The sequence below is a fragment of the Paenibacillus sp. DMB5 genome (genome assembly GCF_001517085.1).
Taxonomy (GTDB): Bacteria; Bacillota; Bacilli; order Paenibacillales; family Paenibacillaceae; genus Paenibacillus_AQ.
Window position 1 is genome coordinate 1 of the sequence record NZ_LRAC01000129.1, and the last position, 57,671, is coordinate 57,671.

At 44.3% G+C, this 57,671-nt stretch carries 61 protein-coding genes and 2 pseudogenes; 5 read left to right on the top strand and 58 right to left on the bottom strand.

What is annotated here, in order from left to right; translation table 11 throughout:
- The 23 genes from AWJ19_RS18340 to AWJ19_RS18455 all read right to left on the bottom strand — a co-directional run.
- On the bottom strand, window positions 1–1,591 hold a 1,591-nt coding region (locus tag AWJ19_RS18340; protein ID WP_157890039.1), incomplete at its 3' end, for a hypothetical protein.
- Between the two features lie 243 nt (window positions 1,592–1,834).
- Window positions 1,835–2,101 (bottom strand): hypothetical protein, encoded by a 267-nt coding sequence (locus tag AWJ19_RS18345; protein WP_068725904.1) that lies wholly within the window; start codon window positions 2,099–2,101, stop codon window positions 1,835–1,837.
- A 51-nt stretch (window positions 2,102–2,152) separates the two neighbouring features.
- Window positions 2,153–2,725 carry a gamma-glutamylcyclotransferase family protein gene (locus AWJ19_RS18350; RefSeq protein ID WP_068725905.1) on the bottom strand — a complete coding sequence of 191 codons (573 nt, stop codon included), beginning with the start codon at window positions 2,723–2,725 and terminating at the stop codon, window positions 2,153–2,155.
- Window positions 2,726–3,713: 988 nt separating this feature from the next.
- A complete protein-coding gene (locus AWJ19_RS18360; RefSeq protein WP_068725909.1) occupies window positions 3,714–4,559 on the bottom strand; it encodes a hypothetical protein in 846 nt (281 codons plus the stop codon).
- A gap of 21 nt (window positions 4,560–4,580) precedes the next feature.
- Window positions 4,581–4,883 (bottom strand): hypothetical protein, encoded by a 303-nt coding sequence (locus AWJ19_RS18365; protein ID WP_068725911.1) that lies wholly within the window; start codon window positions 4,881–4,883, stop codon window positions 4,581–4,583.
- Between the two features lie 844 nt (window positions 4,884–5,727).
- The gene (locus AWJ19_RS18370) at window positions 5,728–6,435 is read right to left on the bottom strand and encodes a hypothetical protein (RefSeq protein ID WP_068725912.1); all 708 of its coding nucleotides are present in this window, start codon (window positions 6,433–6,435) and stop codon (window positions 5,728–5,730) included.
- Window positions 6,436–6,450: 15 nt separating this feature from the next.
- Entirely contained in the window at window positions 6,451–7,194 is a 744-nt protein-coding gene (locus AWJ19_RS18375; RefSeq protein WP_068725914.1) for a hypothetical protein, read from the bottom strand.
- The gene (locus AWJ19_RS18380; protein WP_068725916.1) at window positions 7,194–7,649 is read right to left on the bottom strand and encodes a hypothetical protein; all 456 of its coding nucleotides are present in this window, start codon (window positions 7,647–7,649) and stop codon (window positions 7,194–7,196) included. Before AWJ19_RS18380 ends, AWJ19_RS18375 begins: the two co-directional genes overlap by 1 nt.
- A gap of 1,465 nt (window positions 7,650–9,114) precedes the next feature.
- Complete coding sequence (locus AWJ19_RS18385) at window positions 9,115–10,095, bottom strand: DUF4365 domain-containing protein (RefSeq protein WP_068725917.1); 981 nt, start codon at window positions 10,093–10,095, stop codon at window positions 9,115–9,117.
- 78 nt (window positions 10,096–10,173) lie between these two features.
- On the bottom strand, window positions 10,174–11,304 hold the full coding sequence (locus AWJ19_RS18390) for a hypothetical protein (RefSeq protein ID WP_068725919.1): 1,131 nt from the start codon (window positions 11,302–11,304) through the stop codon (window positions 10,174–10,176).
- 786 nt (window positions 11,305–12,090) lie between these two features.
- Window positions 12,091–12,804 (bottom strand): HNH endonuclease, encoded by a 714-nt coding sequence (locus AWJ19_RS18395; RefSeq protein WP_068725921.1) that lies wholly within the window; start codon window positions 12,802–12,804, stop codon window positions 12,091–12,093.
- A gap of 131 nt (window positions 12,805–12,935) precedes the next feature.
- The gene (locus tag AWJ19_RS18400; protein ID WP_068725922.1) at window positions 12,936–13,652 is read right to left on the bottom strand and encodes a hypothetical protein; all 717 of its coding nucleotides are present in this window, start codon (window positions 13,650–13,652) and stop codon (window positions 12,936–12,938) included.
- A gap of 48 nt (window positions 13,653–13,700) precedes the next feature.
- Entirely contained in the window at window positions 13,701–14,222 is a 522-nt protein-coding gene (locus AWJ19_RS18405; RefSeq protein ID WP_068725924.1) for a recombinase family protein, read from the bottom strand.
- Between the two features lie 25 nt (window positions 14,223–14,247).
- Entirely contained in the window at window positions 14,248–14,427 is a 180-nt protein-coding gene (locus tag AWJ19_RS18410) for a hypothetical protein (RefSeq protein WP_068725926.1), read from the bottom strand.
- Window positions 14,428–15,132: 705 nt separating this feature from the next.
- On the bottom strand, window positions 15,133–15,441 hold the full coding sequence (locus AWJ19_RS18415; protein WP_068725927.1) for a hypothetical protein: 309 nt from the start codon (window positions 15,439–15,441) through the stop codon (window positions 15,133–15,135).
- A 127-nt stretch (window positions 15,442–15,568) separates the two neighbouring features.
- The gene (locus AWJ19_RS18420) at window positions 15,569–19,000 is read right to left on the bottom strand and encodes a hypothetical protein (RefSeq protein ID WP_068725929.1); all 3,432 of its coding nucleotides are present in this window, start codon (window positions 18,998–19,000) and stop codon (window positions 15,569–15,571) included.
- Window positions 18,988–20,547 (bottom strand): hypothetical protein, encoded by a 1,560-nt coding sequence (locus AWJ19_RS18425; protein WP_068725930.1) that lies wholly within the window; start codon window positions 20,545–20,547, stop codon window positions 18,988–18,990. Before AWJ19_RS18425 ends, AWJ19_RS18420 begins: the two co-directional genes overlap by 13 nt.
- 181 nt (window positions 20,548–20,728) lie before the next feature.
- A complete protein-coding gene (locus AWJ19_RS18430; protein ID WP_157890040.1) occupies window positions 20,729–22,330 on the bottom strand; it encodes a copper amine oxidase N-terminal domain-containing protein in 1,602 nt (533 codons plus the stop codon).
- Window positions 22,331–22,693: 363 nt separating this feature from the next.
- On the bottom strand, window positions 22,694–23,392 hold the full coding sequence (locus AWJ19_RS18435) for a hypothetical protein (RefSeq protein ID WP_068725934.1): 699 nt from the start codon (window positions 23,390–23,392) through the stop codon (window positions 22,694–22,696).
- A 532-nt stretch (window positions 23,393–23,924) separates the two neighbouring features.
- Window positions 23,925–24,320, bottom strand: a complete 396-nt coding sequence (locus AWJ19_RS18440) for a hypothetical protein (RefSeq protein WP_068725936.1) — start codon at window positions 24,318–24,320, stop codon at window positions 23,925–23,927.
- A gap of 46 nt (window positions 24,321–24,366) precedes the next feature.
- On the bottom strand, window positions 24,367–25,305 hold the full coding sequence (locus AWJ19_RS18445) for a DNA adenine methylase (protein WP_068725938.1): 939 nt from the start codon (window positions 25,303–25,305) through the stop codon (window positions 24,367–24,369).
- Complete coding sequence (locus AWJ19_RS18450) at window positions 25,278–26,237, bottom strand: hypothetical protein (RefSeq protein WP_068725939.1); 960 nt, start codon at window positions 26,235–26,237, stop codon at window positions 25,278–25,280. The genes AWJ19_RS18445 and AWJ19_RS18450 overlap by 28 nt, the downstream gene beginning before the upstream one ends.
- Window positions 26,238–27,362: 1,125 nt before the next feature.
- Window positions 27,363–28,106, bottom strand: a complete 744-nt coding sequence (locus AWJ19_RS18455) for a stalk domain-containing protein (protein WP_068725941.1) — start codon at window positions 28,104–28,106, stop codon at window positions 27,363–27,365.
- A 422-nt stretch (window positions 28,107–28,528) separates the two neighbouring features.
- Between AWJ19_RS18455 and AWJ19_RS18460 the strand changes: the two genes are divergently transcribed.
- Window positions 28,529–29,623, top strand: coding sequence for a beta family protein (locus AWJ19_RS18460; protein ID WP_068725943.1), 1,095 nt, complete (start codon window positions 28,529–28,531; stop codon window positions 29,621–29,623).
- Here AWJ19_RS18460 and AWJ19_RS18465 read toward each other — a convergent pair.
- From AWJ19_RS18465 to AWJ19_RS18555, 23 genes and pseudogenes are all read right to left on the bottom strand, one after another.
- Window positions 29,592–30,164 (bottom strand): sce7726 family protein, encoded by a 573-nt coding sequence (locus AWJ19_RS18465; RefSeq protein WP_068725945.1) that lies wholly within the window; start codon window positions 30,162–30,164, stop codon window positions 29,592–29,594. The two genes, AWJ19_RS18460 and AWJ19_RS18465, sit on opposite strands and share 32 nt — an antisense overlap.
- A gap of 298 nt (window positions 30,165–30,462) precedes the next feature.
- Window positions 30,463–30,609 (bottom strand): hypothetical protein, encoded by a 147-nt coding sequence (locus AWJ19_RS35290; RefSeq protein ID WP_157890041.1) that lies wholly within the window; start codon window positions 30,607–30,609, stop codon window positions 30,463–30,465.
- 333 nt (window positions 30,610–30,942) lie between these two features.
- Window positions 30,943–31,134, bottom strand: coding sequence for a hypothetical protein (locus tag AWJ19_RS18470; RefSeq protein ID WP_068725946.1), 192 nt, complete (start codon window positions 31,132–31,134; stop codon window positions 30,943–30,945).
- Between the two features lie 263 nt (window positions 31,135–31,397).
- A complete protein-coding gene (locus AWJ19_RS18475) occupies window positions 31,398–31,694 on the bottom strand; it encodes a helix-turn-helix domain-containing protein (protein WP_068725948.1) in 297 nt (98 codons plus the stop codon).
- A gap of 487 nt (window positions 31,695–32,181) precedes the next feature.
- Window positions 32,182–32,511: a hypothetical protein gene (locus AWJ19_RS35935; protein ID WP_198536597.1), complete on the bottom strand. Its 330-nt coding sequence runs from the start codon at window positions 32,509–32,511 to the stop codon at window positions 32,182–32,184.
- A gap of 85 nt (window positions 32,512–32,596) precedes the next feature.
- Window positions 32,597–32,707 (bottom strand): annotated as a pseudogene (locus tag AWJ19_RS36765) (AIR carboxylase family protein); the annotation flags it as partial.
- 478 nt (window positions 32,708–33,185) lie between these two features.
- Window positions 33,186–33,356, bottom strand: coding sequence for a hypothetical protein (locus AWJ19_RS35305; protein ID WP_157890044.1), 171 nt, complete (start codon window positions 33,354–33,356; stop codon window positions 33,186–33,188).
- Window positions 33,357–33,526: 170 nt separating this feature from the next.
- Window positions 33,527–33,838, bottom strand: a complete 312-nt coding sequence (locus tag AWJ19_RS18485) for a helix-turn-helix domain-containing protein (RefSeq protein ID WP_198536598.1) — start codon at window positions 33,836–33,838, stop codon at window positions 33,527–33,529.
- 57 nt (window positions 33,839–33,895) lie between these two features.
- Window positions 33,896–34,420: a hypothetical protein gene (locus tag AWJ19_RS18490; RefSeq protein WP_068725952.1), complete on the bottom strand. Its 525-nt coding sequence runs from the start codon at window positions 34,418–34,420 to the stop codon at window positions 33,896–33,898.
- 54 nt (window positions 34,421–34,474) lie between these two features.
- Window positions 34,475–35,152 carry a hypothetical protein gene (locus tag AWJ19_RS18495; RefSeq protein WP_068725954.1) on the bottom strand — a complete coding sequence of 226 codons (678 nt, stop codon included), beginning with the start codon at window positions 35,150–35,152 and terminating at the stop codon, window positions 34,475–34,477.
- Between the two features lie 19 nt (window positions 35,153–35,171).
- Window positions 35,172–35,732 carry a hypothetical protein gene (locus AWJ19_RS18500; RefSeq protein WP_068725955.1) on the bottom strand — a complete coding sequence of 187 codons (561 nt, stop codon included), beginning with the start codon at window positions 35,730–35,732 and terminating at the stop codon, window positions 35,172–35,174.
- Window positions 35,733–35,811: 79 nt separating this feature from the next.
- Entirely contained in the window at window positions 35,812–36,441 is a 630-nt protein-coding gene (locus tag AWJ19_RS18505) for a terminase small subunit (RefSeq protein WP_198536599.1), read from the bottom strand.
- Window positions 36,442–36,476: 35 nt separating this feature from the next.
- Window positions 36,477–36,650, bottom strand: a complete 174-nt coding sequence (locus tag AWJ19_RS35310) for a hypothetical protein (protein ID WP_157890046.1) — start codon at window positions 36,648–36,650, stop codon at window positions 36,477–36,479.
- Between the two features lie 339 nt (window positions 36,651–36,989).
- Window positions 36,990–39,350 (bottom strand): DUF927 domain-containing protein, encoded by a 2,361-nt coding sequence (locus AWJ19_RS18510; RefSeq protein WP_068725957.1) that lies wholly within the window; start codon window positions 39,348–39,350, stop codon window positions 36,990–36,992.
- 53 nt (window positions 39,351–39,403) lie between these two features.
- A complete protein-coding gene (locus AWJ19_RS18515) occupies window positions 39,404–39,820 on the bottom strand; it encodes a hypothetical protein (RefSeq protein WP_068725959.1) in 417 nt (138 codons plus the stop codon).
- Between the two features lie 63 nt (window positions 39,821–39,883).
- Window positions 39,884–40,120 carry a hypothetical protein gene (locus AWJ19_RS18520; RefSeq protein WP_068725961.1) on the bottom strand — a complete coding sequence of 79 codons (237 nt, stop codon included), beginning with the start codon at window positions 40,118–40,120 and terminating at the stop codon, window positions 39,884–39,886.
- 22 nt (window positions 40,121–40,142) lie between these two features.
- Entirely contained in the window at window positions 40,143–40,358 is a 216-nt protein-coding gene (locus AWJ19_RS18525) for a hypothetical protein (protein WP_068725963.1), read from the bottom strand.
- Window positions 40,355–40,555: a helix-turn-helix domain-containing protein gene (locus AWJ19_RS18530; protein WP_068725965.1), complete on the bottom strand. Its 201-nt coding sequence runs from the start codon at window positions 40,553–40,555 to the stop codon at window positions 40,355–40,357. Before AWJ19_RS18530 ends, AWJ19_RS18525 begins: the two co-directional genes overlap by 4 nt.
- Complete coding sequence (locus AWJ19_RS18535; RefSeq protein ID WP_068725966.1) at window positions 40,548–41,195, bottom strand: hypothetical protein; 648 nt, start codon at window positions 41,193–41,195, stop codon at window positions 40,548–40,550. Before AWJ19_RS18535 ends, AWJ19_RS18530 begins: the two co-directional genes overlap by 8 nt.
- Before the next feature lie 177 nt (window positions 41,196–41,372).
- A complete protein-coding gene (locus AWJ19_RS18540; RefSeq protein WP_068725968.1) occupies window positions 41,373–41,984 on the bottom strand; it encodes a hypothetical protein in 612 nt (203 codons plus the stop codon).
- Window positions 41,974–42,228, bottom strand: coding sequence for a hypothetical protein (locus tag AWJ19_RS18545; protein ID WP_068725970.1), 255 nt, complete (start codon window positions 42,226–42,228; stop codon window positions 41,974–41,976). The genes AWJ19_RS18540 and AWJ19_RS18545 overlap by 11 nt, the downstream gene beginning before the upstream one ends.
- Before the next feature lie 16 nt (window positions 42,229–42,244).
- On the bottom strand, window positions 42,245–42,574 hold the full coding sequence (locus AWJ19_RS18550; protein WP_068725972.1) for a hypothetical protein: 330 nt from the start codon (window positions 42,572–42,574) through the stop codon (window positions 42,245–42,247).
- Between the two features lie 164 nt (window positions 42,575–42,738).
- Window positions 42,739–42,963, bottom strand: coding sequence for a helix-turn-helix transcriptional regulator (locus tag AWJ19_RS18555; RefSeq protein ID WP_068725973.1), 225 nt, complete (start codon window positions 42,961–42,963; stop codon window positions 42,739–42,741).
- Window positions 42,964–43,122: 159 nt separating this feature from the next.
- Between AWJ19_RS18555 and AWJ19_RS18560 the strand changes: the two genes are divergently transcribed.
- The 3 genes from AWJ19_RS18560 (at window position 43,123) to AWJ19_RS18570 (ending at window position 45,497) form a co-directional block, all read left to right on the top strand.
- A complete protein-coding gene (locus AWJ19_RS18560) occupies window positions 43,123–43,842 on the top strand; it encodes a helix-turn-helix domain-containing protein (protein WP_068725975.1) in 720 nt (239 codons plus the stop codon).
- Between the two features lie 95 nt (window positions 43,843–43,937).
- The gene (locus AWJ19_RS18565; protein WP_068725977.1) at window positions 43,938–44,204 is read left to right on the top strand and encodes a group-specific protein; all 267 of its coding nucleotides are present in this window, start codon (window positions 43,938–43,940) and stop codon (window positions 44,202–44,204) included.
- 51 nt (window positions 44,205–44,255) lie between these two features.
- A complete protein-coding gene (locus AWJ19_RS18570) occupies window positions 44,256–45,497 on the top strand; it encodes a site-specific integrase (RefSeq protein WP_068725978.1) in 1,242 nt (413 codons plus the stop codon).
- A gap of 175 nt (window positions 45,498–45,672) precedes the next feature.
- Here AWJ19_RS18570 and rlmD read toward each other — a convergent pair.
- The 4 genes and pseudogenes from rlmD to AWJ19_RS18590 form a co-directional block, all read right to left on the bottom strand.
- Window positions 45,673–47,228, bottom strand: a pseudogene (gene rlmD, locus AWJ19_RS18575) (23S rRNA (uracil(1939)-C(5))-methyltransferase RlmD).
- Between the two features lie 186 nt (window positions 47,229–47,414).
- Complete coding sequence (locus AWJ19_RS18580; protein WP_068725980.1) at window positions 47,415–48,308, bottom strand: diacylglycerol kinase; 894 nt, start codon at window positions 48,306–48,308, stop codon at window positions 47,415–47,417.
- A 185-nt stretch (window positions 48,309–48,493) separates the two neighbouring features.
- Window positions 48,494–49,264: a CbiX/SirB N-terminal domain-containing protein gene (locus AWJ19_RS18585; RefSeq protein ID WP_068725983.1), complete on the bottom strand. Its 771-nt coding sequence runs from the start codon at window positions 49,262–49,264 to the stop codon at window positions 48,494–48,496.
- 1 nt (window position 49,265) lies between these two features.
- Window positions 49,266–49,556, bottom strand: a complete 291-nt coding sequence (locus AWJ19_RS18590) for a YerC/YecD family TrpR-related protein (protein ID WP_039869680.1) — start codon at window positions 49,554–49,556, stop codon at window positions 49,266–49,268.
- Window positions 49,557–49,995: 439 nt separating this feature from the next.
- On the opposite strand from AWJ19_RS18590, the gene AWJ19_RS18600 reads away from it, so the two are divergent.
- Entirely contained in the window at window positions 49,996–50,544 is a 549-nt protein-coding gene (locus tag AWJ19_RS18600) for a hypothetical protein (protein ID WP_068725986.1), read from the top strand.
- Window positions 50,545–50,639: 95 nt separating this feature from the next.
- Here the strand turns inward: AWJ19_RS18600 and corA are convergent, their stop codons facing one another.
- The 8 genes from corA to AWJ19_RS18635 all read right to left on the bottom strand — a co-directional run bounded on the left by corA (window position 50,640) and on the right by AWJ19_RS18635 (window position 57,545).
- On the bottom strand, window positions 50,640–51,599 hold the full coding sequence (gene corA / locus AWJ19_RS18605; protein WP_068725988.1) for a magnesium/cobalt transporter CorA: 960 nt from the start codon (window positions 51,597–51,599) through the stop codon (window positions 50,640–50,642).
- Between the two features lie 570 nt (window positions 51,600–52,169).
- Complete coding sequence (locus AWJ19_RS18610) at window positions 52,170–52,913, bottom strand: response regulator (protein WP_347231132.1); 744 nt, start codon at window positions 52,911–52,913, stop codon at window positions 52,170–52,172.
- Window positions 52,914–52,942: 29 nt separating this feature from the next.
- Window positions 52,943–53,071 carry a hypothetical protein gene (locus tag AWJ19_RS37645; RefSeq protein WP_347231131.1) on the bottom strand — a complete coding sequence of 43 codons (129 nt, stop codon included), beginning with the start codon at window positions 53,069–53,071 and terminating at the stop codon, window positions 52,943–52,945.
- 3 nt (window positions 53,072–53,074) lie between these two features.
- Window positions 53,075–54,364, bottom strand: coding sequence for an ATP-binding protein (locus tag AWJ19_RS18615; protein ID WP_068725989.1), 1,290 nt, complete (start codon window positions 54,362–54,364; stop codon window positions 53,075–53,077).
- An 85-nt stretch (window positions 54,365–54,449) separates the two neighbouring features.
- Window positions 54,450–55,100, bottom strand: a complete 651-nt coding sequence (locus tag AWJ19_RS18620) for an amino acid ABC transporter permease (RefSeq protein ID WP_068725991.1) — start codon at window positions 55,098–55,100, stop codon at window positions 54,450–54,452.
- Between the two features lie 26 nt (window positions 55,101–55,126).
- The gene (locus AWJ19_RS18625) at window positions 55,127–55,780 is read right to left on the bottom strand and encodes an amino acid ABC transporter permease (protein ID WP_068726045.1); all 654 of its coding nucleotides are present in this window, start codon (window positions 55,778–55,780) and stop codon (window positions 55,127–55,129) included.
- Between the two features lie 150 nt (window positions 55,781–55,930).
- Complete coding sequence (locus AWJ19_RS18630) at window positions 55,931–56,785, bottom strand: glutamate ABC transporter substrate-binding protein (protein WP_068725993.1); 855 nt, start codon at window positions 56,783–56,785, stop codon at window positions 55,931–55,933.
- A gap of 31 nt (window positions 56,786–56,816) precedes the next feature.
- Window positions 56,817–57,545: an amino acid ABC transporter ATP-binding protein gene (locus AWJ19_RS18635; RefSeq protein ID WP_068725994.1), complete on the bottom strand. Its 729-nt coding sequence runs from the start codon at window positions 57,543–57,545 to the stop codon at window positions 56,817–56,819.
- Between the last annotated feature and the right edge of the window lie 126 nt (window positions 57,546–57,671).

Consider the following 57,671-nt stretch of genomic DNA (forward strand, 5'->3'; position numbering starts at 1 on the left):
GGTGTCGGTGTTGCTGTCGGCGTGCTGGTGTCGGTGCTGGTGTCGGTGATGATTCTGGTTCATCTGTAGGAACTGGAGTTGAAACCGGAAAGGGTTCTACTTTCTTATAGTAGAAGGTGATTTTTTTGGTATTGTTCAAATCACTTTTAACAATATCAGGAGTATAAGAGCCCAGGAAAACCCCGTTTTGATAAACTGATACATTCGCCTTGCCTGTCCCTACTGCCGACAAATACTTACGGCTCTCATCGAAAGCTAAAACTTCTGGATCGTTTGAAATCAAGGAATAGTTTGAGATGGAATCCTTTCGAGGTTTTGTTGCCCCCGCACTATTCAACAATACTTTATAGATATCCGGCTGACTATAGCTATTCAAAAACTCCACTGTCTGTTCCATAGGATCAACAACTTTATACCCCGATATTTCTTCTGGAAAATAAGTATTGGCTATTCCACTTTGAATATTGCTTATCATGTTAGAAGCAAGAAGTCTATCACTACCGGCTTCTCTATAATCTACTGTTACCGTATTTGAAGCAAGATTTTGCTTAAATTGAAACCCATTCTGAGGATAAACATAATCAGGTATAAATGACGTTACAGAAAAAGGTACAGTTAGTGGATCTGAAATATAATTACCAAAGTCTTTGAAATACTTACAAACCAGCGATTTGTCCAGTCCTTCTAAGCTTGTTAATTTGTTTGAACTCACATCCAATAAACTAGTCACCGATTGAAGATTGCTAAGTGCAGTTAAGTCCATCAAATTATTCGAATTCAAGTCTAACGTTCCAATTCGAGTTAATTGATTAATACCAGAAATGTCTGTCAGCCTATTCTGACTAAAATCAAAGGATCTAGAATAGATATCCTGGCCAAATTCAGATGTTCGTGATGGGTCAATGCCATCTAATCCGTCCAGACTTATTAAATTATTATTTTGCAGATATAATCTATCTCGAACATACTTCAGGTTTCTTAAACCTTGTACAGATGTAAGTTTATTTGTGTAGAGATACAATCCGACAACACTTTTCAAGTTTCTAAGACCGTCAACATTAATTAACATGTTTTGACTCAAGTCGAGACTAGAAGCATATTCAAACCCTTCTAGCCCTTCAACTGAAGTTAATAGATTGCCTGAGAAGTTTAAATTGGTAGGTATTCCGGTATATGTATTAAATACCTGCATACCAATCAAGCTCTTAATGCCTTTTCCGGATGCATCAAATGGATACCCCATATTCATGGTTTTTAATTCCTCCTTATTAAGGGCACTATCCATATCACCTGACCAGCCATTTTTCTTTAGCCATTGCACAAAATACTCTGCTAAGTTTTGATCCTCAAATAGGTATTTTATCACCACGGAATCACCTTTATTGAAGTTGTCCATTGCTTCTTGAGGTAAAGCAGTTAATGACTCGTAAACATTATCTGTTACGCTGCTTCGAGCGTAGACTGATTCCGATACGCTATTATTCTTGATATCAGAGCCTAAAATATTCTCTTCTCCTCCAGCTGCCAACACAGCTATTGGTGATGAGGTAAGCAGCAATGCTGTGACCAAAAGGATTGATACTATTCTCATTACATCCATCTCCTTTAACTCATTCGTTGATGAATATAATTTTTCTCGTAAGTAGACTCCGAAATACGATCCTCAGTGTCATTCCTTGTTTAGAGAAGGCTGGAAAAAGTGGTGTATAGAATAAAAAAAAATGCAGTTACCCCAGTAAGAATTAGGGAACTGCATTAGAAGGTTTTAATTATATGTCGAACCTGCATATGCAAAATCGATCAAAACAAACATAAGACGAGCAGTTTATCTTTCCTAATACTCGTTTGGTAACATGAAGGTAAAAAAGTTCCCCTCTCCATCTTCTCCGTATACTGCCCATACCTTTTCAGAAAATAGCCATTTATCAATAGTCAGCAATACTTCCTCATCATTACCGTCAGTAACTACCGTTTTCCCATTCATGCTTCTAAAAGAAAGGAATTCTTCATTGTTTTCGTGAAGCATAATGATAAGCGACTGGATCAGTTCCCAGTCGCTACAACCGATCCGCTCTACACCAATAGATAATAGCACTTTCATATTTATCACCTCTTAGACTATTCTGAAATAATATCTGATAAAAGTTAATCCTCAATTTTTTATATTTAGAATAGACTTAAGTGCCAAAGACATAAATACAACCTTCATTTCTTCTTCTGTATATCCTGCTAATTTCATTAATTCAAGCTCATCATATTTAGGCCATGTTTTAATCAGTGCAGTTGCTAAGGGGGTAATATCTATACCATTCTGGATATACGCACTAAAAATTAAATTGTACGCTTCAAGTGTAGGCTGACCAACCGGTTCTACACCATCATTCATAATGTAAGCTAGGGCAAATACCCCTTCTGAGTTAACTTCTATAAGTTGATCTGCATGTTCAGTCAGAGCTGCTACCTTGATCTTGAGGATTTCTTTTTGAAATAAGCCATTATTAACGAATTCAAATTCATCTAAGCGACGCTCATCTTCCTCAGAAATGGACCAGATAACTACAGGAACCTTGGATTCACTATTTCTCTTGATAGTCAGGAAGGTCCGAAACTCTAACTCAAATCCCTCAATAAAACCAAGCCCTACAATTACCCCCTTTGTTTTACGCTTCATTTCTTTACTGTTCATGTTAATTCCATAAGATGCAACTAATTTTCTCGAAGTCATACATAACCACCCTTTTTAGATATTTACGTTATAGCTAAAATCCATATTGAATAGAAATTACATGATTACAACAATCCTTAACTCATGCGTTCAATACACTGAACGTTACAAGACGTTTTATAAAAACAACGGTGTTTCTTATAATAATTTTGGTTGATTTTAACGTACTATTTAGTAAATGTGTAATGTTCTTTTTAAGTCAAATCAAGAAAGCAGACTATACCCAATTTTAAAGAAACCGTGGTGTCTTGCAGCCATTACCCTGCAAATAGGTGCCAATGTTCTTGTGTGTTTCTTATAGGTGGTTTAACCGGTTACATATAAAGCGCCATTCCAACATTAAATATTGTAAGTAGATTATACGCGTAAATCTTAATAGTCCATCTTAGATAGAAACCAAAATAAGGATTTACTTAAATAACCGCCTTTCCAAAGGCGGTTATTCTTATCTCAGCAACTATAATCTGATACTTTTCAGGCGAACATCTGCGGAAATTCTTTAAGAATCGCTTCGAAACAATGACTACATACAACGAAGTTCTTATTATTCCCCAAACCAATAAACTGCGCTTTAACCTCATATGTAACATCTGGTTTTACATCAAGAGGTAGCAGTGATTCCGAGCAAACCCCACATGAGCCAATCAGCTTCATGTAACAAACTAAGCAAAGTGAACCTATGTCATGCGTAGAGTGTCTGAACAGCATCTGATCCTCTTTAGAACAAAACATACAATTCCCCATATTATCCTCCGATTTGTTTGGAAATAAAAAAATACCGCAGACTTCGCCTATAAAGGCTGGTCTGCGGTACTTCCGCTTCCAAAGTTTTTATTCTCTTAAACCAAACATACTTCAGTCACCATAAAAGAGCAAGTATTTTTTGAAACTCACTCCACACAAGTTATGCACTTTTATATTTTACTTAAGATATAAAAATCTAACCACTATTCAGAAGCAAGGGATATCTTCCTCTTAGTAGGAAGGCTTATACAACACCACTACCAAGCTTCAAGATCCAAGCAATTAAACCACCAAGTTCTCCACTGATTAAATACAGTAAGCATATAGCGAGGATGATATATGTCAAAGCTCTTCGTTTCAGATATAACAAATAAGCGTTCTTATATGCACCCGAAGTACCAAGTGAAGCTTCTGTCTCTTTAACCACAGATAAGGCATCGTTGCTAACAAAACGAGGTTTCCCATTTTTCTCTGAGCGAGTATCCATACTTTCTCGCGCTATGGGTAATCCAATATAAACTAGATCCATTATTGATGAGCCTATTAATAATAATGAAATCAATATAGCACCCATACCAAAGATAACACGGACAACTGGTAAAATTGGATTTAACCACTTCATGGCGGTAAAAACATCCGCTGTGGTACTGTCCATTACGAGTGGTATTAATAATATGGACACTTGGCTGTTAACAGATGACATTGTATCTATGATAATTTGTTGGGTCTGTGCTGATACTGGTGACTTCTGCAACTCTTCAATAAAAATGCCTAGAGCATTTTTACGGGATTTATCCGTAGCTGCATTAAAGTTAGAATTATTAAAGACAACTGCGTTTTTACTATCATCATAGTTCAATAATCGAGTATCGGAGATTATATCTGCATTTGCCTTAAACTGCAACTTTAAGTATTCGCCGTCTGTTCCCATCTTTAACCAGACATCTTTCATATATTTCTTATCACCTTGAGGTATCATAATGCTTTTCAAATCTAAATTGCTTGTGTCTGCCGCAAATACCCCAACTGCTCCAATACATAAAGAAAATATCAGTATAAACAAAAATAATACTGGCACTCTACTTTTCATAATTTATCACCTCGTAAAAGTCTACTTACCTTCAAGTATCTTTCTTATTTTTTCTTCCGGTTTGTATTTCAATGATCGAAAATAAGCAATTCCACCTGAAAAAAATAGGCAGGAGATTACGATTATATTCCTTAGATTTTCAGATACATCAAGGACTAGATGTAGATCTGAAACATCTTGTAATATCAATGCGGAAATTACAAGCATCAGAAACACAACAAAGAAAACTATGGTTTCCACTAACCACTTCAACACTTTATGTACAGTCCAAGTGCTTGGACTGTACATTACATGAAGCATCATTCCCTTGAAAATTCTAGCCATAACTCAAACCTCCCATTTTTAGTTGTTCTGCGAAACATCCGATTTTAAATCTAGATGACTAATCCAAAATTACCTCCATCACTATAATTTTGCTCTTTATTCAACTCCCTAACTTTTTATTCTCAGAGTTATAAATGATATGATTAAGCAATCATCTATTCACTTTTTATGCGAATTAAAAAAAGTGCAGATTACCCCTTAGAGTAACTGCACTTTTTATAAAGTTAATGCACTGCTATATCGGTCTTATCCACTTATGAAGCTAATCATATTTCGTTGACATAATCGCTATATAGCGAATTGATTTCACCTCAACCAGCTATGATGAATTTTTACCTGACCCCTTCTTTAGAGCATAAGATAATATGGCTAATTAGACTTACCTTCAGAAAAAATAGTGGTATTCCTAAGTATTCAACAGGGCATACCCTCTACTAGTGTCACAGGCATCGAGAAATATATCCTAATCCAATTTCTCATCTAAACAATTATTCTACTAAAAACCTACTCACTAAGATGTAGATCCCTTTCAGGCTGCTGATACTTGAATAATGCCTCCTCGCTATACGAGGTGGGTATTTATAGATAGCGATTTTATATGGAGAGGCGGGCATGATAAGCTGGTTAGCATTGCGAAGTCCTTGTGCTTCGCGGCTTTCGCGAGTACTCATGCCCGCAGAGGCTCATGTCAAATCGCTCTATCACTCTATCAAACGTACCTTTAACCACGCAGTATAGCGAAGAGCCTGAATAATTAACGTTGTAAACTCTAAAATCTCTTCAAAGTTAGTTATATAGAATCTATGCTAGAACGGCATAATCCCGAATAATCAACATAATTAATCTACTTGAAGTGTTGTAAACTCCCTGCAACTTGAAATATTGACTTGAATTCTAAATGAGTTACTTCTTTTGGGTTCGCACCTCCCAGTATCATTCTTACAAACCTGTCCGGATCAAATACATGTATCATAGCAGTAACTGTATTATCCCTCTCACGCAAAAGATATGTTGGTATTTTAATTTGTACCAAGACCATTTTCCAACTACCATCAGGCTGGACAACCGCAATTGTTAATCCCCTAAATGGATTGCAAGATTCTAAACTATACTGTATGACTCGAGTTACTGCTCTTTGAATCATCTCCTCATTAAATCCCAGCTTCGAGTGTATTTTATAAATGCCAACTCCTCCGAAAAGATCTGTTCCCTGACAAAACTTCATTTCGCATGCATCATAAAGAGGTGATTGTACATTGGTATAGAAAATCAAGCATTTTATTAATGATTGAAATGATGCCGTGATTTCTTCAGAACTATCAGAAATAACTGGGGTTTTTTCTATCAGGTCCGAAAAGTAATCATCCGAATATATGAGAAGGGAATGATTTATAAGTGAGTAAACAAGCCTAGCCCAATTCTTATCACAATAAGGGGCATCAGCCAATTGAAGTAGGTCCTCATGATCTAAGGCCTCTAAATATACCCCTTCAAGGAAATAGGAATCATCCGGTGTTGGACGATGATACTCCTGATACGTAGAAAAGCGCATTCATAACGCCTCCTTCTAATCATTGTATGGATTTTGATCGTGCCACCATTGGAACATCTGGTTTACTTGTGTCATGGCTCTTCTAGTTTCACCTTCTGCTGTTTTACTGAAGTCACCCTTAAAAAGGCGAGATACCGCCTCTCGATCAACTACTGATCCATTTCTGCTACTTAATATTGAAAGCACATGTGCCAATTTGGAATTGTCACACTGACTTCCTAAAATCGCCTCTACAAATATCTTGCTAAATGGCAGTAATATCGCTATTTCTTTTCTACAGTCTAGTAAACTTATTTTCTGTTCATATTTTTGTTGTGGTAACATCGATGAAAATCCTTGTAAAAAATACTCCATAGGTCGTTCTTGTTTCGTCACAATACGAAAATGAGTAATCGCATCTGCAATAGTTACACTATCCGTTGATTGCATAATCCCATTCATTGGTTCTGCAATAAGAACACTCAACTTATCAGATACATATTTAACTGTTTGCTCTATTACGTTTGTATTCTCTATCCCTAATGCAGCTGCGGTTGTTCTGCAGTTTAAATGGGACATTTTTAGATAATAATCTAACCGCTTTTTCGTATCCCCATGCTTTACATATGACAACGACTTGGTGTAACGAGAGATCTCCTTTAGGGCATCCAATTTTTCTTGATTAAGCTCTACATCAAGCTTCACTTCAATTTGGCCTCTGATAATTTCAATACTATTTCTGATCTCACGAAAGATATTTGGTTTGTGTAGTTGTTTCATTATTTTTTACTCCCTCTACCAATAGGCCGCAGCAGCTCGACATTATCAAAGACATACACTTGATACCATTCAAGCACCTCTAAAACTTCATTTACCGAATTACTTTGAATTAAGGTAGTGATTTTTTCACTGTTAAATACCGAATCTTCAAGTAGCATCCTAAACTGACTTTTAGCGAACCGTAAAGACTCTGCTCTTGAGTAGCCTAATCTTATTGCTTGTGCATTTGTGCAATTTCCAAATCCTAAACATAGATCAAGAAAAACTTTATGCTTTTCGGACCTTAATCTTATACAGTCTATAAAATCACATATACACTTGATGGCGTCTAACTTGGCACTGATTAGCATTCTTTCCTCATTGGTCAAATTTGACGACTTCAACTTATCTAATACTTCCGCATAACCTGTGGTTAACGCTTGAAATTCCCTTTTCAGTGTTATCCGTTTCCCCATTTCACATCATCCTCTCGTTATGCAGTAGACGCGGGACAAATTCTGACAAAATCCAATCAAGTTAACTTAAAACAACATAATTCAGATGCCATTCTTACTACTTAGGAAAATCTTTGATTTGTACAGACATTAAACGATTTACCCTAGCATTAATGTTTTTCTAATTTAGAAATTCCCTAGAGTACCAAAGCAAAAAACGCCGGGTACATAACGGCGAGTAAACATTTAACGCTTATTGTAAGTTAGTGGCTTCAAAGTAATATAAATCGTGTTCCAAAAAATATGTCCTAAACGAAACCGTTTGCATGCTTTAGAAAGAATTTTTCTAAATGGAATCAGACATGCTTCAGTGAATAATAGCTTTTATGAAGACATAATTATAGGTTCGGGAAAAAACAAGGAAGTAGGACTAAATCAACATTATTGGGGAGATGGTTCGAGTGGTACTCCATTGAACAGTCTGTTTTTCAGGAATATAAGAAAATACAATAACTCGAAGAAAGGTGTTTAGCTTTTCTTAGCGAAATCGGATAAAAAAAGCATAATCAGAGGATTGATATATGCGGTAGAGTCATTAATATTACCGCGCTGTTAATACTAAGATCGAGCTACCCTGAGACAAGAAAAAAGTTCTTGTTTGTGATTCTCATGTTTTTTGAAGCATATAACTACCATATATTTATCACTTCACCGAATTATAAAAGAATCTTCGGTCATTCTTATGTACTCCATGATCTTATAAAAAAGACTTCGGTTGTTCTCATGTATTCCATGATCTTATAAAAAAGACTTCGGTTGTTCTTATGTACTCCATGTTCTTATAAAAGAGCCTTCGGTTGTTCTTATATATTCCATGTTCTTATAAAAGAGCCTTCGGTTGTTCTCATATATTCCATGATCTTATAAAAGAGCCTTCGATTTGTATTACAACTCTCAATTTTTTAATTGTCAGCCTATACGCTGCTAACTTCCCATTTACTTATTGATGAAGGTAAAAATATCAGGCCCGACAAAAGTAGATCTTAATTTTTCACAATGATTCCATATCTTCGTATCTAGGATTAAAACATAATGTCTCATTTTTATATTTGATTGACTTATCGGGTGTTTTGAGACACAAATGCTGAAAGGTTACCCCTGATAAACGAAAAATCACAACGATGCTTGAATACAATATGGCCGTAAGGACTACACTTTTCCCGTAATCCATTTAGTTGTTAGGCATTAGCCTCCAACTCTATATTGCTAATAAAATATATTAATCATTCCCATGAGTTTTTTCGTAATACAACCAACCTTCATAGAATCCGTAATTAGAAAACTAGTATCATTCCTACAAAGAAACAGAAACAGCAGCAGCCATGGACGGAAATAAAAGTCTTGGACTGCCGCTGTTTTAACTATCGTTTCCCGTTAGAGCTTAAGGTTGGTGGTTGGATAATGACTTATTGATGGATAGTCTAAATTATTTATAATCGCTAACTAAAAATTCAAAGTCAGCATACGGGTTCATATCATACAAGACCTCTCTAAGAAAGAACGCTAAATTTTCATTTAATTTGTTCAGTTCTTCAAGTTTAACAATAAGAGCATTAAAGTTCTCGTCATTTGACCCGTTCTCATATTGCCGTATATTCTCATTTACTGTAGTAATAAAAGTTTTAATTGTTGAATCCTTAATAAACCCATCTGCTTCACTAATACTCTTTCCTTTCGTGTAGGGATAGACAAATGTTGATTCTGCATCCAACCAGAGAAAAACAAATCTAAATTTCTCTAAAACAACTTTAGTTTCATCAAGGACAAACTGATCTCTCTGGCGATTTATTATCTCCGATGAATTTTCTTTCAAACGATTAGCAGAGTCTTTAAATGCCATCAATTTTTCTTTCAACGTACCTTGCTGCTTGCCAGCATTCTCTAGTACAGTGTGACTAACTGAATGGGACAGGTTTTCAAATAACTTATAATCATAATTACGAATAACTTCAACTATCTCTACAGGTACCTCTTTAATAGCTAGAGAGAATACAGACTTTTTATCAACATGTATATTCACAGTTTTCTGTTGCTGTAGCTCCCCGAGTCTCTCTGAGATCTGCTCATAAGGATAACACCAAAAAACACTCAGGCCGTCTATATCGACTACAAATAAAAAAGTGGGTTCTTTATGTAACAACCAGTAATTTATAGTTGATATCTTTATTGGGATAATAATGGTTTGCTCATCGATCTCTACTTCATCTTTACCTTTACACTGTCCATTAAAACAAAGTCCATTTGGTGTAGAGCCATTCAATAACTCAACATGTAAATCTATGCCGATATCTTTTTCTACAGGAATTGTATTAACGATAGAAAATCTTGATAATACACTTTCAAGAAGGGCGACTGCTACATTACCCTTCTTAGTGTTTTCATGTACTTTTGGTAATTGAGGTTCCATACAAGCTCCTTTCAACTTACTTGTTTTTTTAATCAAAGTCTAAATCAAGTTGATTTTACCAGTGTTACAATGTTTGCATCACATCGGATTAGCAAGCCTCATGAAGAGCAGGAGCTGTAGGTCGAGCTTCTCCGTTTGCAAACTGATGTATGACGGCAATACCCTTGCGCTGATGAGTCGCTTAAGGTGATAGTCTACCATTGATAAAGGGTACGACGAATTGTTCAGGTACTCGAATACCTTGCCTAGATCGTAGGATACTTCTTTGAATCTGCGAGAACTTGAATGCAGAAGATGGGAGTGTGCCAAATCCACTTCGCCAAACGTCATGTTCTGGAACGCTTCGTATAGCTCATCGACCAGCAGATGCAGGGAGTTCAAGTACGTAGCTACCTTTTCCCGTTCCTGCTCGGGAAAGTCCTGTGAAGCGGTAAACAGCTCGATCAGCGTCAGAATATCATGATGATACCCCTCACCGTCACCAATCCGAATACTGTTCTCCTTCAAGAGAATCTGAAGCTGCTCAACAATATCGGAGCTACGCCCGATCTCTCGTTGCCGCTGCTCTTCGACAAATTTACCTTTCTTTTCCTCAATTACGCTTACCACATTCGATAGGAGGGAGTATCGTTTAACCGTGTACTCCTGAATTTTGGCGAAACTCATTGAGAAGGGAATAGCAGCATCTCCTGGTTTATTACTGTAGAGATAAACTGTATAGTCTCCGCTACCCCCTGCATCACTAGACCAAGAAGCGAAGTATTTTTCATCACTTTCCGCATCGTTTTTAGCGTTGTTCTTGACCCCATCAGTACTATCAAGGTTTACCGAATGAGCTCCAAAACAAGCGCGAATTTGTTGGAAGTAAGTATCGTCAGGAACCGATTGCTTAAATACGGAATTATCCTTCCGTAACGGGTACTTCATTCCAAACACACGATAAAGCTGCTTTATCGATTGAACGACAAGATCGTAGGTCATTATCAACTGTAAGACGTTTAATGATCGAGCATCATCATTCGGATGATTTAATTGGATATGTGGCAAACCGCTCACGCTTACCGAAAGCCAGTCCTTGGTTGAACAGATAATACTCCAAAGGTTCTTGCCGTTGTAGTCGCCATATGTGTTAATCAAGAAATCATCATGATCGCTTACTGCTTGCGTGTACTCCTCGAGCAAGGAGTTATCGAGAATGTATGGGTTCATACTTTACCCCCGTTTGACAATGAATAAATCAATTCTAGTTTAAATATCCAGTCTCAGTGGATCGACCATCAGCTCTTGAAATCTGCTCAGGTCAACCCAGACCTAAACCTTCATTTTATCATCATTAGATTACATACTTATTAAGTCCCTTCAAGATCAGTCACTTAGTTATAGTCATAGACGATCCCTACACAGAACTTTGCTCTAGTTAATGCAACATACAGTTTTGAACGGCTTATAGAAGGCGAGGCAAGTTGAATTAAATCGCTGCATCAAAGCTAAAGTATGAATACTGTAAACTTGTAGCATTTTTCGAATATAAAGTGATCACAACTTAGTAGACACACTCACTACTTCTTCGTACTGTTTTTACGTCAGTCACATCAGGTGTCATATCATTGACGTTAGCGCAATGACTGCAACCAACCACATGCAATTATAATACTACATATTGGAACAAACTTGCCCGTTAGAATGACACATTACTATTCTAAGACTGTATTCTTCTAATCAAAAACTTTACTTTCTTTCATCATTAGTATGTGTTAACTACTTGAATTACATTTTCGTGCTGCTAGAGGTCAAATCGGGCTAAATCAACATAATAAATGCATAACAAAAATGACCCCTTCCTGTTAATACAGGTGGGGCCATCAATTATTCATTGTACCTGGATTCACTGATCAACTCTCCATCTTTAATTATTAGTAGCCTTAAAATTAATACCTGTTAGAACAATCATAATTCTTTATGCTAATATTATCTGATATAATTAAAGTTTCAATTTCAGATCTCTTCGGGTAACCAGACACCTTTTACTTTCTTACCAAAGACCTCCTGTATCATATTGTTTAGTAATCTATTCATAATCTTACTATGTTCCTTATTTTCCGATTTGCTGATTACCTCTAAGTTCTCAGGCCGGTTATCATATTTAGATAAATTCCGATGATTTATATCATAAGATCTATTTTCACCAACTGCATTCACTGCCTCAGATCCAAAATATAAAACCGCTATTAACTGGTGATCTTTGATGAAGAGCCTACCGGTTCTAAACCCTTTTTTTCTCCACTCAATTCCTAAACTACTCCTTGAACTCAACCAAGGATTACTTTTCATTAACTCCCCAGAGGCGGCATAAAATACCCCATCATACACTAAGTGCTTTTGATTCGAGAAAATATCAATCAGGTAGATTTTAACTCCATCCATAACCTCTTTATATTTACTATTGTCAAAATGGTATACTTTCCCGGTTTTGAAATCGATAAGTAATGTATATTCATCGTAGTAGGTGCTATACACCCTATCTAAGAGATGCTGCTTTCTTTTTCTCATTTCACCTAATGCCATCTGCTTGGGAATCCACCCAATTTCAATCTCAATTTCGTTTGATGCTTCATCCTCTACGGATGACCACTTTCTCCAATGCCCCTCTATTGTTGATTCTTCAATATGAAACTCCAAAATAGAATCCCCTGTCATGAATTTCCTCATAATTAATCATCCTCACATTGTTTAGTGATCTTAATTAAGACTTGAGAATTTACCTTCAGTATTTTCAAAAAACCTCCGGGGGTTCCTTATAGTTCAGAGCGTTACCTTCTCTGGCCTACTATACCCCTCCGCTAATTGTATAACCCCATAGCCTCTCCGAGCTTTTTATGCTTAAGTATATATTCAATAAAGCTATCTAAGGTATTATACTCTTGCAGTAAACAAGAGGCCTTTTGAATTGATGTGGCAATTGTGATTACATCGAATTTCATAATAAGTACATCATTGAGATTATTGTACTTTTTCACGAGTGTAGTCAGATTAGATATAACTCGCGGATTTCCTTCTAAAGCTTTTCTTATCATTGTTCGAAGATTAGGAAAAGATCGTTTTCCAGTTCTTGTTTCCCTTTCAAATATGTAATCCTCGATATAATTAAAGACTTCCTCCACTAGCTTTATATCTAAGTCACATTCTTCGATCCAATACTCATCGTTAGCAAATGATTCGGTAGCTAAAATGCTTTCAGCTATACCTTTTTGACCCAAATTTAATTCCTCAGAAATAAGTAAAGGCATCTCTCTTTTGCCAATTACCATTGTTGTATTACGTTCTATTTGATATCCAAAACCACCAACATTCTTGACTTTACTACAACCAATTTTCCCTCCACAGATTTTTACGAAAAATTCGCTGGCTCCGATAATATCAGACTGTGTTACAAGCTTTTTATTAAGTAATACTTCTGCAGCTTCTGATTTTATTTCGTAAGACGGATTATTAGAAAATGTCAGTACAGGTCTGCCTTTTGTACTCATTGATGATCCTATCTCAAATAAAGTACTCACTAGTTCATCCTCTCCTTCTTAGAACTCTAGTCTTTTTCTATAAGCTCCTTAAAGTTCAAACTCTCTAACGAGCTTATAGAAAGTGTTAATATTAATACCTAATTCTTCTGATGCTTGATGGCTGTTAATGCCAGTTCCTTCGTATTGTCTAAACTTGAGATAAACCTGCCAGAAGTTATCTGGATAAGACAACTGAGGTCGGCCTAACTTTTTCACCTTCACTTTATCCTTAGCTTGGACAAAGTCGGTAACAAATCTCAAAATTTCATACCCCTCATCGAGTAATAATCGTTCAGCTTCAACTTCGTCTCCCGAAGCCAGCAATAGCCCCTTTTCCTTACAAGTCTCTAAAAAAGAACATAATTCGGACGATGAATTGCAAGCGCTATCAAAACTTTTGATTACCAAGGTGTCACCCTTACTAGCTTCTGCGAATAACCTCTTCAACTCTCTATCCTTAGTCTTACCTTGAGAGTCAATCAGATCGACATACAATTTGTCATACTGTCCACTTGACTTAAATCCATCGATCTCTCTAAGATTTTTTGCTTTAATGTAACCACAACGCATAAGATCACTCCCTATTAGCAAAGTATTATTCCATTCCTGTAACTACCATCAGGCAAGCAAGTAAGGCAGCTAGGGCAAGCTCAGCATAACCAGCCAATTTCCGTTCGAACATTGAAACATCTTCATCGAAACCGATTAAAGCTAAACGAAACCCGAGCACTGTTACTGGAAGAAGTATCAGATTCATGAATGTAGCAAATAACATAGTGAACGTCCTCCTGATTATAGATAAATTAATAACTTATATATACTTATATGTAATTATTAGTTATTTTAACTGTTGTTAGTATACCTTCCCTTTTTATAAAATGCAACGTATTTTCATGAAAACATTAGACTTTTTATAATAATAACAACTTAAAATAAACCCCTAGTTTCGTACAGGGATGGATAGAAAGAGCAAGCACCGAGCTTGGGCAATTGTACGCCCGTGTGTGACGAGAGGTGAGAAAGGGGAGGGATATTCACCCCTAGGGGCATGGAGGGCGTTACGGAGCAATTATAAATTTTGAGAACGTGTCTAAGATGAAGGATAGTGGAAAAATAAGGTTGATAGATTTGCAACGGAATTAACACTCTGCTTTACCTATAACTACAGATAACAAGTTCATGTCCTATCTGTATCAAGATCATAGATCAGAAAAGTGGGTAGTCTGGTTGGAATGAATCATGTGAGAAAAAAAAATAAACTCAACACTGGGTAGGAGTTGAGTTGTAGTCGACTTATTGTTGATGATATAGTTTTTCTTATATTTGACCTCCCATTCAACTGTTAAAATAATCGCCGCTTCGATAATATTTATATAATCACTTTACGGTTTAGAAAAATCTTAATCTGATTCAATTGTATGAAGAGTTACTCAATGCGCAAAAAGAAGCTGGTGTTTTTCATACCAGCTTCATAACCCCATTATGCGTAATCCTTTGATAACTCGGTGTACTTATTAAAGATAGCGGCGATCTCTGAATGCGGGGTTAAACTCGAAATGTCGAGACGTCCAAAAACATCCTTCACTTCATAGATTACTATCTCCATAGGCAAGTTTCTCGACTTAAAGAAATTTTCGACCTCGGTGTACATCTGCTTTATTAGTTCAAGCACTGGTTCTGTAAATTGCCATGGCATGGGTTGAGCAAAATAAGGATCGGTTACATCTGGAACAACTGGAACTGCCCACGGATGAGCATTATATATGTTTAATTCAGATAGCTTAGTCATGTAAGCTCCCTCCCAAGAATAGTTGGTAGTATTCTAACTTGGAAGTCCAGCTTTGGGAAGTTTGTCAGAAACAAAAAAAAGAGAAGGCTCCAGTTAAGGCACCTTCTCTCAAGTTAGAAATCAAATTTTATTGAACTGATCCAAACGAATCCATAATCGAAACATTCGGAACTATGAACTGTGGCGATTTTTCGACCCCAATCTGCCCTATAGAGCTATCGGCTGTTAATTCTGCGTTGCCTGCTTCCAGGTGAAGCTTAGTGTATCCTAGTGCGCCAACACTGAAGAACTTATTCTTATCGATAGGTGCTACAAGATCAGGAGTCACTTCGAGCGGAAGTTTGTCTGAATAATGAAAACTAGGTATTCCAAACAGTGTTATATACTCTCTTACAACCAACAAGCTAGAATCCTCTGAATACCATCCTTTACCTACTGCGATATCATTCGATCCACGAACAGTACCTGCAAGTGATGCGAACTTAGTATCGGTAAGCTTGTCACCTCCACCAGATTCGAAGGTGTTGAAAACATTCTCATTGGTAGAGATATGCATACGTGCCAGAGCATCTTTTAACTCTTGAGAAACACTGCTTAGGTCACGAGTTCCGTTTACCCCAATCAATCTTCCACCGCGCACTTCCAAAGCATATTCCTTTACTGCAGTTGATTTCTGTTCAACTGTTACCTTGGATATTTGACCCCCGAAATCCTTACCATTGATGATGAACTTACCATCAACGTCGAAGCTCACTTGCCATTTACCAGTTCCTTGTTTTTTAGTTGCATACTCTGCTAAGTAGCCATCGTTAATGGCATCCGTGTTGTACTCCGCCTGAGTCCAACTATTCTTATAGGCAGAGCTTCCGATATCCAAAACGAATGTCTTAATTTCAAGATCACCTTTAACGTCGAAGCTATTAGTTGTAGCTGAGCCTTTAAAGATAACATCTTTATTAGTATTCAGTCGTGCAGCCAAAGCTTTGGCTGCAGAATCGGTCGCTGTACTCATACCCGTTACCACAGGATTGATATCAAGATCGATAAATTTTGCCTGATTGTAACTTACTGGCATAATAGACCTTACTTTTTCACCTGCTGTAAATGCAACACTGGTATTACCAGAAGCATCGTCATACCCCATTAAAACTTCAGGATATACTGAAATGGACTCTTCACTTTGCTTAGTCTGCCAGTAAAGACCGTTTTCCGACTCTGATGTTGGCTTAAATTTCTTTGTTGACAGGGTATCCTTAGGTATATAGTGCTTAAAGTTTACAGATATCTCGTAATCTGAACTATTGGTACTCTGAGAAGCCGTTCCTGACCATGAATATGGGAGTAAGTGGCTGCCTATGGCCTTTCCTTTAGCATCGTAGGTTGTTTCCGATTTATAACGGGTCTCGGAATATACATACTCAGATGCAGGAGATTTAACTCCATAAGCAAAGCTCGTACTCTTCTTTACGTTTGTCTTATTATCAACAGACCCCTTACTGGTAGAACCAATTTTGCCGTCAAATAGCTTGAAATTATTAACCCAGCTTGCCAGCCTCGTATTTAATACCGAACCATTATCCTTAACTGCCAATAAATCACCCGACTCATGAAACGAAGCCAAAGTGCTGAATGGCGAAATGTTCTTGTTCAGCGTATCATTGAACAGCTTGGCACGACTGATAGCCCAAGGCACATTCGATAAATCAGGATCGACCAAGCTGAACGTTTGACTACCTGATGGTGAAAGCTTCGGATCAGTGAAGCTTTGAATTGGTAAGCTTAAGGAGAATCTCGATGAATTCGTGACTTCAGGCGAGATGTTACCCCAATATTGAGACAGTCGCCATTGTGGAACTTCCATCTCGGTTTCTACTGGTTCAGTTGAGTCCTCTAATACTTTGACGTACAAGGTCAACTGAGCATTGGAGAATATATTTTTACCAGAATTCTCATATTTGTTATCGACGGAAGAAGAACCTCCAGTCTTACTATCACCGCCGAGATACTTATGCAAACTGAGCGGTTCTGGAGTGTCATACCCCAATTCAATAAACCAAGTTGCTGTTCCAGCCTTACTAGGAACTGAAACTACACCATCTTCTCCTTTGGAAGATACCTTTAATTCACTCTTGTTAAGATTATCAGTCAGATCTTTTTTATCAACCAATGTGAATTTAGCATTTTCATCAGGCAATATTTCGTACGTCTTATTATCATGTTCGACTGTCATACCTGCTGTAATAAACTTGTCACTATACTGAGTCAATTCGCTCAAAAATCTCTTATTATCCTCCGACCAGCCTCTCACAGGCTCAGTAAAATGTTCTCCAGTTGGATCACCATTCTTGTCCACTACAGTAACGTTCAACAATGCATCAATTGCAGGTTTCTTGGAATACTCCTCTCCATAGCCCCAAACCTGAAACCCCCAGCCACCAAAAGGGTTTTTCGATATGATATCTGACAATGGAACTGCCGAAGTCACAGGTTTTAGCGTTTTGCTGTAGTAATCACGGGCATAGGTTCGGAATGTGAATGGAAGATTACCATTTTCCTTGTAGGGAGAAAGCGATCCCTGATCTGCAGAAGACGCACCACCTTTCGCAACTGCCTCAGCTTCACGATTGGCGCTCAACCCTTTCAATGTAGCATCATTCGGGCGAGCTTGCTTTCTAATATTAAGATACCACTCCGTAGCATCATGCATTGGTATGAAAGCATAGTCTCGACTCAACGGGCTATTACCATCTTTAACGCTGATCCCTACCACCGTCTGAAAGAACAAAACTAGCTCTTTCTTACTGAATGCATCGCGCATCATTTGTTCGTATTGATTGTACGATTTATCTGTCATAATACCGCATTCCTTAATTAAGTTAAGGTAGTCGTTAAACATCAGGGCTCCAATTACCTGGGCATCAAAATCACTATTGTCTATTCTGTTTGAAATGTAGTCCTCAATAAGTGTTTTCAGTGCAGTTCCTACGGGCTTGTCTCCGTTGGTCCCAGTTAATGTGCGATTAGCATTACTCGGGTTGATGTTGACCAAAGCTTGAGCAATGATAGCTTCGAAGTAATTATTACTGTCTACAGCCTTATCAGCATAATTTAAAGTCTTCCTGCTTAAATTAGTTTTACTGTGAATTGAGGAACTGTTCGGATACAACGGGTTTTTTCCATATAGATTTTTAATACCCCCATCATAGACACTAAACCCTGAACCTTCCTTACGAAACAAGTAATCAGCTGTCTTGTTCGGTGCCATGTAAAACATGGTGTCTTCATAATTGAATTTAGAATCGTCCTGCAGAGCTCCAGTTTTCGAATCCCCCGATAATTCCCCCGCAGGGATGAAGCCGATCTGTAGAATGGCTGCTACTCCATCTGTGGTTTGAAATTGACCAGCTGCTGTAGATGAAGTAACACCTCCGGTAGCCGGCCCTGTTCCACCTACGTTTGTGCCTTCAGCTCTAACCAATGTGGAAGCGATACTTACAAAAGATGAAGCTACCAGTGTGGCAGATAATAAGACCTTCATTACGGAATTTATAAATGGCATTTTTGCTTCCTCCTTCTGTAGAATACAAAACTAATTACAGCCCCCATAACAGATAACACAAAGCCTAAACACAAATACGAGGGATTTCCACTAGTATCCGGTATGTCCACACCTGTGTGAGGTATCGATACACCACCACCTAAGACTATCCCCGTTCCAAGAATAAACTTGGCTTCTTCAGATTTTGGATCAATGAATACCGTTTCGACTTTTCCGGTGTCATTGTCTTTAATTAGGAAGGATTCTCCTGGGGTCACCCCGAAGACGAGGGATTCCTTGCCCTTATATTTCTTGTTTGCGACCGAATCAACATTAATGATCGAGAAATTATACCGCTTTCCATCATTGTTCACTTCTAATGTGTATCTCGCCTTTAACGAAATGTTTATAGAAGCTTTGCCCCTGATTATTTTTAGAGAGTCCGCGTCTATCTTTGCTGTGGCATACTTCCCTTTAACTGCTATCTTGTACGTCCCGTCTGGCAAACCTGAGATGGTGTTGTTCTCAAGATTAAGGCTGTAAGTGCTCGATACCCCTTTTAAGGATGTAATGACTATCTCCACATCTGACCATGCGGTTGACAGTTCCGTATTATCAACAGGGGAGAAATTAACCGTGATTTCCGAATTAGTAACTAGATTATCAAATACGACAGGGATCGTTACAGCTTGTTTTTGGCTACCTGTGATAACCGATTGTGGGAGCTCAATTTCGCCCTTGCCGTTCGCTCCGTCTTTAACGGACTTACCTTCGAAAGAGATCAAGAACTTCCACGTCAGCTTGCTGTTGTCTAACCAAACCATGCCGTTCTCATCTGAGATGGAGCTAAATGTCCCTTGCTTGTCCAATAGCTTGATTTCTACCAAAGTCTTCTTGAGTGGGGAACCATCCTCTGTTTGTAGAAATAGTCCAACCTTCTCACTATTAGTCTGTAAGTTCGCCTTGATAGGATGGAGTGAAGTTGCAGTTAAATCCTTGATTGTCGTCTCTTGCCCCTCCTCTCCATTGAAATAGTTAAAACTGTTGATTTTGAATTGATAACTGGTATTTACTTTCAAATCATAATAGTGTAGCTGACTCTTTTCGTCTGGTGTATCATCTTGGAATCTCAGGTGATTGATGATGCCATCTGCCTTCCTTAAGATTATGGCGAATTGATCACCGAGCTTATATCCCGAATGATTGAAAATCAGGTGATAAACGCCATCTGTTCTATCGTAGTTTTGGTTGTTGCCGCTAGCAGAACTTATTAGTTTATTGTCAGTGACTGACCAAAGCTCCATTTTGAAGTCTGGCACGAAAGTTTGAGCTGGATAAGTGATGTCTACATAAATTCCATCTGTTACTATTCTTGATGTATTATCCCTAATCGATGTAATTTGATCTTTTGGAACCTGTGGTGCCTGTGATACCCGTACTTCAACCTCTGCTTGAACTGGCTGAGTAGACTCTATTGGCTTGGGCAGCACATCGGCTGCAAACGCTGAAGCCGAGAAAAACGAAGTAGCCAGAGTCAAGATAGCCAATGTTATCAATTGCTTCCTCATATACCATTCCTCCTTTGAATAACTTTTGATTTTCGATTTTTATTGATCTATCAATGACTATCCTTAATTGAAATATTCTATCTGCCCTAAATTGTCTTTAAGTTGAAAACACCTTCATAAAAAAAAGTGTGGGGCAATGTCATTTCGACATCACCCCACACTTTTTAGTAAAATTATTTAATCATAGTTTCCCGAAAGTCGGTTCAGAAACAATTACTGAGCTATTTTCTAGAGCCTTAGCTACATCTACAAGCTTGAACGAACCAGCTGCCGTCTCATACCAAAAACCATTAATTTGTATTAATACTTCAGCATGACCAGAACCACCAATGATCATCGTATTATAGCCCATCAAATCGAATGTAGCAGAATAAGTCTCTGCATCACTATCGCAATCTGATATACCACGGATCAGTGTGTCAAAAATACTGGATGGTGAACCATCCATCGGATCTTTTTTACCTTTAATAAGTTCTCCTGCAACAATCATTATTTTGTAGACTTTAATAATCTCATCACTACTTACCCCAGCTTTGACGAAATCACCAATACTGTTTTCAGCTGACTTCAATCCTCTATTTTGATCTGAACGATCACGTGTATCTCCAGACCATCTTGCTCCATCTATAAATTGATAATAATATGGTGAGTAAAGGTCACCCCCAAAAATAACATCATTAACCCCCTTCAAAGCCTCAAGGACGATCTTCGTTGATTCGTCATACTCACTTTGATTTCGAACTCCGTAAGTATGTTTTCCGTATTTAACAGTAATCCCATTCACTTTTTGCGTCTTAGTTGAGTCTATCACTACGTTATCGCTACTCCCCGTTTTAATATAGGCAGTTTGGGTGTCATTGTCCCACTTAACAGTTCCGCCGAATGCTTCTGATACAAATCTCAATGGAACCATCGAACATCCATTTATTTTAGCAGATGGAGCCGACAATTTAACTTCACTCCCATTTACATAAGCAATATTGCTTCCCATTTTTAAAGTAACTTTAGTTGACCCTTTGTTTGCTGTGATCGTTTCTGTCTCCCTTGACCAAAGTACATTCACACCTAAAGACTCGAATACCCCTCTTAAGGGGACAAGGATGCTACCGCTCTTAGAAATTGGCGCCTGTGAATAGGACTGTTTTACTCCATCAATTACTATAGAGGGTGTAAGGTTAGCCACAGAAAGGGGCTTTAACTCATTCTTTTTACTAACTGAAGATTGATGAGCATAATTTGAGCTGTTCTCAGTTCCAATTTTCTGCTTAATACTTGCTAACTTGTCCTTAACTGTTTGAACGTTACCCCAAGTAGATGGTACATCTGAGCCATAAGTGATAACTAATTGCTCTGTCTCAGACAATACCGATTGTAACGTTTTAGCACTTATAAATCCTGCGGTCGTACTCGCTTTAGCATCGATTTCTTTTAATCTATTCATTAGGCTTAATAACGCATTTGCGCTAAAACCACTTTCTTGAATGACTTTATTAGCAAGGCTAAGATTAGAAATAAGTATTTCCTCATCTTGTGAATTCATATATTCTCCCTGCGCTACCATTACAGGTTGGGTGGTCGGGTGGGAAGTAGCCGCAGAAGCCGTGTTGCCTTGACAGGATATTATTGAACTAAGTAAAAATGAACTTATAAGCAGTCCGTGGATCACAAAATTGAATTTCCTTTTTACAGGTTTATCTCTTGAGTAGATTGCACTCATATGAATCTGTGTATTACCGTTTCTATCTTTTCCTTTACCAGTAAGACAACCCGAGGTGTTCTTCATTTCTTCATCCTCCAGGAAAAATAAATTGAACGAAAGTTGATTTTCGTTACTTACTATATTTCTGTTGCCTAAAAAACTGCTAAAGTAATTTGTACTCACTATCATTCAAATTCTTCTTTTTTCGTGTCAAATACAAACAGTGAGCGTCAAGTAGCCCCCATCTGACTGTTAGGTGGGGGCTACTTGACGCTCACTGTTATATGGACTTCCACATATGCTCCCCCTCATTAAGACTTGCTAACAGGGTTTCGACTTTTCCGTGAGAATACCGTGCTGTGGAAGAATTGATGTGTTCCTTTACGATATCATAGTTTACAGGCTACCCGAGATCAGGAGAGTTAGGAACCGATCTGTTACTGTTTTTTACAAAAGTAGACTCAGCTTTATCCTTTGCCAAAGCAACTTGTCTTTGAAAACCACCCTGACAAGCTCTATAAGGGAGTTTTGTTCCAAATAAAGAATTACATCATCGGTTAGTGTTGTACCGTCAGGCTCAACACTGATATCTGCAAAACAACCGGCATACTTCGTGACAAACTGATCAGCTATTTTTCGACTAGACTCAAATTTTTTCTCTACTCTCGGGTTTCGGATTTCCGTCTTGGTCTCAACCAATGTTGCATCGACTAACGGATCAATAACTTTGAACAGCGAAATCCCTAAATTATTTAGATGAGCTTCTACGATACCGAAAACTTTGAAGTGTATTTCACGACTTTCTTTAGCCGCAGTCACGTCTTCGATCGATACATTTTTGTCGGGCAATTCGATACCACGTCCAGATCTAGTGGGTGCATCTAGTCTTAAATCCGATACTTTTTGATCACCAATTTGCTTTCTCGACTTACCGATAACCTCGTCATTACTGAGTTTCTCTCCATATTTACTGTAGCTTTGGATATTGTCCTTCATCTCGCCATTTAAGCAGTCCATGACCAGATTACTTATGGCAACTCTTTTATAATCATCACAACGAGGGTCTTTAAGCTCTTTTAGCAGGTGAGCAATTTTCTTAAAATCTTCCTCATGAAACTTTCTCTCGTTAACGCTGAACGTAATCACTTTCCCACACTCCTTATTCTAATAATATCGGTCGGTGTGTTACAGATTTACAGGTGAATAGACATTCGGTTGGGTGTTGGTTACCTAAACGGCGAATCAAGAGTAAAATAAAGACAAAAAACCTTAGCCGGGGTTAGGGCGAGACTACCCGAACGATTTTGAAGGGCTTGTACGGGATTTTGAAAGGGCTTTGAGGCTCCCGAATACCCAAGGAAGCCCCGAGGAATTGAACGGGGCGTAGAGGGCGATTTCGAAGACGTTTTGTAGGGCTATACAACAGAGCGGTTAACCCTGACTAAAGGGGGCGATTAGTAACCCCACTCAAAGTGCATTTATAAGACTGAACTCCTCGGTAGGGTTAAACTCTAACAGATAGTCCACTTTCCCTCCCCTAATAACACCATCTTTAATGAATTGCTTTTTCAACTCTACCATAATTAATATTTCTCCTGCGCCATTGAGCCGGTTTATTTATGGTTAAGGGCTTTGATACCTCAATAAAGATACGCAGTGCGATTTATAGATCAATGATTTAGATACATCTCAAGTGAAAGCGTTGATTCTCGATGATCATGTGGGTCCTGGCTTCCCATCCGATACCCCATCCTGCATGAATTGTCTCTACTCGGTCGAGCAACTGCAGGATTGGGAACCAGATCGGGAAGGACTGTTCTGTCATTGCATGCGCCGCTATGTACGCTTCGATCTGTTCACTGAAGGATCGAATGCTGTTGCCGTTCTGTGTTACCAAATTGATGAAGCTGTAGGCTTGCTCGTAGCTGTGCTGATACATCGAATAGAGAGTTTCGACCATAGCTCTACCTTCCTCGGTCAATTTGGATGCTGCTTGCTCCGGGTCGAAGCCAAGTAAGTAAATCTCATTGTCTAGCACATATGCATGTCTGTAGTCTGGAGAAACCTTCAACATATGGAACACCTCCAAGTTTTTAGGTCGGGAACCCCTTTGCTAAGCTTTACAGGTAATACAGATAGTCATATGGGATCGGTGGAAGCAAATAACTCGGGATCTGGTAATTTGTGTAGATGAACTCAGGACGCTTTCGACCAGTTCCAGAGCTACTCACATGGACGAAGCCTACGAAGTAGCAGTATAGAAGCCCTTTCCTCACGTATTCATTATAAAGTTTGTTGAAATAGTTACTTATAATGACTTTTGCCTTGCATGGTTCGGATACGACTAGCTCTAACATTTCTATGTGGTGCGGCGACTTGAACTCATCAGGGTAACCTTCTGTCACTACAGTAATGCCACTCTTATCCTCAAGATACGGCGGGTCGAGGTAGATTAGGGCGTTCTCGCGGTGCATCAGACCTTTAAAAGGCTTGTCATACCCCTGATTGAGAAAGAGGACATCACGGTATATATTTGTGAGTGGATTCAACTTCCTCCGCAGGTTACTGATTTTGATCCCTTCGTCGACTTTCAGTTGACAGAAATCATCTCGATTGGCTGCGCGGCTGTATTTGCTTACCACGTAGGTTAGGATCGCTGCGTCTATTGCATCCGTACTCGGGTCGCGTCTCCACTTCTTGAAATCCTCGAAGTCCTCTTTGGTTACAAGTCCCGGTCTGCTCAAGGCTCCGATACCCCTAATCAGATAATCGAACTGGTCGGGATCTTGGATTGCCTTGTAGAAGCTGAGTAGACCACGGTCTAATTCGTTACCGATTCGGGCGATACGATAATTCTTGTAGTGAGTGTGAAACCTATTGCCTCCAAGAAAGAGATCGCCCATGAGTTTCAGGTCATACTCATATATGCAATGATCGAAGATTCGAATGAGTGTCTTCATCAAAGCACTCTTACCACCGAGGGTAGGAATGGGGTCTTGAACCCCATTCAGTAAATCTCGGACTCTTCCAGCTAACACCTGTCGGTTAAGTGGCGACATTGCTTAGCTACCTCCTCGAGAAGTTCTTGACTGAAGTGCACAATGTAGAACTTAACTCCGTTCTTATCTTCGGATACGACCCTTTGCTTGTCTAAACGATGACTTTTCTTCTTTTTTTTCACTGTTTTCCTCCCCTCATTCAAACTTATCCCTTTCTCTTGTAGTTTCTTCATAGCGTTAGCAGGGAGAGAATACCCATTGAGGGTGGCCTGTTCTTCAACCTCATATTCCTCAAATTCCTCTTCTTCATCTTCATATACTGGAACTTCAGCATCCAGTATCCCAATATAGACAAGACCTCCTAAGATTTCGCGACGATACTTCTGACTTTGTATTCGACCGAACGGATTGAGCACCGCTTGAAGGGCAGAACCCTTGAAGCCGACTGCAATTGTTCCCTCCGGAAGTCCTTGTTCTTGATCAAGAATTACCCCAAGATGTTTAGAACTGTCATAACTCTTACTAGATTGGGACACGAATCGAGACTGGTTGAGCAGGAAGTTCTTTAAAACCACCTTAGCATTCTTCATTGCTACTTGTTTGTCCCATTCAAGTGGCTGACCAATACTCTCTGAAAAGCCTCCTTTTTCGAACTCTTCATCATCAATCATGTCATAAACCTGATTGATAAGTTCATCTATTGTCCAAGAGTCGGCAACACCAATTCTGTTTAACTTGCTCATAACCTTGTCCCTATTTTTAGGGGATTCAAAAAAGTCTTTAGTAAAGTTGACTCGTTTGTTGGTAGATTTACTGATTACCTCAACTAAGAATATCTCATCTACCTCACTTTCATGAATGTCCCAGAACACTTTCACCTCGAATCGCTTCAAAGCTTTCTCACGTGCTTCGTCAGCTTTCCCTTTCATGAACTCTCTTAAATTATCTGTTTCCTTAGTTACATCTTTCGCTTTCTTGTTTTTAGTTGTCATGTTGGCGCCCTCCTGCGGCTGTTTTCGTTTTATTTGGTTAATCGTTTATACTCGTAGGTCTGCTACCTCTTGAACTTTTTTTCTTCAACTCCACCCGACCGGTGTTCAAGAACATATGAGTTGAATAGCTAGAGGGTGAAGTGGCTTTGTTTAGTTTTCAAGGAGCGTGGGGCTTCACTTGAATGTCTGGCACCTCTTGAATTTGAGCTTCAACTCCCTAAATTAAGGTTCAGATCCTCAAAGATCTTGAGTTTAGATGCTGTTTGATTTTCAAGGAGCGAGTTGTTCTGGCTTGATTACTTACACTGGAATGTCTGCTACCTCTTGAATTTATGTTTCAACTCCCCCTGCAGAGGTTCATGTCCATGATTTGGATGTTCATGTCTTGCTTAAGAAAGGGTAATTTCTGAATGTGGGGATGAATAAATACTGGTCGGGTGGATGGGTGGGAAGGGCGCGTCGAAATACGTAGAAGGAAAATAAAAAACTCAACTCTGAACGAGTTGAGTTGTGAGATAGTTGGTTGTTATTGAGCATTTGTTTGTTTTTGAGCAGTACTCTGCTTAAATCTATCTTTTAGATCAGCATGAGTGTGTTGAAATTGATTTTGGTTCACGGAACATATTCAAACTGCTCGGAAAGACTAATAAAAAAATCGGTGTTACCTTGCATCGAAGGATAAATGACTCAAGCAAAAATAAAGCTGGCAATTTTCACACCCAGCTTCATATCCCCCATTAATCGAAGTATTCTTTTGATAACTCGCTGTACTTATTGAAGATAGTGGTGACCTCCGAATGCGGGGTAAAACAATCATCCCTACCACAAACAAAGGTGATCCCTCTTGGAGATCACCTTTGTTCTTTAGTATTCAGCTTTACGGGGGCTAAGGTAATTCCCTTATCCATAATTAAAGTAAAGCGAATTTGGTCTCCTAGATCCGAGATAAAAGTTTTTGGTGTAGGTGTTCCCGATTATTTGTCAACACGGTATATTGACACTACCACTCAACATATGTCGAGTAAGTATTATTGACAACAACTAAACGATGTAGCAGTATTCACCGGTCTTCAGTTAATGAAAAAATAAGAACCCAGAGATGTACTCTGGGCTAGGCTAAAAAAACTACTGGATAAACTTTGCATCGAGCAATCCGAAGTTACTGGAATTGGTAAAACCATCATCTGTATCATAAAAAGTAATTTCTAGTTGCAAAACACCTGTTAAATCTACATCTATTTTAACTGGCTCAGTTACATAACTTGATATTTCTGTTTTAAATAATTCTTTACCATCTCCGACTATTTTCACTCCACCTATTTGTTCTTTCTTTGCTCTATTAGCCCAATAATTAGACGGTGCAATAAATGCCTCAAACTTTTTATAATCCCCATTAAGTATATACTCATTTGTCAAACTGAAATAATTATAATTAGAAGTTGTTTCAATACCATGATAAAACTTTAATCCAGTATTTGTCGTAAATTCAGAAATGTTTTTTACTTTATTGCTGGCTGAACTGGATAATGTTTTCATGTCCTCCAGGTAAGTAATAGTTCCATTTCCTTGCTTTCCTACATAAATAGAAGAAGTTTTCCCGTCCCAACTTACATCTTCTCCTAATGATTCACTAACAAATCTCAGAGGAACATAAGTTGTCCCCTTGTAGATAAAGCCCTGCTTATCAGCATCTGGTTTCTTCTCTACACCATCAAAATAGTACTTTAGGTTCTGTACAACTACATCAATTTTTGCTGTATTTGCTGCAAATACAGCAGTACCTCCAAATAAAGTTGCACCAACAAGAACTCCCGCAATAAATTGTCCTGATTTTTTTAGCATCGGTAGCTTTCCCCTATCTTTTGTCATGGTTCATTTTTCCTAAATTGTATATTAAACTCATACCCACATTGTGTCCAGTTAAAAATTGGGACTAGAACTTTCTATTATATCTAGATCCGAGATAAAAGTTTTTGGTTTAGGTGTTCCCGATTATTTGTCAACACGGTATATTGACACTACACACTCAACATGCACCGTATGCGGGCAACCATCCCGTTATTAGAGCTTCTGTTATAGTGGTGGGAAACCGCGTGGAATAAGGGCTTTTATGTATGGCATGCTCTGTGGTAGCAGCTTTTAGGGCGGTTTAACATCAAGTTTCACATCAAATTCACATCAATCATAATTATTACATTTCCAATTATAGACAAAATAATACATAGATAATAAAATAAAGAGGCAGAAATTACTAGACACACCTCAGCCGATGGGGCAATAGGAGGATAATAATGTTTAATGAACGGCACTATGTACCTATTCTTAAATGGAAAAGAGGTGAGCAAGTTGCATTAGAAAAGCTCCCCCTTCCACTAAAGGCAGCCCTGACCCCATTAATTGAAATTGTCCCAGTTACCTATGACTACAAAAATGATTGTCCTAAAGAAACAATTGACGAGCATCTTTCAGATTTTGGACAGCAGTTATCTAAATCCTGGGGAACTGAAAAACCTGTATTTATTGACCTCGCTTATCTTGACGAATCTGAAACAATGCACGATGGAAGTCATCCTTTAGAGTTTCTATTCGAACAAGTACGCACCGAGGGCTTAAGAGGTATACCTGTTACAGGAAATGGAAGAGGCTTAGAATATCAAGAAAATGTTAAAAAGTTGAACTCCATTGACAAAAATGGTGTTTGTATTCGTTTAGAGGATGAAGACTTTATTGGAACTGCTCAAATACTAGACGATCTACTTATTCAGCTAAATGTAATTGAAGAAGAAGTAGATATTATCATTGACCTCGGAAGCATCACTAAAGAAAATCAATCTTCTTCAGTTATCACCGCCACTGCTGTAATCAACTCAATAAATACAATAAATAAATATAGAAGCCTAACCGTAGTAGGATCAGGCTTCCCACAAAATTTATCAACTCAAGTGTCCACCGGGACCACAGGATCAGTGCCGAGATATGAATGGCTAGTTTGGAAGTCCATATATAAAATTAAAGATAAATTACTTAGAATCCCAACATTCGGAGATTATACGATTAATAGCCCTGATTTAATCGAGATGGATCCACGTAAAATGCAAATGGCTGCTGGAATTCGTTATACTTCAATAGATAATTATTATATATTTCGGGGTATTTCTATCAGAAAAGCCAATTCTGGTGGCTGGGGCCAAGCAAAAGCTTTATGCCAAGAGATTATAAAACACCCTTGTTACTGTGGGCCCACCTTTAGTTGGGGTGACGAGTATATTAATGATTGTGCCAAAGGTACCGCTTCAACCGGAACAGCAGAAACTTGGAGAAGAGTGGGAACTAATCACCATCTTACCTTCATAACTAATGAACTCGCCAATTTTCCCTGGACTTGAGAATTGCCCGAACCTCATCTTTTAATTCTATAATGGGAATATTTTCTGACAATACTCTCCATAAAATCTCTCGAGGTTTGCTAAGGTACCCCTTTTGCAAACCTTTTTTCTTTAGTAAATCAACAGCCTCATCTCTCCATAACAATTGAGCTAAAGAATATGCGTCAATTTTCCTGTTTTTTCTTGCTTTTCGAATATCAAATAACATCATACCGCCATCACAGTCCAGCTCAGCAATTTTTATTCCCCACCACTTTGGTATGATGTCATCTATCCCATCAACAAATTTCGAGGCGGTCACAATAGTGACCGTATCAAACACTTTACTATATATTTCCGATTGTTTTGGAAGTCGCTCAAGTGTATCGCTCTCACTCTTTATTTCATAGCCATTCATAGATCCATTTATTACTGCAACATCAATACGTGCTTCGCCCTGGCATAATCCCAATTCATCTAATACAATTGTGTCCGGGTCACTGTGTTCATATTTCAAGAGAGTATGGAGGTGTGTTCTAATGTCAATATCACGTGTCTTCATTCCTACCCTCCCTTAAGCATAATTAACTCTGATCATTTTAACACATCTTATCAATCAACAAAATATAGGTGATGTAAATTATTCTCAATTATAATACTATAATTTTTGAGACACAGATATCTGGCCGTTATCCCCACATTCACTGGAGTCTGATCGTCAGACAATCTCGAACCCAGCCTTTAAGAATTGTTCCCCTTAGGGGTGACTACTTGTGATATTTCCCCTCTATCATCGGTGCCTCATCCGTCTTAGATGAAATAAAAAAGCCGACCTCTTTCGAGATCGAACCTTCAAACTCTTAGTCTTGTTCTACTTTGAATTCTACTACTCTTAGATCAGGTTTTTCGTACTCGCCAAAATTTTTCATGAAAATGCGAACTTCCTCAATCTCACAGCCACTTTCTTCCACAAACTTAACGAGTGCTTTCTCTTCAAATCGATTCATATTTCACCCTCCTTCCTGTGCGTTTTGGCATAATTTTACTACGCCTAGCCTGTTGTACGTGAGACATTTATCTAAGTTGCATAATAGGCCTGGAAAAAAGTGAGCCTTTCGCAATGGAGGCCACGTTGATTTTGAGACTTATGGCACTGTAAGTTATGTGGCTTGTTGTACGGCAGTACATTACAATAAACACGCAACATGTGCGTTCTTCCAAGCGTTTTAACCGCCTGTCCGCGCGTCCTTGTATGAACTGCCTCCGCCAAGTGGCTGAACAATCTTGTTCAGAAGTGCCGCGACCTTTTCCGGCCGTCAAGTGGATGAATTGTTAGAACCTCATTCGTTTGCTCCTTTTTGAATGTATGGATACTTCTCATGGAAGAATGACACTGGAATCTTTCCACGTTCCACCGAATACCCTTTAGCCTGCAGTTCAGCATTCATTAACTGAATTCTGTTCAGTGCTGTTCTGGAAGTTCCGAGGCATAGCATCTCCTGCACTTCTTTGGTCGTATAAAAGTGTTTCATGGCCTGACTCCTTTCTGGGCGAGTATCAATTACTCATACTCCAGAAAACATCAACTTTTTAATCTTGCGGCGCTTGGCCTACATACCGCTCCAGAAGTTGTCTCCTACTTTCATTCGTTGGTTTGCTCGCGGCCACCTCTCATAGCGGTCTAACCTTCTAATTCAGAAGGTTAGAAAGTTCAGACATGGTGCATCGCCATGTTAGACACTCGGGCCTTCTGAATCGGAAGGTCCGAAACCGCAATTCTCCGTTCTTAGACCTGTCATCGCTCCGGACGATAGTTCCGCTCTTCCTCTTCTCTCATCCACCGGTTAAGGCTGGCCGAGCTGAACAAGTACCGAGGGTTCTTACTGCCTTCTGCACCTACGGTCCGGTGCGGAATACGCTTCGCTTTACAGAGATTGCGGAGCGTGTAGTCACTCATGCTGAGGTATGTGCAAGCTTCAGAAAGGGTAAGTGTCTGATTTGCCGAGAGCGAAAAACTTTCCATAATTCGCTTTTCTGCTTCTGCTACATGCACGGCTATGATGTCGGAGATTGCCTTTTCAAGTGCTGTCATTCTTAAACCTCGCTTTCTCATGTAGCACACAATTATCCGATTCCTAGTGCAGCCACGCTCCTAGGTTGACTCCCCAAAATTGGAGAGTGAGAATTCCTCACTGCATTCAAGGTTTAGAATATCGCGCAGTACTTTGTCATGCTCCTTTCTCACACAAGCTTGTGGTTGATACCTGTATCCAATTTGGCAACGACCAATTTGCAGCGATCTACTATATAAGGGATATCTTTAGGATTGTTGCTGATAACAACTCCATCGGCGTTAATAACGGTTTGGTTGACAATCCTCAGCTTGCCGCAGCTTTTCAAAGTTCCCACCTCATGACACTTCCACTTCTCTCTGAACTGTCGGTCTTTTTTGAACGATAGCTATAAATCATCCCTTCCCGATATATGGGTATTTCTCATGAAAGTAAGATACTGGGACCTTTCCGCGCTCCACCCAATACCCTTTTGCCTGCAGCTCAGCATTCATTGATTGGATTCTGTTAAGTGCTGTCCTGGAGGTTCCCAGGCATAACAATTCCTGAACTTCTTTGGTTGTATAAAAGTGATTCATAGCCCATCTCCTTTCTGGGTCCTGTCACCAGGCTCTCTTCAAGCTCGCAGGCACTGAATCTCCTCCGGCTTGCGGATGACGGCTTGTCCCTTGCTGTCATAGCCCCCTGTGGCGGCCTCCAGCACTGGCTGCGCCGGTCAGCCCCGCCAGGCTGCCAACCTTGCCGTACAGGGTGACGGGCACGCCCCGCAACCTCGATCGCCGCTTTCTCGCGCAGCCGGCGCTGCGTCGTATACAGCAGCGCGCAGCCCTGCGACACGTACGATTCCTGGTCGTTATACGCCGCAGCGATCTCCTCCGGTCGCCTTAAGCTCCTCCTGCTTCATATGCTGCTGCACCCGACTCTGCACAATGGTGAGCAGCGAATCCAGGCCGGCCAGAGCTTTCGACTGCACCGGCACTCCGATAACCAGCAGAACCGTCTTCGCAGCCACCATTCCCGGCAGATGCTCTGCTTCTATAACTATTCCGCCACCTACTGGCTGCTACAACAGGCTTTACCGTCCCCGGTGTACAACTTGTGCTCCGTGATAAGATTAGTTATGAGGTGGTTCCTTTCTGTTCCCGCTTGGCTACCCACCGATCCAGCGCGATCTGTCTGAAGAACATTTGTTTACACTGCCTGAAATGCGGGAGACCCTCGGGGTTACTCACACATTGGACGATTTAGGTGGATACCTTCAGATATGCAGCCGCTTCCCGGAGGCCAAAGATATTAGCCCGCAGCTGCCGCTGTATTTCAGGCTGGAGCTCGACCAATAACTCATTTCGAAGCTCTTGCTTGATGTCGGTACGGATAGCCTCAATTATATCCACCGTTTCTTAGGGCCTTGGAAATCTCGGGAAAGCGGCTCTTCCAGTCCAGACAGAAAAGCCGGAAACCCTCCCCCTATTAGTCCTATCAATACTAACATTCGCTAACAGCTTCGAGAATCAGAGGCCACGATCTTCTTTTGGGCTGCAGAAATTGCAGGAACCGCCAGCAGCAGCATCTTCCTGTTTGAAAATCCCATTAACGATGATCCGCGCCCATATATCTACCAACCGCTGCGGCTCCGGATGCGGGATCAGCTTAATTGTCGTTGTGATTTCAGCTTTCTTCATTTGGCCTTACTTCACCTCACACAACACCAAATTAAACAGCTCATATTATGTAATATTGGCAAAACAGATAGATTTCAGACCTGATTTAATCACCCTGTGGGTGCTGACACCAGGACTGAAGCTTTCTGAAGAACAGGTTTTGACAAGTTCTTTGCAGCAATATCGTGTTTTCAGCTATCAGGCACATCATAATTCAACCGCTCCTGCTCATCCATCCAGCGATCAAGCGAAGCCAGCCTGAAACGCATCTGGGGCTTTCGCGATCCCGGAGCACCAACAGGAAACCACGGAATGCTCCTCGCCTTAGCCATTGCGTATAGTAGCGTCTTTGATATACCGATATACTCTGCGGCTTCTTCGGCGGAGAGAGTCGCCCGCTTAATCCGATCCGCATATCTCTCGTTCATAATTTCCTGGGTAACCGGCAGTAGCTCAGCTATCATCCGATTCTTAACCTCATCAATAAACTCAGTTGTAGTCATGGTATCAAGCCCCTTTATGGTTGAATGAAAAGAGCCCTCCGAAGAGGGCCCATCAGCTTACATATTATTTACTTTCCAGCTCTGCCTTTTGTTTCTCCAGGTCAACCAATTTCTGTTCAGCTTCGGCGAGCTGCTTTTTATACGAATCAAGCATTTGCTGATTGTTCTCCTTGGCCTCTTCCGTCTTGGAGGCTGAGCGTTCAGCTCATAAAGTTGGATTGCTTCCTTGTATCGTTCGATTTTCTCTTGAGTTCTTGTAATAACAGTCGTTACATCCTCAAGAGTTCGAGGCTTATCCAAATTCTCGCTGGTTGTTTTCATCGTGTCTTTTACCTCCGATTTCAAAATGATCTTCTTCCCATCAACCGATACAGAGTAACCGGCAGCCTCGCCGATCACCCGGACCGGTGCATAGCTCTTTCCGTCAACGATTATAGCTGTGTCCAGCTGCTGGCCATCTACAATAACCGGCGCTTCTCCTTGGATAGCCTTTCCGACAAGGCTCTTAATATCATCTGCAAAGGCCGTGGTAGAAACAGTGAAAATAGCTCCGACAAGGAATCCGAAAATGTATTTTTTCAAAGCAATCCCCTTCTCATCCAATTTTCACCAATATACCACAGCATCAGCAATCCGTTAAGCTCCACCTTCCAAAGCTTCTAATCTATCGTATATCTCAGATAATTCTTCACCCAAGGTTCTATCCGTATTATCATTCAACAATTTGTACCATGTCGGCACGCTCACAAATCCAGTAGAGGCATTCAACTCTAAATTCCCACCATTGGCATACAGCAGCAGGCCGCCGTTACCTACCAGCTCCATAATTGATGAGATCGTATCCAGCTTTCCTTTAACTGCTCCATTCATGTAAAAGTCCAGCGCTGGAACGCCTGCATAATTGGGATCAATGGCGATTTTATTGTTAGCGTTGGTATACGCTGCAAAGACATTACCCGTGTTGGACATCTCACAGCGTGGGAACGCCCCATCACGAGTGGCAATGTATGAACCGAATATTTTTATCGACTCAATCAACCCTGCCGTTATGTGTCCAAGATCGGCCGAGATCGCTGACAATTCCCCCACAGTTATTTTTTCTGCCGTAACAGCTCCTGCCGCCAGCTTCTCTGTTTCAATACTGAGCGCGACCAGTTTTTCAGCATGGATCTCATTGATGTTCCTTGTATCCAAATTATTCAGTACAAAGAGCAGCTCTTTTGTCAATTTATTGTAGGCATTTAACAACTGGTTGACCAGGGATTTCAGGTCCGGCTCATTCTGGTTAATACTGCTTAAATTTAAACTTACCATGACGTCATCTCCTCTATCTTTAGCTTTTATCAATGGAAAATTTGAAGAGTGTGTTATTCACACCGATGTTTCGTTTTGAAATTTGTCCATTCAACTCAGACTGAATACGCTGTGCTTCAACTAAAGAAAGAGCACCTTTAGTATTCCTCAGCCTCTTTTGTAGGTTGTTAGCTGCTTCTTGATTACCAAGGACTGCGAAGCTAGTTTTCCCATTCACAGGTATGTTCTGGGTAAAATTTTTATTTTTGGAATCAATCGTATAGAACGATATCTGTCCCTGCGGATCAATTCCCCCAACAGCAAACAAGAGAGTAAAAGAAGACAATTCTGGGGTATGGAACAAAACATTAACGAATCCCGCTATTTCTGCAAGATTCCCTCTCTCCAGTATCCCTTCTTTTTCAAGTAATGAAATAATGATTTCCGCAGGCTGCTTCACCCCTGCATAAGTAATAAGTACATTAGAGAACTGTTTGCACTTTGGGTAATTCTCTCCTACTACCTCACCATTTCTCATTTCCCTTCCATCCGTTACCACGGAAAGGAAACGTTCGGTCGCTATAACCGTTACCAAGCTCATTTATGCACCACTTCCATTCTATTGTCGTATTCTCACATCAGATCCTCCAGTTTTTTGACTGTTAACTCGCCCTTCAGCTTCAGCTCATCCTTGTACATACCAAGTGCCGGGCAATCCGATCCCATGCCTGCTCCTGGTCATTCAACTTGATCTCCAGACCATTCGCTGTATATTTCGCACCGGCGTACAAAGCCCTTGCTCCCGGACTCAGATCCCGCGTATCCGCCACATGGAGCTGACCATGCCCCTCACCATGGCATTGCGGGCATTTCGGATACGGCCTTATGATTGGGTCAAAACCATAACCTCCAACATCAGAGGGTAACGCAGGCGACTTACCTTTCTTCGCTATGGCCTTGGCCGCATTCACCGCTCGCTCGTACTCCTCAGCATCTACCCATTGATATTCGTGATTCCTGCCAAAGCAGTGACGGCAACAGACGCGCCTGTGCTGGATAATCTCGTTGGGATCCGCTGTGGCTACTTCTCGCCAATGTTGAAGCACCATATCTGCTGTGATCTCCGTACGCTCGGAACGCTTATCCATAGCTTTCTTTATAGCGATTTTTATTTCAGGTTTTGTCAGGTTCTCCTGACCGACAGATCCGGCTGTTTTTGCACTATATCCGGCACGAATCGCAGCCTGAGTGGCGTTGAGATCGACCAAGTACTCTGTTGCAAAAAGCTTCTGTTTGGCCGTCAATGCCATAAATACCAACTCCCTTCATATAGCCGTTTGTCTCACTACATCAATCCAAGCCGCTCCGCGACATCCCGCCAGTCACGTTCCGCTTCATAATGCGGCCAGCGGTCATCAATGATGTTCTCAATCTGACGGCTCAGCAGGGAAGCATCCATACCACGCTCCCAAAGCTCATCAATCGTCTGCTTCACTTCCTGATTCAGTCGTTTGCTCATAATTTACTGCTCACCTCCCTCCCAGATTCACCTTACTTGCAGTAGCCCCGCCGTACTTAATCGAAATGTTCCCGGTTGTTCTCGTAGACTCACCTGGCTGTTCTCAGTGAAAACCCTTATGCCACAAGGTTTTTCGGATTTGTTCTCATGTTCTCAGTCTGAAAAACATACACCCCTATATGAAAAAAGAGAGATTAGGATAAGCTGATTTCTCTTATGTGCACATATTGTATTTATGCTGAGAACACTGAGAACACTGAGAACAAGATTTCAAATACCCTTTTGCAGCAAGAGTTTTCCTGTTCTCAGTGCCTTGCTGGGCAGTGGGAACACTGAGAACTATGAATCCCCAAATTCAGCGAATCTATCTTTTACATCAAAAGACCATTCAAGCTTGGTAAGATCAAAACAGTATGTCCAAGGATTCCCTCCCCCCAATCTGCGGCGTAGCTTTGTCCGCTGGAGCGCAGTCTTGGTCCATCCCTTACCCTTCCAAGCTTTGGCTATGGATTGGGGCTCATATCCGCGAGACTGCAAATGCTCATCAAGCAAATTATCAATTACAAAAAGTTCATCTTCCTTGATTTCACCGAACAGCCTACCTTGGAACGGCTGCCCGCCCCCATTAATGATGAACTGCCTATTATTTGTGGTCACCCAGCTCATTACAGACTCCAGGGCCTCCTCTGCCCGGTCCAGCTCTGGAGAGCCCTCGGTAACATCCATCCACGATTTCTCAAGATCAGTAGCCGCATATAGCCCCTGTCCAAAGCAGGCATCGAACATCTGGCCAGTCACATCAACCAGCGCCATGATCCGCGACAACCGCATGGCCACTTCTCCTGCAGTTCGACTGATCTGTAGATACCGTTCGCAAGCTGCGCTGAACTGCTTCTTCCAATGAGTCATATCAGATGCCTGCAAGAAGCGAATCCACGGCTCCGCCATATGGCCGTAGTTCTCGCCTACCAGCTTGTTCAGCTCCTGGACCAGCCGGGCGGCCTCAATATCCGCTGTAACAAATGGAGAGCCCTCCAGTGACAGCACACGGCCCACGCTGCCGCCGTCCTTGGCGAAGCTCGTAACTCTCTGCTCACCGGTTGAGAGCATCACCGTCTGCCAGCCAGCGCTTGCCTGAGTGCCTTTCAATGATCCTCTGCCCTTTCCCTGCCCGCTGCTGAACTGGTAGACAATTGGACGCGCTGTCCTCTCGTCCGTCTTCTTCGTGTCGTCCAGGAAGAGCGGTAAATTATTCATAGTGGACGCGTACCGCTCAATGGCTACCTTCGTCATGTTCCACTGCCTGAAGATTCCTGGCTTGGTTTCATCCGGACTTCCAAAGAGACTGGCTGCAATTCTCAGCGCAGTGGTCTTCCCTCTGGATGTGCTGCCTGCCAGCTCGAATATATAAGGGCTCTCGCCCCAAAGACTCAGCAGCGGCGCCGACAGCGCGGCATAGACTGCCATTTTAACCGCGGGGAAAGGCTTGATTCGCTCTAATGCCAGTAGCGTTCCTTTCAGCTCTCCCTTGATATGAAAACCTCGTGCTGTTTGGCCATCCCCCGCATCTTTCGGCATGAACTGAATATCCCCTTCGCCAATGAAGCGCTCACCAAGCAGGAACCCGCCACCGATCCACCCGAGCTGATTACTGACTTTTCTGGTAACCAACCGGTCTGCGTTCTCCGATTCAAAGCGGCTGATATAGGCCGCCAACTTCCGGGCGTTCTCCGAATGCACCGGCAGCCCATAGTCCGATAGATTAATGAGCTTCTTAGAATCGGCGAATGTGCTGCGGGTATCGGAAACAGATTTCGTCCCCCTATTGCTCACCCATGAGACCTCTAGCCCCTGCGTGTGATCTGTCAGATTCGTGTATCGCCCCGTGACGGCAACCAGACTCTCACAGACACCAACCTTCCTCACCTCGCCGCTTTTCAGAGTCTTGACTTCAAATAGCTTGCCATCTATGACCTCAAATCCTAGCGGAATCTTAATGCCAGCTAAATCTATTGCTGTCTCTACGCTCGGGTCTGCGCCAGTCTCAAAATCCGGATCATTACCGAAGGCTTCCTGAATCTCAGCTGTAGCTTCTTCCTGGATTAATCGCTGAACATCATCAAGGCTATGGGCAAACTTGACCATCTCTAAATAGCTGGGCTTCTGATCCACCTCCTGTCCCTCGGGGGCATCCTCGTCCAAGTGGCCGAAGAGATGAATCCGGACAAGATCAAAAGCATTGTGGCTATGACCATCGGCTACCGGATCACTGTCCTGGTGTGAATACGCCAACTCCTGATCCGGGAAAACCTCCAATCCATTCCCGCTGCTGCCCTGTGTGTAGGTAAAGCGGTTTGTCATGCTGCCCGTTACATATATTTCAGGCAGAAATTCGTTAATTGTAGCTTCGATGGAATAAACCCGGCAGAACTGCCCAACGATGTTCCGCTTGGCTCTGGGATCCTGCGGCTGCCGACCAGTGAAGCGGGAAGGCGTCTCGCCGGGGTGTTTTGGCCAGTTGGCAGGATCTGTCCAATCTGTTTTGTACATCCCCAGCACGTGATCCACTCCAAACGAAGCCCCCTCCGATTCCACGAATACGGGCTCTGCATCTTTGGAGCAAGACGGCAAGTACATCAGCCGATTGACATCAAATGTGGTTTTGTCGAAATGATTCATCCCAATAATAGACGCGATCATTCTTGAAGCTGCTGAGCATTCGTCCGGTGTCATTTCTCTATCCATTAGAATGATTAGGCGGTACTTCGGCTTCCCAGGACGTGACTGTGCGTGGAATAAACCACGTACGCATAGCCACCAATCATCAGATCCACCGTCAAAAGGAAATGTTCATCCGGAGCATCTACATCCAGAGTAATTAGGCTCCGCACATCTACGTTTTCCTTGCGGCGCCGGCCGCTTCGGACAAGGCCGCCCACGAAGGCGGGACCGTTTTTAACCGCCCCTTTCTCTTCGCGGCTCATCTTGTCGTACTGCTTCATCGTTTCATTCGTGCGCCGAGCGATTCGCAACCGATCTACAAAATCCGGCCATTTCAGATACTCCACTTTCCAGTTGGCATCTGTAGCATTTCTTCCAAAACTTATCGGTAGCTCCGCTTCATGAATGACTGGCTTGATACCTTGCCCGGCCGCGTCCCGCTTCTGCATTCGCCGCACCTTCCTTCTTCTGCTCCCGCAAGAAGCGATCAATATCAAACGTTCCCCGCTGGGTCATAAACGCTGCAATTGAGCAGCGAATATCGAAATTGCTTTTGGATCATGCGAATCAAATGCAAAATCTCGTGTCTTCCCGTTGTTGAAGACTGCCCAAAGCACTCCTGCATGCCCTTCTTCCTCCGCCCGGTCCATTGCCATATCAAGTGCAGCATGGCGGCGAGCATACGGAACAGACCAGTTATTTATGATTTTCCCTTGAAAGCTTATGAGTGAAAATTTAACCATCTTCAATCGCTTCAGCTCCTTTCAGTCCTTAATGATCTTTCACAATCCCGGCTTCAACCACAGCGGATAAGCAAGCCTGCTCACTGTCACCCATATCAGCTACGACTTCCAGCAGCTTCTGCGCTGCTTTTTCGCGCGCGTAGCATTGATCATTCAAAAGAGCGAGCGCCTCGTTTATGATTTGATGTTTCCAGCCAGACAATAGCGCCAGTTCACTCAATGACTTTCTCTGCTGCTCATTCATGCGGTCACCCCGCCGCTCCGCAGCCATTCTTCCAGAAGAGACCTGTGAAAGAGAATCCTTGCGCGGACTTTCGTGGCGGGAATCTGTCCCTGCCGTACCATTGCGTAAATGGTTGTGGTTGATACTCCAATCAGTTCCGCTGCTTCCTTCACAGTAAGAGTCTGGCGCTGTACTGGTGCCTGATGTGTTTCATGCATGGCTCACTTCTCCTTTCTGCTTGTATGCGTCCTCCCGGCCCCAATGAATCTGATCCAACGAGAAGCAGCGGTACAATTCACAAAAACTCTCTGCCAGATCGGAGCGGGTCTTACTACAGTCCAGTTCCAGCTCCCTCAGCCTCTTGGTTTTGATCCCCAATAGTTTGGCAGCTGCCACTTCGGTGTACCCCGCCCGTTCCCGGGCCATACGCAGCGTGATAGCAACTGGCGCTTTCCTCTTCGGCGCAAATGCAGCTAGACTGTTCAGCTGCCCCGGAACGTATCTAGGCTCTCTCTGCTCTTCCATATACAATGAGTAGCCACAATGGTTACAGCGAACCAGCAACGAATGATGACCCGTCTTACGGTCATATCCACCCCGGACCTCTTGTGGGAAGCCGCAGCAGCGGATCGAACGTTTGACAGCAATAGCCAAAGCTTGCTTCGTTTCACCCAATGTGGTATTCAGGACATATTTCTTCTGGCCAACGGAATCATAGTTGTCATCATCAAGAATGTACCGGCCTTCAGCCATAACAAGCTTGAACAGCGCAGGTAGCTTTCCATTTGCAATAATTCTTGTGAAGCTCGAAGCCAGGTACTCTATCTTCGATTCTGTTTTTGGTAAGATTGTTGACATGTTGATTCCTCCTGAGATCGGGCTCTCACTCTTGACCGCCTCATACCAAGAACGATATAATTGCAGCAAGAGCACCCATAGTTTTAATGTTGATCGTCTTAACGCGACCCGGCCAAGGATTCTGCGTTAGGGCGATTTGTATTTTCTACTGTCCACAAATCCACTGACAACCACCTCCTACAAGCTCTGGAACAGCTCAAGAATCGTGATATCCTCGCCCTTGAAATACTTCGCATAGGTTCTCTCAATCCAGCCAGCAGCCTGATCCCTGTTCATCTTCCGCACTTCCTGCTTAATTGCAGCTGCCGTTTTGCCATACCTGCGCGAGGCAAGCAACTTGTAATATTGTTCCATGAGCTGACCGCACTTTGGATTCTTATCATCTACCATTCCAAAATAGGCCATCTTCAGAGCGCCTCTTCCGTTAATCAGTTCGGTGCCATCCTCCGTTGCGCTGTAGTCGACCTGGCTATCACGGAGACGACGCATTGTAACATCGGGTGCATTGATCTGGGCTTCATAAGAGATCAGCCGCACTGCATCCGTATAATTGACTGCCAGCCCTCTTTTCTGGAGTTGTTCAAGAATGGTCTTCACACCAAGCGCTGCAAAGGAAATATCCTTCGCTTCCGGATAAACGTGGTAATGACCTGCAGCGTACACAACCACTGCATATGGAGAATGCGGGTTATCGTCATGAATTGGAAATCCAAAGATTGATCCGCCGAGCCGCTCCCGAAGGGTTGCCGCTTTACCCTTAATCTGCTGTTCGTTCAATTTATCTGCCAAACCGCCCACCGCCTTCAAACTGATTAATGATTACTGTCTGCTCTTGCCTTAGAACTTCGATGCGGGCTAATATAATTTCTCTGGCATCTGCATGCGGATACCTACCTGATTCCAGCACCCCGGGCGCAGGCTCCGGCGGCAATTCTCTTGCCAGTTGCAATTGCTCCCTGGCCAGCGCCAGAAGCTGGCTCCCATGCGGACCTGTAATGGCTTGGTGAATAGCTTGTTTTCTCGTATTCTGCAAGACTGTTACTCCTTCCTTAATATGCCGACCTACAATAGTGATCCGCCGCCTTTTCCAGAGTAATCATGTCGAAGCGGTTATGAAGTCTGTTCACCAATGCTTGAATCTGTCTTTCTGTGAATCCCGCACCCTCAGCCGCCATGATCGCATAACCAGCGGCTGACTGATTGCTCCACCCCTGCACTGATAACTGCTCTGACTCTTGCTGGCCTGCATGGTAGGCTTTAATCAGAAGCTGCTCTACCTCATCCAGCAATGCAATCATGCCAGGCTTCATCCCTTGTGGAAAATGCTTCTGTTCCAGTTCCCGGCGCCGCTGTGCGGCTGTGTACTCCAGTTCATTCAAAGCTATTGACCTCCTCTCTTGGTATAAATGATTTATTTCCTGTCAAAGCTACATAATGGATAAGTTCGGGCCAGTAACTCTAGTGCAATCAGATTGCCCCGCACCGTGCGGACCCAAAGCCGGCCATCCCGATAAGTTCCGAAGAATCTCATCACCTACGCCCCCTACTCAGATCTGTTGGCAGTCTCCAGCTCGAATAATTCCGAGAAATCTACGCCAAAGGCATCCGTTAACTTCTTGGCCACAGGAGGGCTCGGATTACGAGTACCGCTACAAATTTGCTGAGCGGTCACCTCACCTATCCCTGCATTTTTAGCCAGTTGTCTACGGGACCAACCGCGGCGAAACATTAATTCCGCCAACCTTTCCGTTTTAACAAAGGCTTTCATTTGGTAACCTCTCCTCAAAAAGTTTTCAAAAAGAAAATGTATTCCCCGTGAATACTTTATCATCAAGTATTCATTTAGGCAACTATTTTATTTATTTTTTATATTGTATTCCATATGAATACTCTGATAAGATGAGTTTAAAAAAAGTGAGGGATTTTAGTGGATTCAAATGACTTTGGAGAGTACCTACGAGCTAAAAGAGTATCAGCGGGGTATACTTTACAGCAACTTGGAAGGAAAATCGGATTATCTAAATCTTATTTATCTAATATAGAGAATGGACGAAGAGGAGTACTCGATCCGGAAGTATTGAAAAAAATCGCTGAGAGTTTAAACATTTCCTTTTCTGAATTAATGATTAAAGCGGGGCATAACGACGAAAACACGGTAAAAGGTGAAAAAGTATCTTTTGCTGCTCAAATGATTGTTGAGCAGATCTTAAACATTACAACAGCGGCGAAGAACCAAACAAATATCGAATCAGTAAAATCTTACATTAGGAATTTCGAGGAAATGTTAATTGCAGGAGCTAATGGTAATGACGTAACAATTTCTGAGCTTAAAACGATGCTTTGGTATCTTGAAGGTGATGGTGATTCATATAAATCAACTATTGGGAAACGTTCTGACTCGAGTCAAATTGAAACATTGCTTAATACGCTAGACAATGTTCTGAACACTGAATATAGGGGGTCCAGAAAAATCTACGCAGAAAAAAAGGAATCCAACAATACTGATATTGTTCAATATATTAAGTGCAACTTTGTAACGTATAACAACCACCCCCTCCTGGATCAGGACAAGCAGCGCATCCTGGACATGCTGAAAGCACTCTTCCCCGAATATCAACTCCCACCAGCAGATCCACAGGCTGAATAACATACTGTTTTAAAAAGCGCCGCTTTGGCAGCTTTATTATACATAACCTTTCAAACGAACATACATTCCCACTAAATTCAAGGATGTGAATGCCGATGCTTGATTTAACCGTGAACATAGACAAGGTCAAAATGGAGCAGATCTGCCGGCAGCAAATCGCCGAGAGAATTAAGGAGTTTGACGCTGATTTAGTTTTCTGGGATTCAGCTGAATTGCGAAGGCGAACCTGCATGAGCTGGAGCACTATTCAGGCTACATTCTTTTTCGATCCGCGCTTTCCGAAGCGCAAGGTCAGAGGAAAGTGGTATTACCCAGCTCAAGAGACACGGGCCTTCCTTGAGCAATGGCTGGCCGAATACTAAGGATGTGGGGCTAACCCACCCCCTTCATTTATCGAAAGGAGCACACCAACAATGGCAAACATTCAAAAACGCGGGGACAATAGCTGGTGCTTCACCGTCTATACCGGCGTCCAGGCCAACGGCAAATACGGCCGCCGGACCAAGACATTGACCATAACAGATGAAGCCCTACTGAAGACAAAGAAACGGCTACAGGATCACTTGGATATGGAGTATTCAAAGTTCCGGGAGGAGGTTCAGGCAGGGGAGTACATCGCTCCGCAGAAGATGACCATCTCGGATTTTGTTGAGGAGTGGCGGACGAAATACGCCGCGAAGCAGCTGGAGCATAAGACCCTCAAAGCGTATGAGTCCCACCTGAAGACACGGATCTTGCCGACCTTCGGCCACATGAAGCTAGAGGATGTGAAGCCGCTCCATATCGTGGACTTCCTTGAATCGCTCAGCCAGGATGGCGGCAGGGGGGATAAGAAAAGCGGCGGGCTAGCCTCTGGTACGGTCCAGATCAACCATCGGGTTCTGAAGAACATCTTCTCCCGTGCCGTTGAATGGAAGATCATCAAGAGTAACCCTGTGGCTGCCGTGCAAAAGCCGAAGGTCACCAGCAAGGAAATTGTCCCTTATGATGAGCAAGAGGTACAGCTGCTGCTTCAAGCGATTGAAAAGGAGCCTATCCACTGGCGTATGCTGGTTACGCTAGCCTTGACTACCGGTATGCGGCGCGGCGAACTGCTGGGACTGGAGTGGAGGCATGTAGACTGGAGAACCGGCACTATTGACGTAAGCCAGACGCTTGTTCAAGCTCTTAAAGGCGAAATCATCGTCAAGGAGCCGAAGACCAAGAACTCCAAACGTAAGGTTACGCTGCCGGCCTCTGTGCTGGAGGAGCTGCGAGACTATTATGCCCATAGGGTAAAGGAGCGGGACAAGCTGGGCGATGCCTGGAACGGCAGGGATCGTGAGGGCCGGGAATGGCATTTCATGTTCTGCCATGCGGACGGATCGCCGTTCCACCATGAGCGCCCTTATCTCTGGTTCCGGCAATTCATCCAGAAGAATAACCTGCGCTATATCCGCTTCCACGATCTGCGCCATACCTCGGCCACGCTGCTCATTAACCAGGGGGTTCACGCCAAGATCATTTCGGAGCGGCTGGGCCATGGGAATATCACTACAACGATGAATATTTACGGCCATGCGCTCCAGTCTGCGGACCAGGCTGCAGCTGATAAGCTAGACTCACTGTTTTCCAAAAAGGGGAACAGCCAAAAAATAAAGACGCTTCAGGAGTAATTCCCGAGCGCCTTCTTGCTTTCTTTTATGTCGAATTATATTTATTTACTGGCGATTATTTAGGTTTTTCACATCAAATTCACATCAGCTAGCGATTACACTCACTGTCCCACTAACTTCCACGCAGCTGTATCATCGTAAAAACCCTTGATACACAAGGCTTCCCACCACTGTACTATTTCAGCTCCAGTAAAGCGACTGATTCTATATGTGTCGTATGCGGGAACATATCCACCGGTGTAACCTCCACCGTCTTGTACCCGCCATCCTCCAGCACCCGCAAGTCCCTTGCCAGTGTCGACGGATTACACGACACATACACTACGCGTTCCGGCTGCATCTGCAGGATCGTATCCAGCAGACGCGGGTCGCAGCCCTTACGCGGCGGATCGACGACGATTACGTCCGGCGTGACGCCCTGTTCTTTCCAGTTGGGAATGACGTCCTCGGACGCCCCTACCTCGAACACTACATTGTTCATATTATTAAGCTTCGCGTTTCCACGCGCATCTTCAATCGCTTCCGGCACAATCTCTACGCCGTATACCTTAGCCGCATGCTGGGCCAGGAACAGGGAGATCGTCCCGATGCCGCAGTAGGCATCGATAACCGTCTCGTTTCCGGTCAGTCCCGCGTATTCTACGGTTTTGCCGTACAGCACCTCGGTCTGTGCCGGGTTCACCTGATAGAAGGAACGCGCTGAGATCGCGAATTGTACATCGCCGATGTAATCGTAGATCACGTCTCTGCCCCACAGGACACGGGTTTCGTTACCGAAGATAACGTTCGTACGCTGGGTATTCACATTCTGGCAGATGCTGACTACATCCGGCAGCTGCTCGCGGATGCTGCCGAGCCAGGCGTCAAGGTGCGGGATGTCGCGTCCATTGGTTACGAGGACGAGCATCATCTCACCGGTACGGAAGGCTTTCTTGACGACGACGTGGCGGAGCAGGCCGCGGCTGGTTTCTTCATTATACGCAGAGATACCGAGCTCTCTGCCGATGCCTTTGACCGCAGCTACGACGCTGTCGTTATGCTCATGCTGAATCAGGCATGTCTCCATATCGACGATCCGGTGGCTGCGCGGGCGTAGAAGCCGCCGACCAGGCCGCCTTCGGTGACGCCAATCGGCACCTGGGCCTTGTTGCGGTAGCGCCAAGGCTCGTCCATGCCCAGGGTTGGGCGGACGATGATGCCGTCAGCCTGCGCCTCCCCGGCACTTGCCTCTGCACTTTCACTCGCACCCGCTCCCTCAGCCCGCTTCGCCGCCTCTGCAGCTCCTTCCGCCCCGCCGCTTCCGGCTATAGCGCCTCTACCCGGCGCTCCCGCAACCTGCAGCTTCCCGATCCGCTGCAGGTTGTCCACCACTAGCTGGCGTTTCCAAGCCAGCTGGGCGGTGTAGTCCATGTGCTGCAGCTGGCAGCCGCCGCACTGGTCGTAGATATCGCAGGGCGGCGCGATGCGGTCGCTGCTCGCCTGTACGAGCTTGAGCAGCTTGGCATAGCCGTATTGCTTCTTGGTCTTAAGGACCTTGGCCTGCACCTTCTCACCGGGCAGGGCGCCCTGCACAAAGAGGGTAAAGCCATCCACCCGGCCTACCCCTTCGCCTTCATGGGTCATGCCGATGATATCGAGCATAACCTCGTCATTCTTGTTCACTGGCAGATCGGCGGCAGGCGCCGAAGCTTCCCGGCTGCCACCCCGGCGTCCGCTGCGGTGTTTACTCATTGTTATATACTCACTTCTTTCATGATCTTCACTATTAATGATGCTAATAATTAACCTTATATTTATCGTATCATCCACCGGTTCAAACCGTGTTATTCACATTACAAAAGCTCCAGCTGACCCGGCGGGCCACCGCACGAATCAAGTGGAGCTTTATCTTCTCTCGCTCTTTAACAATCCATTGCCTTAGTGATTCTGGGCAAAGATCCGCAGATGCTGCGGCAGAATCTCGAACCTGCCCGGCAGGGTGCCGCCAAGCTCACCATCCAGGTTCAGCTGGACGTAGCCCGGGGAGGTAACCTCCATTGCGTCGGTACGGAAGTACACGACTTTCTTGTCCTGCAGGTGCTCCCCGCGGATGGCCAGAGTGACCAGGCGGATGAACTCGGCAAGGTTACATTTCTTGACCGCAATAACGTCGAACAGGCCGTCGTCGATCCGGGCATCCGGAGCGAGCTTCTCGAAGCCGCCGACGGAGTTGGTGTTGGCGATCAGGAACAGCATGAACTCGTCATGGATCAGCTCCTGGCCGTTCGCGCGGATGTAGAGCTCCTGGGGCGACAGGCTGGCCATTTTCTCGATACCCTTCAGGTAGTAAGCAAGCTGGCCCATCATCGTCTTCAGTCTGCTTGGAACCTCGTATGTCAGCTCGGTCAGGCGTCCGCCGCCGGCTATATTAATGAAATAACGGTCGTTGGCTTTGCCGAGGTCAATTAGGCGCGACTCCTGGCGCAGAATCAGATCGCAGGAATCCTCCCAGTTCTTCGGAATGCCCATCGCCCGGGCAAAATCATTGGTCGTACCCAGCGGCATTACACCGAGCGGAGGCCGGTTAGGCTTCTCTGCCATCCCGTTGATGACCTCGTTTAAGGTTCCGTCGCCGCCGGCTGCTATGATCAGATCATAGGTACCGCGTTCAACGGCCTCAGCCGCTGCCGCCGTAGCATCGCCTTCCCCGGTTGTGGCATGGCAGGAGGCTTCGATGCCGCCAATATCCAGCCGCTCCAAAATGTCGGCGAGTCGTCTTTTCATTTCTTCCCGTCCAGAAGTGGGATTATAAATCAATCTCGCAGTTTTCATTACCGGAACGCCACCTGTGTATTAGAAATAGATAACCTTACTGATTATACCCAATTCCGCACCCTACAAGCAATGTTGGAGGCGAAGCAGCCAAACTTTTTTGCTATATCAATCATCTTCATCAGCAGGCTATCTAAATATATCTATGCGGCAGTACCAGGTTTCATTCCAAAAAAAGTGTCACTTTACTGCCCGCGCACCTGCTCCAGCATCACACTCACCTGCTGTTCGATCCAGTGCGGCAGCAGCGGATGCGGCAGCAGCGTCCTTCCGTTATAGGCATACGCAAGTCCTTCAAGCTGTCCCGGAAGAACTACCTTGGTGAAATACCCCTCACTCAAAAAGAGCGGAGCCACCAGCACATCGTAGCCCTGCCCTATCCAGTATTCCGCCCGCTCCCGCACCGTCCCGACGCTCAGCAGGCCGTAATCTGCCGCTGCTACACCGCTGACAGCCCGCACCCGCTCAGCAAGGGAGGAGATGCCCGCTTCCCAGCGCTGGCGGAAGCCGTCATGCTTGCTGCCGTGGCCGACGAGCAGGATCATCTCCCGCTCCGGGCGGACTGACAGCTCGCGCAGCTTGTCCCAGAGCATGACGGCAATATCCGGGTCGTCGTCAACCGGATAACCGAAGTGAATATTCGCCTGCACGGCGAACGGCTCAAGATCGGTCTCGCGCTCCGGCGCAGGCTTCGCACCCAGTGCATATGCTATTTCATCTATATGCGTACTGCCCGATGAAACAAACAAGGGGACCACAACAATGTCTGTGACCCCTGCATGTTCAAGCTCATTTATTCCGTCCTGAATCAGGCGGCCTTCCACCAGCTCCAGAAAAGACACTGCCACAGGCAGCGCCTCTCCAAGCGATAAATGGTTCACTGCTTCATCGACAATCTCCACCCAGGCTGTATCCCGGGAGCCGTGACTGATAATTAGGACGCCCGGCTTCATGATGTTAGCGCCCCAGACGTTCCAGCGTCATTTTGTAGCCGTCGTTGCCATAATTGAGGCAGCGCTTCACCCGGGAGATGGTGGCTGTGCTTGCTCCGGTCTCGGCTTCGATCTGATTGTATGTAGAACCCTTGCCCAGCATACGCGCGACCTCAAGACGCTGTGACAGCGACTGAATCTCGTTCACGGTGCACAGATCGTCGAAGAAGACATAGCATTCTTCCATATTTTTAAGTGTCAAAATGGCTTCGAATAGTTGGTCAATACTTTTATCGTTTAGCTTCTTAAGCTGCATCGTAAATCATCCCCTAAAAAGTTTGGTCAGCATCATCTTCACGGATTAAGCATTATCCAAAACTGGCTTTAAAGCATTAAAGCTGTAAAATTAACAAGACTATCTTGCCTCTACTATATTGCACTGGGGCAGTTTTTTCAAGCATTAACGATTTCACGCTGTAAAGAACGAAAATGACGGACATCTGTCCGCCCCAGGCGCACATCTTATATTCAATTTGGATTATACTCCATCTGCATCTGATAGGATTTACCGCCTTAACTATAGTACTACATAACCTCTGAAAATCAAGCATGGACACGGTTTCTTCACTTCCGCCCCATCCCTCTGGGCATCCGCCCTTTTCCGCTCTTATCCCGGTTATCCGGGCGTTTGACTATACCCTATGTTCGCCCATGACATACAGTATAGCAAACCAATAACGAAGGAATGTGATGTTATGCCTCATCATTACTATAATCATTCCCGCCGGGACGGGCGCTCATTAGCCGGTTCATATGCGCCGTCAGGCTATCCCGGCATCGGTTCCTACGTCCAGCCGCCTCCCCCGATTGAGAGCGGAATGCTGCCCGCACTCGGGACAGAGGCTGCGGATACGGCGCTTGCCGTGCCTGTTGCCGCCGCTGAAGCAGCTCCCAAAGCCGGCGGACTGCTGGGCAATCTCGGGAATCTCGGCAACCTGGCCAACATGGAGCAGATCAAGGGGATTATTGACCGGATGGGCGGGATCGACGGGATTGTAAGCTCCATGGGCAAGGTGCAGAAGGTGGTCGAGGGCTTTCAGCAGATGGCACCGATGGTGAAGCTGGTTATGGGCACTTTCGGCAAAAAGAAGGGCTCCGGCTCTTTAGCAGCCGAGGAGGATGCCGCCATGTATCAGCCCAAACGCAAAAAAAGACGCCCATCCAAGCAGCGCCGCAAAGCTCCGGCCAAACCCAAAAACCGCCGGAAGTCCTCTCCATCCTCTGCTAAACGCCGCCGCTCTTAGCGGAGGCGTTTAGCTTTTTTTCATTGTATAGGCCGGGTCGCCGCAAAGTAACTGAGTCAGCTTTCATGCAAAGACCCCGCATTGGGGTAAAGCTGCTACTTAAACCACCCGCTCCGCCGGAACCAGAGGATCATGCTTCCCCCAAGCGCCAGCATCACCAGCAGAATGACCGGATACCCGTACGTCCAGTCCAGCTCCGGCATGACCCGGAAGTTCATCCCGTAGATGCCGGCGATCAGCGTCAGCGGCATGAAGACAGTGGTGATAACAGTCAGCGTCTTCATAATCGAATTCATCCGGTTGGAGTTAAGCGAGATGTAGCTGTCCCGCAGATCGGCGGTCATTTCGCGGTCCACCTCGATCATGTCGGTCAGCTTCAGCAGATGGTCATGAATATCGCCGAAGTAGATCCGCTCCTCCCCGTTGCTCTGCACATGCTGGGAATTGACGATCCGGTACATCAGGTCGCGCATCGGTACAATGGTCCGCCGCAGCTTCAGCAGCCGTCCGCGCACCCGGAAGACCTGGCTCATCAGCTCCTCCACCGATTCTTTTTCACCCATGCTCTCCAGATCTGCCAGCTCGTCCTCCAGATTGTACAGGCTCGGGAAATAACGGTCGACCAGCTTGTCCATCACCGTATAGGCCGCAGCCACCGGGCCGCCCGACCAGCCTTTGCGGCTGTGGATTTCCGCCTGCACCAGTTCCCAGGCCTCGTCCATTTCCGGCTTCTGCTGGTGGTGGTAGGAGACGAGAAAGCTCGGGCTCAGGAACAGATCCACCTCCTCCGCCTCCAGCGTCTGCTCATTAAGTGCATGCAGCACAAAAAACTGCACGTCCTCATAATAATCCAGCTTTGGCCGCTGCAGGGTGTGCATGCAGTCCTCAATCGCCAGAGGATGAAAGTGAAAATAGCTGTCCAGCAGCCGTGTCTCCTCCGGCGTCGGTGCGTTGAAGTCTGCCCAGATCCAGGCATATTCAGCGATAACCATGTCCTGAAGCGGCAGCCCCGTCAGCACCTCCCCCTGTCGGGTTACCGCGAGTGTACGTATCATGAATGAGTCCTCCATTTGTTCCTGCTTCCAATTACTGCAGCGCTCTAATGCTACTATTGTACAGCATGAGAGGGCCTCCGCCCAAATTACAGCTTAATTTAAACTTATTCGCACAAAAAAATAACCCCCGGCCCGCTGTTCAGCGGTTCCGAGGGTGATCGACTAGCCTGTTGCATTGAAGGATAGCTGTGACACACGAACGCTTCGGAGAAGAGTTAATTGTAAGGCGAGCTGTTCCATTACTTTGTCGTATGCTTATGCAAGGCATCCCCAGCAGCTAGTTGGATTTTCGTCACTTAATTTCAGCATTCCTCGGACTTTACGTCAGTTAGGTGGAAAAACGCTAACTAATTCCGGCTGTTAACCGTTCTGGAGGCCATTTCGGAGAAATTAAGTGACGTTTTTCCAATTAGTTTCCTGATTACGGACTTCATCGGGAATTTAGATGGCAAATTTCCACTTAATTCGTTGGACGATCCACCCAGTCGCTCTAATTCAGCAATTTTACACACAACGGCTGCCCAACAAGCTGATCTCTGGCATATCCGCCGCCCAATATCAATACTTCTTTTACCGCCCCAAGCCCTCCAGCAGCTCCAGGTGCAGCACCTGCAGGAACTTCTTGATGTTGACCTTCACCTTGCCGGAATCCCGGCCCAGCTCGATCTCCTTCATCTTCAGCCGGACCTCCTCGAAGTCGAAATAGAGCGGCGCGTAGTGCTCGAACTTCGGATTGCCATAATCGGTCAGGCCGATCGAAGCCAGGTTGGCCAGCCCCGCGGACAGGGCGCGGCGCAGCCGCTGCTCAATTGCCTTCACTTCCTTGGCGGCCTCTGCCGGCGAGGATTTATAGGTGGCTGCGGCCATCTCGTACAGCTCTTTGAGCGGCGGAAGCGTGCGGTTATCCTCTCTGGCCGCCACCAGCTCCATCATCAGGATGATGTCACGGCTGCCGCCCTCGGAGATCATGCCCATATTCATCAGAATTGGCTGGACAATCTCCTTCACGGTCCGTTTGTTCAATGCCGTCTGCGCCATGCCGAACTGCAGTCCCTCCAGCTTGCCGAGGCTTGACTTGATCTCATCCAGATAGCGGTTGATCGCATAGCGCTCATTCACCTTATGCAGCACAGATTCGACCTCGATTTTGTTGATCGGCTTGCGGATGAAGAACTCGATGCCGCTGCGGTAAGCACGGCCGACCAAATCGCCGTTCTCGATCTGTGAGATCATCACGAACTTGGAGCGGCAGCCCTGGGCCTGCAGGGAATCGATCGTCTCAATGCCGTCCTGATCCGGCATAAGCAGATCCATCAGCACAATATCGGGACGCTCCTCCAGAATCAGGCGTACGCGTCCTGGCCGCCTTCAGCTGTGCCAACCACTTCACCAAGCCCGCTGTCTTCGATTATATGCTGCAGCATTCTTCTGGCCGTTGCATCGTCATCCACAATACAAAAAGATAATGGCATCCCCTACTCCTCCTTCCGCAGCCCGCCTGCCGGCAATTTAATCTGGAATCTGGCTCCTCCGAGCTCCGAGACTGGCTCAACAGTGATCTGCCCGGCGAATAAATCGACAATATCCTGCACATGCGACAGCCCGATTCCCGTAGCCGCCACGCCCTCCTGATCGAACTTGGTCGTAAAGCCCGGCTCGAACAGCAGCTCACGGTCACGTTCCTTAATGCCGCCGCCGCTGTCAGTCACAGTAAAGACGGTATAATCCCCTTCTTCATGCACATCCAGGTTGATGCTGCCTTTCCCTTTTATCACTTCAACCGCATTAGCTGTAAGATTACCAAGCAAAGTCAACAGGGGAGTATAGCTGGCGGTAGTATAGTCAGTGGTCATATTCAGCGTGAACTGAATCTGTTTGCCCAGCATTTCTGCGTATTTGGCATTGCTCTTCATCGTAAACTTCATGATGACAGACAGCGGGAGATCACCGGTCACCTCACGGTCCACCAGCTTCACCAGCCCCGCCAGAATGCGCTGCGAATCCTTCTTCACTTCATGGATCTGCTGCGTAATATCGAGCACCTGCCGGCTGTACGGCTGCAGCGCTTCCTCCGCTTTAAGGCTGCGGTACAGGTCGTAGCTGCTTAACGTAACACGCTCCAGGGTACCGATTGATTTTTCGAGATAAAAGACCTCGCCATACAGCCCGGAGCTGAAGCTCAGCATCTGCTCCATCCGCCGGTTCTGCTCGCGCTGCTTAATCCGCAGCTGGCTGACGGAGATACTGCTGTATACCCCGGTTGTAAAATAGGTACGAATGACGGCGATTGCCATCAGAAACGTCCATTCATTCAGCCTGAAGGAAGCCGAGTCCAGCACAATCAGCCGGGTGAGCAGCTCCATTTCGTTCGACAGAAGATCAATTACGGCGGCAGCCCCGCCCAATACGAGCGGATGAAACGTATCGATCCGGCTTTTGATCAGATTCATCAGCAAAGCAAATACCATATAATAGACCATGGCCGAGAAATGGATGGTCAGGCTCTCAATAGCCGAAGCTCCGCTGCTTCCTATAGCATCCATCCCGGTGCGGAACAGCAGGACCACTATTCCCGTGACAATCCCGGTCGTAATATAAGGCAGGCGCCTCATTAAAAGCAAAAACAGCAGAAACGCACTGCTGCCTAATGCAATCCGGAAAACATCGCCGTCAAACGGATTGATTTTGAATTCTCCGGCTATCGCTGTACCAAAAGCTGCCATGAATATCTGTACAGCTCTGTTTTTGAGTATAGATTGTCCCATCAACACTACTCCTGCTTATGATGTTGTCAACTATACTACCATAACCTTGATTTCTTTTATATGCCTGACATGCTTTTTCCGGAAATTATGCTGTTTTATGCTCCAGCCGTTTGGAAATCAGCGACAGCAGGTAATTGACAACGAAATACATCAGGGCCACCATGATCAGAATCGGAATGGTATAGCTCTCCTTCTGACCCATAACAATCTTCGCATTATGCATCAGCTCCGGCAGCGCGACGATCGTCGCCAGCGACGTATCCTTGAGCAGTGAGATGAACTGGCTGACCAGCGGCGGCACCATATGCCGCAGCCCCTGCGGAAGCACGATATGCCACAGGGTCTGGAAGCTGCTGAGACCGGACGAGCGTGCGGCTTCAATCTGGCCTTTATCAACTGCGTTCAATCCCCCGCGCACAATCTCGGCAATCATTGCAGCTTCGAAGACTGTAAGGGCGGCGATCGCGGCGGCGGTCAGCCCCATTTTGATTCCTACCTCCGGCAGCGCGAAGCGCACGAAGAATATGATCAGCAGCAGCGGCAGGTTACGGATCAGCTCCACCAGAAAGAACATGACCGGTGAGAGCACCGGAACCTCCGCATAGCGGATCACACCGACAACTACGCCGATGACAAAGCTCAGAATAATCGACACAAACGCCACAATCAGCGTGATATACAGGCCGTCCATCAAAAAGCCTAAATTAGCGGGCGAAAATGCACCGGCAAAATCCATACTATCCCTCCTCAGGTGCTTTCGTTCTAGTACTTACGCTGTAATCTGCGCTCCCATACCCGTACGCCATAGCTCAGCGGCACAGTGAGCACCAGATAGAATACCGCTACAAAAATATAAGTATCGAACGTGCGGTACGTCTCCGTGGAAATGCTGTCCGCGAAGTACATCAGGTCAAATCCGGCGACAATTGTCAGCACAGACGAGTTTTTAATCAGGTTAATGAACTGGTTGCCCAGCGGCGGTATGACCAGCTTGATGGCCTGGGGCAAAATCACATTCGTCATTGTCTGGATATAGCTCAGACCGGAAGAACGTGCCGCCTCCATCTGGCCCTTGGGGACAGCCATAATTCCGGCACGGATGGCTTCGGCAATGAAAGCCGAGGTGTATACCGCGAGCCCGATCGTCCCTGCCGTGAAGCCGTCGAGTGTAAAGCCGAGTGCCGATGGCCCATAATAGAACACGTACACTACGAGCAGCAGCGGAATATTGCGCACAAACTCAACATAACCTGTTCCGAACCAGCGCAGCCCCTTGACCGGGGTGATGCGGAAGACGGCGATAATCGCGCCCAGCACAAAGCTGCCGATCAACGCCAGCACACTGGACAGCACAGTTCCCCAGAAGCCCTCCAGATACAGGCTGAAATAATCCGTTAATATCGAAAAATCCATCACTCTCACCTACCCTTGCCTGCAAAATAATAGTTAGTGCTTATCCGTTCCGTACCTGATGCCTCTCCCTTTTTACAAGAAGAAACGGCAGAGCCGTCCTTGTTCAGGCCGGGTACCGTTTCGCTGATTGCTATAGGCAGAACGCTGTCAGACTTATTTCGCCGGAGCTTTACCGATCCACTTCGTATAAATGGCATCATATTCGCCGTTAGTCTTCAGTTCAGCCAATGTATCATTAATGGCCTGAACAACATCGGTGTTTCCTTTTTGTACGGCAATGCCGTATGGTTCATCGGTGAACGGCTCGCCTACAACCTCGTAGCCTTCATCCTGGGCTGCCATTCCGTAGAGGATCGCATCATCCGTAGTCAGCGCATCCCCCTGGCCTGCTTTCAGGGCTGCGAATGCATCCTGGTAGTTATCGAATTCCAGCACCGTTACGCCCGGAACCTTTTCTTTGATGTTCTTGATCGAAGTGGCGCCCTTGGAGCCGAGAATCTTCGTATCCTTCGTTACACTTTCAAGTCCGGTGATCGGGCTGCCCTTTTTGACCAGGAGGGACTGGCCGGCCTGGAAGTATACGTCGGAGAAGTCCACTTCCTTCTTGCGCTCTTCTGTGATGGTCATGGTGGCAACAACCATATCAATCTCGCCGTTGTTCAGCATCGGAATGCGCGTCTTGGACGTTACTTCCTTCAGCTCAATCGCATTTTCATCACCCAGGATATGCTTGGCAATCGCTTTGGAAATATCGATATCGAAGCCTTCCACATTGCCGGAAGCAGGGTCTTTAAGCCCGAACAGCCGGGTATCGTACTTCACACCGACCAGCAGCTTGCCGCGTTCCTTGATTTTGGCGATTGCTGCCGATTCTGTGGATCCCCCAGCAGCATTGCCGCCCGATGCAGCGGAATTTCCGGCGTTGTTGTTATTGCCGCAGCCGGCAATAACGAATAGTGCAGCAACCAGCAGCAGGCTTACCCATTTGATGCTCTTGATCTTGATCATTTCTCTTCCTCCCCGTAATCTGTATATTTGGTTAATGGCTTAACACACGGCTGAGAAACGTACGTGTCCGTTCTTCCTTGGGACTGGCGAAGAATTCCGCGGGTGCCGCTTCCTCCACAATCTGCCCCTGATCCATAAAGATCACCCGGTCAGCAACCTCTTTGGCAAAGCCCATCTCATGTGTCACGACCACCATCGTCATTCCCTCGCGGGCCAGCGTACGCATAACATCCAGCACCTCGCCGACCATTTCCGGATCAAGCGCCGAGGTCGGCTCATCGAACAGCATAATCTTCGGCTTCATTGCCAGCCCCCGGGCAATAGCGACACGCTGCTGCTGTCCGCCGGACAGCTGGGACGGATACGATTGTGCCTTATCGGCAATCCCGACCTTCTCCAGATAATACATGGCCGTTTTCTCAGCTTCAGCCTTGGATTGGCCAAGTACTTTTATTGGTGCCAGGGTAATGTTGTCGATGACCTTTTTGTGCGGATACAGATTGAAATGCTGGAACACCATCCCGATCTCCTTGCGCAGCTTGTTAATATCCGTCTTGCGCTCATTTACCGTTATTCCGTCAACAGTCAGCCCGCCGCTGGTAATCGTCTCCAGCCGGTTGATGCAGCGCAGCATCGTGCTTTTACCGGACCCGGAAGGGCCGACTACAACGACTACTTCCCCCTCACTAACATGCAGGTCAATATTCTTCAGCACATGGAAATGCCCGTAATGCTTCTCTACCTGATGAAAATCAATCAACGACAGTCCTCCTTTTCAAGCTTCTATAGTTACAAGATTCTGCAAGCCGCTCTTTGTCAGCTATGGTAACACTTAAAACACACCTTACTGCGAAGACTACTGAATCCTACATTATCCTACGATTTA

Bases quoted from the DNA above. Each gene is read 5' to 3' on its own strand.
- AWJ19_RS18345 (WP_068725904.1), bottom strand. From the start codon at position 2,101: ATGAAAGTGCTATTATCTATTGGTGTAGAGCGGATCGGTTGTAGCGAC.
- AWJ19_RS18350 (WP_068725905.1), bottom strand. From the start codon at position 2,725: ATGACTTCGAGAAAATTAGTTGCATCTTATGGAATTAACATGAACAGT.
- AWJ19_RS18360 (WP_068725909.1), bottom strand. From the start codon at position 4,559: ATGAAAAGTAGAGTGCCAGTATTATTTTTGTTTATACTGATATTTTCT.
- AWJ19_RS18365 (WP_068725911.1), bottom strand. From the start codon at position 4,883: ATGGCTAGAATTTTCAAGGGAATGATGCTTCATGTAATGTACAGTCCA.
- AWJ19_RS18370 (WP_068725912.1), bottom strand. From the start codon at position 6,435: ATGCGCTTTTCTACGTATCAGGAGTATCATCGTCCAACACCGGATGAT.
- AWJ19_RS18375 (WP_068725914.1), bottom strand. From the start codon at position 7,194: ATGAAACAACTACACAAACCAAATATCTTTCGTGAGATCAGAAATAGT.
- AWJ19_RS18380 (WP_068725916.1), bottom strand. From the start codon at position 7,649: ATGGGGAAACGGATAACACTGAAAAGGGAATTTCAAGCGTTAACCACA.
- AWJ19_RS18385 (WP_068725917.1), bottom strand. From the start codon at position 10,095: ATGGAACCTCAATTACCAAAAGTACATGAAAACACTAAGAAGGGTAAT.
- AWJ19_RS18390 (WP_068725919.1), bottom strand. From the start codon at position 11,304: ATGAACCCATACATTCTCGATAACTCCTTGCTCGAGGAGTACACGCAA.
- AWJ19_RS18395 (WP_068725921.1), bottom strand. From the start codon at position 12,804: ATGAGGAAATTCATGACAGGGGATTCTATTTTGGAGTTTCATATTGAA.
- AWJ19_RS18405 (WP_068725924.1), bottom strand. From the start codon at position 14,222: ATGCGTTGTGGTTACATTAAAGCAAAAAATCTTAGAGAGATCGATGGA.
- AWJ19_RS18410 (WP_068725926.1), bottom strand. From the start codon at position 14,427: ATGTTATTTGCTACATTCATGAATCTGATACTTCTTCCAGTAACAGTG.
- AWJ19_RS18415 (WP_068725927.1), bottom strand. From the start codon at position 15,441: ATGACTAAGCTATCTGAATTAAACATATATAATGCTCATCCGTGGGCA.
- AWJ19_RS18420 (WP_068725929.1), bottom strand. From the start codon at position 19,000: ATGCCATTTATAAATTCCGTAATGAAGGTCTTATTATCTGCCACACTG.
- AWJ19_RS18425 (WP_068725930.1), bottom strand. From the start codon at position 20,547: ATGAGGAAGCAATTGATAACATTGGCTATCTTGACTCTGGCTACTTCG.
- AWJ19_RS18430 (WP_157890040.1), bottom strand. From the start codon at position 22,330: ATGAAGAACACCTCGGGTTGTCTTACTGGTAAAGGAAAAGATAGAAAC.
- AWJ19_RS18440 (WP_068725936.1), bottom strand. From the start codon at position 24,320: ATGTTGAAGGTTTCTCCAGACTACAGACATGCATATGTGCTAGACAAT.
- AWJ19_RS18445 (WP_068725938.1), bottom strand. From the start codon at position 25,305: ATGTCGCCACTTAACCGACAGGTGTTAGCTGGAAGAGTCCGAGATTTA.
- AWJ19_RS18450 (WP_068725939.1), bottom strand. From the start codon at position 26,237: ATGACAACTAAAAACAAGAAAGCGAAAGATGTAACTAAGGAAACAGAT.
- AWJ19_RS18455 (WP_068725941.1), bottom strand. From the start codon at position 28,106: ATGACAAAAGATAGGGGAAAGCTACCGATGCTAAAAAAATCAGGACAA.
- AWJ19_RS18460 (WP_068725943.1), top strand. From the start codon at position 28,529: ATGTTTAATGAACGGCACTATGTACCTATTCTTAAATGGAAAAGAGGT.
- AWJ19_RS18465 (WP_068725945.1), bottom strand. From the start codon at position 30,164: ATGAAGACACGTGATATTGACATTAGAACACACCTCCATACTCTCTTG.
- AWJ19_RS35290 (WP_157890041.1), bottom strand. From the start codon at position 30,609: ATGAATCGATTTGAAGAGAAAGCACTCGTTAAGTTTGTGGAAGAAAGT.
- AWJ19_RS18470 (WP_068725946.1), bottom strand. From the start codon at position 31,134: ATGAAACACTTTTATACGACCAAAGAAGTGCAGGAGATGCTATGCCTC.
- AWJ19_RS18475 (WP_068725948.1), bottom strand. From the start codon at position 31,694: ATGACAGCACTTGAAAAGGCAATCTCCGACATCATAGCCGTGCATGTA.
- AWJ19_RS35305 (WP_157890044.1), bottom strand. From the start codon at position 33,356: ATGAAGAAAGCTGAAATCACAACGACAATTAAGCTGATCCCGCATCCG.
- AWJ19_RS18485 (WP_198536598.1), bottom strand. From the start codon at position 33,838: ATGACTACAACTGAGTTTATTGATGAGGTTAAGAATCGGATGATAGCT.
- AWJ19_RS18495 (WP_068725954.1), bottom strand. From the start codon at position 35,152: ATGGTAAGTTTAAATTTAAGCAGTATTAACCAGAATGAGCCGGACCTG.
- AWJ19_RS18500 (WP_068725955.1), bottom strand. From the start codon at position 35,732: ATGAGCTTGGTAACGGTTATAGCGACCGAACGTTTCCTTTCCGTGGTA.
- AWJ19_RS18505 (WP_198536599.1), bottom strand. From the start codon at position 36,441: ATGGCATTGACGGCCAAACAGAAGCTTTTTGCAACAGAGTACTTGGTC.
- AWJ19_RS35310 (WP_157890046.1), bottom strand. From the start codon at position 36,650: ATGAGCAAACGACTGAATCAGGAAGTGAAGCAGACGATTGATGAGCTT.
- AWJ19_RS18510 (WP_068725957.1), bottom strand. From the start codon at position 39,350: ATGATCGCGTCTATTATTGGGATGAATCATTTCGACAAAACCACATTT.
- AWJ19_RS18515 (WP_068725959.1), bottom strand. From the start codon at position 39,820: ATGCAGAAGCGGGACGCGGCCGGGCAAGGTATCAAGCCAGTCATTCAT.
- AWJ19_RS18525 (WP_068725963.1), bottom strand. From the start codon at position 40,358: ATGAATGAGCAGCAGAGAAAGTCATTGAGTGAACTGGCGCTATTGTCT.
- AWJ19_RS18530 (WP_068725965.1), bottom strand. From the start codon at position 40,555: ATGCATGAAACACATCAGGCACCAGTACAGCGCCAGACTCTTACTGTG.
- AWJ19_RS18535 (WP_068725966.1), bottom strand. From the start codon at position 41,195: ATGTCAACAATCTTACCAAAAACAGAATCGAAGATAGAGTACCTGGCT.
- AWJ19_RS18555 (WP_068725973.1), bottom strand. From the start codon at position 42,963: ATGAAAGCCTTTGTTAAAACGGAAAGGTTGGCGGAATTAATGTTTCGC.
- AWJ19_RS18565 (WP_068725977.1), top strand. From the start codon at position 43,938: ATGCTTGATTTAACCGTGAACATAGACAAGGTCAAAATGGAGCAGATC.
- AWJ19_RS18570 (WP_068725978.1), top strand. From the start codon at position 44,256: ATGGCAAACATTCAAAAACGCGGGGACAATAGCTGGTGCTTCACCGTC.
- AWJ19_RS18580 (WP_068725980.1), bottom strand. From the start codon at position 48,308: ATGAAAACTGCGAGATTGATTTATAATCCCACTTCTGGACGGGAAGAA.
- AWJ19_RS18590 (WP_039869680.1), bottom strand. From the start codon at position 49,556: ATGCAGCTTAAGAAGCTAAACGATAAAAGTATTGACCAACTATTCGAA.
- AWJ19_RS18600 (WP_068725986.1), top strand. From the start codon at position 49,996: ATGCCTCATCATTACTATAATCATTCCCGCCGGGACGGGCGCTCATTA.
- corA (WP_068725988.1), bottom strand. From the start codon at position 51,599: ATGATACGTACACTCGCGGTAACCCGACAGGGGGAGGTGCTGACGGGG.
- AWJ19_RS18610 (WP_347231132.1), bottom strand. From the start codon at position 52,913: ATGGATCTGCTTATGCCGGATCAGGACGGCATTGAGACGATCGATTCC.
- AWJ19_RS37645 (WP_347231131.1), bottom strand. From the start codon at position 53,071: ATGCCATTATCTTTTTGTATTGTGGATGACGATGCAACGGCCAGAAGA.
- AWJ19_RS18615 (WP_068725989.1), bottom strand. From the start codon at position 54,364: ATGGGACAATCTATACTCAAAAACAGAGCTGTACAGATATTCATGGCA.
- AWJ19_RS18620 (WP_068725991.1), bottom strand. From the start codon at position 55,100: ATGGATTTTGCCGGTGCATTTTCGCCCGCTAATTTAGGCTTTTTGATG.
- AWJ19_RS18630 (WP_068725993.1), bottom strand. From the start codon at position 56,785: ATGATCAAGATCAAGAGCATCAAATGGGTAAGCCTGCTGCTGGTTGCT.